Source organism: Mycobacteriales bacterium, from assembly GCA_030697205.1.
Lineage (GTDB): Bacteria > Actinomycetota > Actinomycetes > Mycobacteriales > SCTD01 > JAUYQP01.
On sequence record JAUYQP010000034.1, the window covers coordinates 1 to 56,453 of the forward strand.

The following is a 56,453-nucleotide window of genomic DNA, read 5'->3' on the forward strand; positions in this document are numbered from 1 at the left end:
CGGGGGACAGCCCGTCTGTCTCGGTGAGCAGCGCTGTGACTTGCTCGGGGGGGAGGGTGTCGTAGATCGCGACCGAGACGGCGAGGGCCGCGACGCGGGTCGCTTCGCGCAGGAGGCGTTCGGCGCGGCGTTCGCTGATGCGCAGGCAGAACGCGAGGGTGATGTCGGTGAAGGCCGCGGCGGGGCCGGAGGCGGCGTGCAGCTGCAGGGTGAGCTGGAGGAGCCGGGCGTGCTCGGCGGAGTTGGTCTGCGCCCACGCTTCGAGCTCGGCTTCCAGCGCCTCAGCCCGACCGGGGTCGGGGCAGCCCGGAGCCACCGGCGTGGTCGCTCCGGTGGCTGGCATCTGGTCCCTTTCCCGTCTGACGTCAGTAAAGCATAGGCAACCTGATGTTGCAAGCATCTGTGCAGATTGGTTCCCGCGGAGCTGGCGATGGACCCGACGAACCATCCCAGGCGGAGGTCAGCGGGCAGCCGTCATCGTCACCCGATTCGCGGCCCCGTGGGCCCACGAAGGGCGAGGATGTGGACAGCCGAAAGGCCTGTGGACGCAGTCCGGATCGCAGCCGCGCAGGAGGTCGCCGGGCGAGAGCTGCTAGCCGGAGGGCGTGGGCTCCGGGTACGGGGGCGACGAGGACGGCGGGGGTTGCGTGGGCACGATCGGCGGCCGGGTCGGCTCGCGCGTCGGCTCCTGCGTCGCAGGCGCCTGGGTCGGGGCCCGCGTGGTCGCGACGGCGGTCGGGCGCGGGGTGGCGGCCGGGACCCGGCTGCGTCGCGGCCGGGCGGTCGGCGAAACCACCGTGGTCGGCTCCTCGCCGCCACTGGCGGCAGCCGCCTTGGCGGCCTTGATCTCGCGCAGGATCTCGAAGGCCCGGGCGAAGATCCGGGCGGGCAGCGTCCCGCCGAACACCTGCTTCACGCCGTTGACGTTCAGCATGCCGCCGCAGGCAGCACCGACAGTCCGCGTCCTGCCGTCCTTGGACTCGCACTCCTTGTCCTCGAAGCCCATCCACACCGCCATGCAGAGGTTCTGCGGTGCCTTGGCGCAGCCGATGAACCACGCGTCCTTCGAGTCGTTGGTGGTGCCGGTCTTGCCGAAGACGGTGAAGTCCTGCGCGGCCGCCGGCGCCGTCCCGGCCGGTGTCGCCACCTTGCTCATCGCTTCGATGACCTGCGGCGCGACGTCGGGTCGGGAGAAGACCTGCTTGCCCTTGGCGATCGCCGTCAGGCCCGAGGCGTCGACCGGCGTCCCGCGGTCTGCGCCCTCGCCACCGACGCGGACCTCAGCGACGTAGCGCGGGGTGATCGCCTTCCCGCCGTTCATCAGCGTCGCGTAGGCGGTCGCCATCGACAGCGGCGAGGCGTTCGCGGTGGTGCCGAGGCCGAAGCTGTTCGGGCTGACGGAGAACGGGTCGTCGGTGCCGTCGCGGAAGGGCAGCGTCCGCACACCGGAAGCGAGCATGACGTCCTTGATGCGCTTGCGGCCGACGTCGATCGCCAGCGGGACGTAGACGGTGTTGACCGAACGCGCGAGGGCACCGGCGAGCGTCGTGGAGCGGCTCGGGCTGTCCTCGCCACCGGCGTTGCAGTAGTCGTAGAAGCCGTCGTCCTCGCTGCGGTCGCGGATCCGGTCGCAGCCGGGGGCGAAGACGCGGGTGCCCAGCGTGCGGCCCTTCTCGAGCGCGACCCCGAGCGTGAACGGCTTGATGGTCGATCCCACGGAGCGGTAGCCGCTGGTGGCGAGGTTCAGGCCGTCCCGGGTGTAGCCCACCGAGGCCTTGCGGACCACCTTGCCGTCCTTCTGCCGCTCCGGCACCCGGCGCAGCGTGGTCATGGCCTTCACGTCACCGTTGCGGATGTCGACCGCCACCACCGCGGCCTGCGGGTCGTCGGGGTCGGGCAGCACCTCGCGGGCGGCTCGCGTCACCGCGGCCTGCAGGTCGTTGTCGAGCGTCGTCTTCACGCGGAGGCCGCCGCGGAAGAGCAGGCTGTCCTCCTCCTCCGCGGTGTCGAACTCGCCCCGCAGCTTGGCCTTCACGAGGTCGGTGAACTCCGGCGCCGTCGACGGCGGCTCGGGCGGCGACTCCTGGAGCGGGATCACCGCCCCGACCCTGCGCTTGGCCTCGCTCGCCTCGGCGGTGGAGATGTAGCCGTTGGTGACCATCCGGTTGAGGACGTAGGTCTGGCGCACCCGTGCGGTGGTGAAGTCGCGGACCGGGTTCCACGCGCTCGGCGCCGGTGCGATCCCGGCCAGCATCGTCGCCCGGGCGACGGCAAGGACGGGCTCGCGCTTGCCGGTCTTCTCGTTGAGGTCGAGGTCCTTCACCGGCACACCGAAGTAGTACTTCGCAGCCGCCTGCACGCCGTACGTGCTGTTGCCGAGGTAGAGGACGTTGAGGTAGTCGGTGAGGATCTCCTCCTTCTCCTTGCGCTGCTCGAGCCGCACCGCGAGCGCGGCCTCGCGCATCTTGCGCAGGAGGTTCTTGTCGTCGCCGACGTAGACGTTCTTCACGTACTGCTGAGTCAGCGTCGAGCCGCCCTGCCGGCGGCCGCCGGTCAGGTCGCGGTAGGCCGCGCGGACCGTCGCGAGCGGGTCGACCCCCTTGTGCTCGAGGAACCGCTCGTCCTCGGCGCTGATGATGGCCTGGACCATCTGCTTGGGGATGTCCGCGGCCGGGACGATCTCGCGCTGCTGCTGCGGCCGCAGCGTCGCGAGCTGGGTGCCGTCCGCGGCGCTGAGCAGCGCGTTCTTGGGCGGAGGGGGTACGGCGAAGTCGATCGGTGCGGCGAGCAGCCCGCCGACGAAGGTCCCCGACCCGACCAGCAGCGCGAGGACGAGGACGAGGAAGGCGCGGCCGATCCGCCGCGACCGGCGACGCCGGCGCGCCGCACGCGAGGGACGCCGCGCAGGGGTGCGGGCGGAGCCGGGCGCCGTCATGAGGTGGAATGTACGTCGCTGCCGCTGTGCGCGGGCGGTCAGGAACGGGGGGACGCTGTGATCCGGGTGCTCGTGGTCGACGACACCCCGCACGTGCGTGAGCTCGTCGCGGACATGCTGGGCCTCGACGGCTTCGACGTCGTCGGCCGCGCCGCCGACGGTCAGGAGGCGGTCGTCCTGGCCCGCACTACCGACCCCCACGTCATCGTCATGGACCTCCACATGCCGGTCATGGACGGCCTCGAGGCCACCCGCCGGATCCGCGCGGAGCGCCCCGGGCAGCAGGTCGTCGTCTACACCGCCTACCTCGACGCCGAGGTGGAGCGGGCCGCAGCCGCGGCCGGCGTCGCCCTGTGCCTCGGCAAGGTCGACGGGCTCCCCCGCCTCGAGGCGGAGCTGTCCCGGCTCACCCTCGCCCTCACCCGCGAACCGTGAGCGGGCGTCAAGCACGCCCCGAGGTCTGCCGAAACCGGGATGAGGACCGCACGCGCCTCTACGATGGAGCGGTCCCCCGTCTGCCTGGAGCTCCCATGCCCGTGCTCGCGCGCGCTGCCACCGGGCTCCCGCGCGCCCACGCACCGGTCGTCCGCCCGCACCCGGCCCGCCCGTGAGGGACACCGCCACCGACCTGTCGCTGCTGCGGGCCGCGCTGCGTGACGCCCGCCGCGAGGACGCCCAGCGCACCGCCCGGGCCGTCCTCGTCGCCGGGCCCGGCCCGCACCGCGGCCACGTGCGCTTCTCCGTCGTGAGCACCAGCCGGGTCGCGGCCGCAGGCGTCGGTGTCTCCGGGACGCTCGTCCCGGGGCCCAGCGCGTCCACGGAGACCGCCGCCCCCGACCTCGGCACCGAGCCGCTGGCCGCCCCCGAGGGCGACACCGCGGTCGCGATCGCGCTCGTCCAACGCGCGCAGGCGGGTGACGCGGAGGCCTTCGGCGAGCTCTACGACCGCTACGTCGACCTCGTCTACCGCTACGTCTACTACCGGGTGTCGTCCGCGCAGCTCGCCGAGGACCTCACCTCGGAGACCTTCCTGCGCGCGCTGCGCCGGATCTCGTCGTTCACCTGGCAGGGCCGCGACGTCGGCGCGTGGTTCGTGACCATCGCCCGCAACCTCATCGCCGACCACTACAAGAGCGGTCGCTACCGCCTCGAGCTCACCACCGACGACGTGTCGGAGTCCGGCGCCGCGCTCGTGACCGAGGGCCCCGAAATGGCCGTGCTCGAGGCCATGCAGAACAAGGTCCTGCTCGAGGCCGTCAAGCAGCTCGGCCCGGAGCAGCAGGAGTGCATCGTGCTGCGCTTCCTGCAGGGCCTGTCGGTCGCCGAGACCGCGCAGGCGATGGGCAAGAACGAGGGCGCGATCAAGGCGCTGCAGTACCGCGCGATCCGCACCCTCGGCCGACTGCTCCCCGAGGGGGTCGAGCTGTGATCACGACCGCGCTCCTGACCACGGACCACGCCACCTTGGGCGAGAGCATGGTCACAACGGGTCATTTCCCGGGATGGCCCGTCACCTTCTCGCCGTCACCTTCGTTGCAGTCCGTGACAGCCCCTGCGGCTCGTCCTGCGCGTGCAACGACGCACGCTCAGCACCCGCACGCCCAGCACTCGGGAAGGGAGCGCCGGCCATGAACCCGTTCGGCACCCGCGCCCGGGCCGACGAGCTGGCGGCGCTCCTCGACGGCGCCGTCGTCCCGCTCGCCCCTGGTTCCTACGACTACCCCGCGGCGCCCGCGCTCGCGCTGGTCAGCCGGCTGCGCTCCGTCGGCACCGCGCTGTCGGAGGAGACGGCCCCCCGGCCGGAGTTCCGCACCGCGCTGCGGACCCGCCTGCTCGCCGTGGCCGCCGTGCAGGGCATCGGCGTGCCGGTCGCCGAGGTCCCCGGTGTCTCGGCTGCGTCGTCTGCGCCGAGGGCCGTGACCTGGGCGGTCGCCAAGCGCGGCCAGCGCGGTCTCGGCGTCGCCGCCGGCGCGATGGCCTCGGTCGTCGCGGTCACCGGTGTCGCCGTCGCGAGCCAGCGCTCGCTGCCCGGCGACACCTTCTACGGCACGAAGAAGGCCACCGAGGCCCTGCAGCTGAGCTTCGCCGACGGCGACGTCGAGAAGGGCACCCAGCACCTCGAGTTCGCCGAGACCCGGCTGCGCGAGGTCCGCGCGCTCGCGCTCGGCCGCGAGGAGCTCAACGCGAGCGGCCCCTTCGCCCCGGTCTCCGACGAGCAGTCGCTCATCGCCCTCGGCGGCTCGGTGACCGAGCGGGTCCGCACCGCCCTGTCCGACATGGACGCGCAGACCCGCGACGGCCAGGCCCTGCTCGAGAGCGCCTTCCGCGACAGCGGCGAGGTCGAGCCGCTGCGCGTGATCGTCACCTTCGCGCGCCGCCAGGCGCAGTCGATCGAGCGGGTGCTGCCGTCGCTGCCCGCCGACGCCCGCCCCCGCGCGCAGGAGTCGCTCTCGCTCGTCACGACCGTCGCCCAGCAGACCGAGCTCGCGATCCAGCTCGGCACCTGCGGCGACCAGTGCGACCCGCAGGGCGCCGGCCCGGCGCTGCCCACCGCGTCGCCCGAGCCCGCGCCCGGATCGACGGCGACGCCCGGACCGCAGGTCGTGCCGACGCAGGAGCCCGACTGCGAGTGCGCCGCGCCGCAGCCCGAGCCCGCCCCCACACCGACCGCCGAGCCGGCGACCGAGCCGACCCCGACCACTGAGCCCTCGCCGCAGCCGACTCCCACGCAGGAACCGACGCAGGAGCCCTCCCCGCAGCCCAGCTCGGTGCTCCCGACGGAGATCGTCATCCCCTCCGGGCTCCCGCTGCCCAGCGGTCTCCCGACCTCGATCCCGCTGCCGCCCGTCGTGCTCCCCACCGAGCTGCCGCCGACCCTCCCGCTGCAGGCCCCGCAGCCGTAGTCCCAGCGCGGGCAGAGTCCCGGCGCTGACCCTCCGGTCGTCACGGAGCGTGACGGCCGGGAGTCGCCCGCCCGCGGCCGCGCCGCCGGCTCCGGAGTACCCCTGGGGGTCAGGCTCACAGGTGCGCGTCGCGTCCGGTTTCGTCTCCCGTGTTCCCGGGGTCCGGAAAAAAGTTCCCGTGAGGCCCGTCACCAACCGTCACCGGCCTCGTTACCTGGATCAGAGCGCGTCGTGGTGGTCGGAAAAGCCCTGGTAGGTCCACACTTCAGGGGATTCGTCCAGCCGCCGATACAGGGACGACAGCGCACCACTCCGAAGGGTCAGGGAACATGGCAGTCAAGGGAATCGTGCGGCTCACCGCACTCGCGGTTGCGACGGGCACGCTCGTCGCCACCGGCGCGGGCACGGCCTCCGCCGCGACCGCCATCGACACGTCCAAGATCGTCGCCGCCGGTGACGGCGCGGCCATCAAGATCACGCTCAACCTGCCGGCCGCTCTCGCCGGCGCGCTGGGCACCTCCACCATCGAGCAGACGATCTCGATGACCGACGGTCAGGTCTCCACCGTCCTCACCCCGCTCGCCGAGACCACGGCGATCCTGGGCAAGGGCAACGTGCCGGTGCTCTCCGATCTGCTCGCGAAGGCCACCAAGGCCTCGCTGACCGGCAAGACCGAGGACTCGCAGCCCGGCCTGGTCAACATCGACCAGCTCGGCATCAAGCTCAAGCTCCTCCCGCTGACCTCCAAGGTCGCGCAGCCCTCCCTCGACGGTGTACTGAGCGCCTCCGCCTCCGGTGTCGCGCAGCTGCGCATCGGCGCCCTCGGCGCCGCCAACCTCGAGAGCGTCACCGCTCCCGTCCAGGGCGTGCTCGACACGGCCCTCGGCACCGTCGACACCGTCGCCGGCACCGCGACGGGCACCGTCGGCTCCGCGCTGACTGGTGCGCTCGACCAGCTCGACGCTGCCACCGACAACGCCGCCTCGCCGCTGTCCGCCCCGGCGGCCGCCGCTGTCGAGACCGTCACCGCGACCCTCGAGAACACCCTCGACGGCCTCCTCGACACCCTCGGCTCGCTCGACGCCGCGACCGACCTGGTCTCGATGGACACGATCATCAGCGACCAGCTCATCACCCGCAAGGGCGACGTCGTGACCTCGACGGTCGAGAACACCGTCAAGAACCTCAACGTCCTCAACGGCCTGGTCTCGGTCGAGGCCATCACCTCCAAGGCGACCGCCGCCGCCGGTGGCAAGCCGGGCACCGCCTCGGCCGATACCGTCACGCCGGTCCTCAAGGTCTCCGTCGCCAACGGCGCCCTCACCGCGCTGCTCGACGAGAACGGCCTCAACCTCGGTGGCACCGTCGGCTCCGCCCTCCCTGCCGAGCTGACCGGCACGGTCAACGACGCGCTCGACACCGTCAGCGGCCTGCTCAACGAGCTCGCCGGCGTCGACGTCGTCATCGGCAAGGGCACCACGACGGTCTCCCCCGACGGCACCGCTGCCGCCGCGTCCGTCGCCGCCACCACGCTGATCGTCAACCCGCCCGTCCTCGCGGCGCTGCTCCCGGCCGGCAAGAAGTTCCTGACGGTCGACCTGGTCCGCGCCAACGCCTCAGCCGGCACCGTGCTCGTCGCCGCGCCGACCACCCCGGTCACCACGGTCACCACGGTCTCCACCCCCGTGAACACCCCGGTGAGCCTGCCCCGCACGGGTGGTGAGCTCGGCCTCGCCGCCGCGGCCACCGTCCTCATGGGTGTCGCGCTCGTCGCCCGCCGCCGTCGCTCGGTCTTCGTCGGCTAGTCACACCTCCGCACCACAGCACAGCGCCCCCGGTCCTCGGACCGGGGGCGCTGCGCTGTGAGGGCCTCCCCTAGGGTGGCTCCCGAGCCCACCCGCCCCGCCCGAGAGGCTGCCCACCGTGCCCCTGCGCCGACGCCCGCCTGCCGATGACGGCGTCGCCGCGGTCCTCGCCGGGGCCGCCTCGGCCGCCGTCGCCGAGGTGGAGTCCTCGCTCGAGGTCGTGGCCGACCCGACGGCCGCGGCGTTCTTCGACGTCGACAACACGATGATCCGCGGCGCCTCGATCTACTTCTTCGGCAAGGGCATGGCCGGGCGCGGCCTCATCACGACCTCCGACCTGCTGCGCTTCGGGTGGGAGCAGGCCAAGTTCCGCGTCCGCGGCAAGGAGGACCTCGCCGCGGTCGCGGAGGCGCGCGACAAGGCGCTCGGGCTGGTCGCCGGCAAGTCGGTCACGGAGATCGTCGCCTACGGCGAGGAGATCTACGACGAGCTGATGGAGCGCCGCATCTGGTCGGGGACGCGCGCCCTCGCCCAGCAGCACCTCGACGCCGGCCAGCGGGTCTGGCTCGTCACCGCGACACCCGTGGAGCTGGCCCGCATCATCGCCAAGCGCCTGGGCCTCACCGGGGCCCTGGGGACCGTCTCGGAGGTCCAGGACGGCCTCTACACCGGCCGCCTGGTGGGCGAGCCGCTGCACGGGCCGGCCAAGGCGGAGGCGGTGCGCGCGCTCGCCGAGCGCGAGGGCCTCGACCTGTCACGGTGCACGGCGTACTCCGACTCCTCCAACGACGTGCCGATGCTCTCGCTGGTCGGTCATGCGGTCGCGGTCAACCCCGATACCGCGCTGCGCGAGCAGGCGCGGGCCCGAGGCTGGGTCATCAAGGACTTCCGCACGGGCCGCAAGGCCGCCAAGGTCGGCGTGCCCGCTGCGGCCGGTGCCGGGGCCCTCGCCGGCGGGGTCGTCGCCGGGCTGGCGCTGCGCCGGCGCCACGCGGGCCACGGCCACGGGGCGCGGGTGGCGCAGGCCGCGAAGGCCGCGATGGGTGCGGCGCGCCGTTAGAAGAAGACCGAGCGGCGCTGCATGAGCAGCGTGTAGAGCGTCGACTGGATGGTCTCGCGGACCTGGTCGGTGAGGTTGAAGACCAGCATCGGGTCGTCGGCGGCGGTCGCGCCGCCGAGGTGGGCGGTCTCGATCGGCTCGCCGAACTCGATGATCCACTTCGACGGCAGGGGTACGACGCCCAGCGGGCCGAGCAGGGGGAAGGTCGGCGTGATCGGGAAGTAGGGCAGGCCGAGCAGGCGGGCCAGCACCTTCGCGTTGGCGAGCATCGGGTAGATCTCCTCCGCGCCGACGATCGAGCACGGGATGATCGGCACGCCGGTGCGCAGGGCGGCGGAGACGAAGCCGCCGCGACCGAAGCGCTGCAGCTTGTAGCGCTCGCTGAAGGGCTTGCCCACGCCCTTGAAGCCCTCCGGCCACACCCCGACGAGCTCGCCGCCCGACAGCAGCCGCTCGGCGTCGGCGTTGCACGCCAGCGTGTTGCCGGACTTGCGCGCGATCGGGGCGAGGCCCGGGACCTGGAAGACGAGGTCGGCCGCGAGCATCCGCAGGTTGCGGTGGGCCGGGTGGTGGTCGAGCAGCGCGAGCGCCGTCATGAGGCTGTCCATCGCGACGGTGCCCGAGTGGTTGGCCACGACCAGCGCGCCACCGGTGTCGGGGACGTTGTCGAGGCCGCGGGTCTCGACCCGGAACCACTTGTCGTAGAGCGGGCGCAGCGGCGGCAGCAGGACGTGCTCGGTGAGGTCGGGGTCGAAGCCGAAGTCGTCGACGGGGTAGTCGCCGGTGATGCGGCGGCGCAGGAACGCGAGGCCGCCCGCGAGCTTGCGCTCCCAGGACGGGGAGTCGGCCGCGGGCACGTCGGTCGGCGAGTCCCCTGCACGCGCGCCTGCCAGGTCGGCGGCCAGGTCGTCGGCGAGGCTGGACGCGCGGGTGCGGGACGCCAGCGGGATGACGTTGCCCCCGTCGGCCTGGCGGCGGGTCACCTCAGGCACCGACGGTCTCCTTGCTGCCACCTGCGCGGCTCGCGCCGCGGTGGACGAGGTCGAGGAGGCGCTCCTCGACGTAGCCCGCGGTCTCGGGGCGCAGCAGCCGGCCGGCCGCGCGCGTCTCGACGTAGTCGTCGAAGGCGTCGATCGTGCGACGCGGCGCCCACCCGAGCTCGGCGGTCAGCCGGCTGACGTCGGCGACGCGGCCGTGCTCGAGGTAGCGCATCTGCTCGGGGCTGAAGTCGACGAGGCCGGCCCGGCGGAAGGTCTGCGCGACCACCGACACCAGCGGAGACGGGACCGGCAGCGACGGCCGGCCGGTGCGGCGGATCGCCTGCGACAGCAGGAGGACGCCGGGGCCGCCGACGTTGAAGATGCCGCGGTGGTCCTCGAGCGTCATCCGGCGCAGGACCTCGATGCCGTCGTCCTCGTGGCACAGCTGGATGCGCGGGTCGAAGCCGAGCACGGTCGGGACGACCGGCAGCGCGAAGTAGCGGGTGAGCGGGGTGTCGATCGCCGGCCCGATGAAGTTGGTGAAGCGCAGCAGCGACAGCGCGACGTCGGGGCGGCGGCGACCGAAGCCGCGGACGTAGCCCTCGACCTCGACGGCGTCCTTGGCGTAGCCGGCCTTGGGCAGCGCCCGCGGCTCGACGTCCTCGGTGAACAGCGCCGGGTCGCGCGGCGAGGAGCCGTAGATGGCGGTGGTCGACTTCACGACGAGCTTGCGGACTGACGGCGCCTTCTGGCACGCGGCCAGCAGCTGCATCGTCCCGATGACGTTGATCTCCTTCATCGCCGTGCGGCCGCCGGCTCCGAGCGGCGTGGCGATGACGTTCATGTGGACGACCGTGTCGACCTGGCCCTGCGCGATGACCTTCGCGATGAGCGGGTTGCGGATGTCGGCGCGGACGAACTCGGTGCGGCCGAGCGCCGCGGTCGCCTCGGGGCGCGGCGCGACGGTGTCCACGCCGATGACCCGCTCGATGGAGGGGTCGGCGGCGAGCGTGCCGGCCAGCCGGGCCCCCAGGTAGCGGCTGACGCCGGTCACGAGGACCACGCGCGGACCGTCCATGAGCCACCTCCTGACTGGAGGTGCCGAGCCTAGTGCGCCGTTCGGCCCAGCGGGACGTGAGCCCGGGCACACCGAGGACCGGCCCCGCGGACGGGACCGGTCAGGCGGTGCGGCGCGCTACTTCTTGTTGCGACGCTGGACGCGGGTCTTCTTCAGCAGCTTGCGGTGCTTCTTCTTGGCCATCCGCTTGCGGCGCTTCTTGATGACGGAACCCACGTCGGAACCTTGCCTGTCTTCTGGTCGGTCGGGAAGTCGGTGCGAAGGACCCAGCCTAGCGGCTGGTGGAGCCTGCCTGGACGGGTGCGTCAGCCTGCTTCGGTGAACGCGCCCTGCAGGTAGTCGTGCACGGCCCGCTCGGGGACCCGGAAGGAGCGGCCCACGCGCACGGCGGACAGCTCGCCCGCGTGCACCAGCCGGTAGACGGTCATCTTGGACACGCGCATCACGGCGGCCACCTCGGCCACGGTGAGGAAGCGCACCTCGCTCAGGTTGCTCACGCCGTTGGGACTGCTCACGGGACACCGCTCTCGGCACGCGTCGCGGCCGCCGGCTTCCCCACCGGCTGCTTCCGACACGCACGTGCCTCCCGAGACTATCGGGACTGGTGTGGTATCGCCTAGTCCGCCGTTCGGCCCAGCGCCGGCCCCACCCGCCGGTCAGGACAGGACGTGCTCCCACAGGGGGCGGTAGAGCCGCGGGGCGACGTTGTCGTCGAGCGGCACGGTGACCAGCGGCAGCCCCTCGGCCTCGCCGACGAACAGCGCCGGGTCGTTGCAGTCGGCCAGGGCGAGCGTCTCGATCCCCTGACTGGCCGCCGCGCCTGCCCACCCGTGGTCGGCGACCACGAGGTCGGGTACGACGGACAGGCCCGCGAGCACCGCCTCCATCGGCTCGGGCGCGTGGGTGTGGAGCAGCTCCCCGCCGCTGGCGAGCACCTGCACGCCGTGCAGGGACCGGACGTGGCGCTGCCGGCCGCGGGCCCACGCGCTGGGCTCCGGCCAGGGCCACCGCCACTCGAGGTGCGGGTCGAGGACCTCGCACCCGGCCGCGGCGAGGTGGACCGCGACGGCGAGGTGCAGGCTGAGCACCCCGGTCGGGTGGCCCGTGGCGACGAGCACCCGCTCGCGGCGGGCGGCCGCGAGGCGCAACCGGTCGCGCCAGCGGTCGAGCGCCGCGAGGGTGAGGTCGGGGTCGATCGTGTCGGGCCCCTCGACGTGGTCGCGGTCGGCCCTGATGCCGACCCGCTCGACCATCACGTCGACGACCTCGTCGGTGCTCCAGCGGCGCGACAGCCGCACACCGAAGCCGTAGCCGTCACGGCCCTCGGCGAGCCGGGCGGCGTTGCGCAGGTTGTCCTCGCGGCTGGTCGCGACCTCGCCGGCGATCCGGTGCCTGACGAGATGATCACGCAGGTCGCGGTCGGGCAGGCTCACCCGATCCCCATCGCCGGGAAGGCGTGGCGGACCGTCTCGCGGATCGCGCGGTCCACCGCGCTGTCGCCGTCGGACCACACCGGCCAGCTCACGTCGCGACCGTCGGTGAGGCTGGTCGGGGCGAGCTCACCGCCGCGGGTCTGCGCCAGGTCGCGCCAGTCGAGCGGTGTGGCCCCGTCGACCGGCGCACCGGTGACCTCGGCGAGCAGGTGGGTCCAGGCGCGCGGGACGACCTGCACCGGCTCGTAGCCGCCACCGCCGAGCGCTACCCACCGCCCGCCGCACAGCTCGTGGGCCAGGCGGTGCAGCGCGCCGTAGGCGGCCCGCTGCCCGTCGACCGACATCTCGAGGTGCGCGAGCGGGTCGAGCGAGTGGGTGTCGCAGCCGTGCTGGGTCACGAGCACCTGCGGGTCGAAGGCGCGCAGGACCGGCGGGACGACGGCGCTGAAGGCCGACAGCCAGCCCGGGTCGTCGGTGCCGGCGGGCAGCGCGACGTTGACGTTGGACCCCACGGCCGCCGGCCCGCCGACCTGGTCGGCCCAGCCGCTGCCGGGGAACAGCGTCCGGCCGCTCTCGTGCAGCGACACAGTGAGGACGCGCGGGTCGTCGTAGAAGGCCGCCTCGACGCCGTCGCCGTGGTGCACGTCGACGTCGACGTAGGCCACCCGCTGGGCGCCCGCCGACAGCAGCCAGGCGATCGCGACGGCGGGGTCGTCGTAGACGCAGAAGCCGCTGGCCCGGTCGCGCATCGCGTGGTGCAGGCCGCCGGAGATGTTGACCGCGTGCTGGTGGGTGCCCTCCCAGACCGCGCGGGCCGCGTCGACCGTCGCGCCGGTGACGAGCGCGGCGGCCTCGTGCATCCGGGCGAAGACGGGGTTGTCGCCGGTGCCGAGGCCGTAGCGCGCCGACAGCCGCCCCATGATGTCGTCGGGCGCCCGCTTGACGGCTCCGACGTACGCCTTGTCGTGGACCAGCTCGAGCAGCTCGTCGCTCGCGGAGCGCGGCGCACGGACCTCGACGCCCGGGCGGCCGAGGACGCCGAGCTGGCGGGACAGCGCCATCGTGAGCTCGAGGCGGAGCGGCCGGAGCGGGTGCGTCGGGCCGAAGTCGTAGTCGCCGAAGACGTCGTCCCAGACGACCAGCGTCGAGGTGCTCACTCTGACCTCAAGGCGTCCACGGGGTCGAGCCTTCCCGCTCGGCGGGCCGGCACAACCCCGAAGACGACGCCGACCACCGCGGAGACCCCGAAGGCGAGCAGCGGTGACCACCAGGAGATGACCGCGGGCAGCTGGTCGATGACCGCCGACAGGCCGAGCGCCGCGGAGATCCCGAGGGCGATGCCGGTGAGACCGCCGACCGTGGTGAGCACAACCGCCTCGACGAGGAACTGCAGGGTGATGTCGCGCTGGCGGGCCCCGACGGCCTTGCGCAGGCCGATCTCGCGGGTCCGCTCGCGCACGCTCACCAGCATGATGTTGCTGACGCCGACGCCTCCCACCAGCAGGCTGATCGCGGCGATGGCGGCGAGCACCGTCGTGAGCAGCCCGAGGATGCGGCCGACCGCGCCGAGCACCTGGTCCTGGGTGACCGCGCTGAACTCCTCGTCGGGGTAGCGCTGCTCCAGCACCGCGAGCGCGGTCGCGCGGGTCTGCTCGATCGTCGCGGCCGACGGGGCCTTGAGCGCGAGGGCGTCGACGCGGGTGTCGTCGAAGAGCCGCTGGGCCGCGGTCACCGGCACGTGCACCTCGTTGTCGCGGTCGGCGCCGAGGCTCGACCCGACCTCGGCGAAGACGCCGACGACGCGGAAGCGCACCCCGCCGATGGCGATCTGGCGGCCCAGCGGGTCGGCGCCCTGGAAGAGCCCCGCCGCCAGCGTCGACCCGAGCACCGCCACCCGCCGGCGGGTGTCGAGGTCGGACTGCCGCAGGTAGGTCCCGCGCGCCATCGGCCGCACGAACACCCGCGGCACCGCGGGGTTGGTGCCGTTGACGGTCGCGAAGACCTCGCGCCCGGCGTAGCGCACGGTCTCGCCGCTCGACAGGCTGGTCGCGACCTGCCCCGGCTGGCCGATCGCCCGCCCCACCCGGTCGGCGTCGGCCAGCTGCAGCCGGCTCTTGGTCGGTGCGCTGCCGAGCTCGAGCTTGCCCGGCACGATGATGATGAGGTTGCTGCCGAGGCCCTCGACCTGCCGCTCGACCTCCTGCTTCGCGCCGGTGCCGATCGCCACGAGGACGACGACGGCGGCGACACCGATGACGACGCCGAGCACGGTGAGCAGGCTGCGCAGCCGGTTGGCCCGCAGCGCCGTCAGCGCGACCCGCCACGCCTCCGCGCCGCTCACTGGACGTCCCGGTCGTGTCTCGGGCCGGGGTGGTCGTCAGAGCGACCCGGATCGACCGGGACACCCGACGGGAGTACGCCGGGGGCCGGCAGCGAGGGGCCGTCCTCGAGCAGACCGTCACGGACCCGGACGACCCGGTCGGCGCGGGCGGCCACGTCCGCGTCGTGGGTGACGAGCACCAGGGCGAGGCCGCGGTCGCGGTGCAACCCCTCGAGCAGCTCCATCACGGCCGTGCCGGTGCGGCTGTCGAGGTTGCCGGTCGGCTCGTCGGCGAGCAGCACCGACGGCTCCCCGACCAGTGCCCGCGCGACGGCGACCCGCTGCTGCTCGCCGCCGGACAGCTGGCTCGGCGTGTGGTCCAGGCGGTGGGCCATGCCGACTGCCTCGAGCGCCTCGGCGGCGCGGGCCCGGCGGTCGGCGCGCTTGAGGCCGCGGTAGACGAGCGGCATCGCGACGTTGTCGACCGCGGAGGTGCGGGCCAGCAGCTGGAACGCCTGGAACACGAAGCCCACGGTCTGCCCGCGCACTGCGGCGAGCTCGTCCTCGGTGAGCGTCGAGACGTCACGCCCGCCGACCCGCATCGTGCCGGTGGTCGGCCGGTCGAGACCGCCGAGGAGGTGCATCAGCGTCGACTTCCCGGAGCCCGACGGGCCGATGACCGCGGCGTAGTCGCCCGGCTCGATCGCGAGCGTGACGCCCCGCAGCGCCTCGACGGTGACGCCGTCGAGGGAGTAGGAGCGGGTGACGTCGACCGCCTCCAGGGCAGCCGTCACGTGTCGACCCGCTGGCCGTCGCGCAGGCCGTCGGCGTCACGGACCACGACGACGTCGCCCTCCGCCAGGCCCGACGTCACCTCGACCCGGTCGACGCCCTGGGCGCCGACCGCGACGACCCGGCGGCGCACGACCCCGTCGACGACGGCGTAGACCACGTCGTCGGCCCCGTCGCGGACCACTGCGGCCGAGGGCACCGACAGCGCAGAGCTCGCCTCGCGGACCTTCAACCGCACGACGGCCGACATGCCCGGTCGGGGGGCGGGCGTGCCGGTCAGCGCCAGCCGCACGCGGTACCCGACGCCACCACCCGCCGACGACAGCGGTGCGAGGTCGACGCCGGTGACGGTCGCGGTGTAGTCGGCGGTCGGCACCGCATCGAGCTGCACCTGTGCGGTCGTGCCGGCCTTGACGAGCAGCACGTCGGTCTCGTCGACCTCCGCAGCGAGCCCGAGCGCGGACACGTCGGTGACGGTGAGCAGCCCGGCTCCGGCACCGACGGGCGCGCCGACCGACAGCTCGTTCGTCGTCACGTCGGACCCGGACGACGCGCCACCGAGCAGCGACCCGGCCAGTCCCTGCAGCGCCCCGGGCAGGGCGTCCAGCGTCGGCGAGTCCGAGGCCACCGAGCCCCCGAACGTCACGACACCGTCGATCGGGGCGCGCACCGTCAGCGCGTCGACGGTCGCCCGCGCGCTCTGCAGGGTCGAGGCCGCGAGCGCCCGCGACACGGCGTCACCGCCGACGGCCTGCGCGGCGAGGGCGGTGCGCAGCGCGCCGGTCGCCGACTCCGAGGTGAGCCGCAGCAGGACAGCGCCTCGGCGTACGTCTGCTCCGTCCTCCACGAGGACCTGGGCGACGACCGCGTCGGCGGGCGAGGTCACGGACGCGACCGCCCGCGCCGTGACGGTCGCGGGGGCCTCGACGACCTCAGTGATCGTCTCGCGCGTCACCGCGCCGGTCGTGACCGCGCGGTCGTCGGAGGTGCAGCCGGCCAGGGGGACCAGCAGCAGGGCGGCCAGGGTCAGGGGTCTGATCACTCCCCCACCCTAGGAGCCGGGTCAGCCCCCCGCGAGCTCGCGGGAGCGGTCGCGCGCGGCCTCGATGGCGGCGAGCATCGCGGCCCGCACGCCGTGGTCCTCCATGGTGCGGATCGCAGCAATGGTGGTGCCGCCCGGCGACGTCACGGCCTCGCGCAGCAGCACCGGGTGCTCGCCGGACTCGCGCAGCATCTTGGCGCTGCCGACGGCGGTCTGCACGATGAGCTCGGCCGCGACGGCGCGCGGCAGGCCGAGCAAAATGCCGGCGTCGATCATCGCCTCGACGAGGAAGAAGAAGTACGCCGGACCGCTGCCCGACAGCGCCGTCACGGCGTCCATCTGCGCCTCGGGGACGCGGACGACCTTGCCGAGGTGCGACAGCAGGTCCTCGACGAGCTGCACCTGCGCCGGGGTCGCGTGGGCGCCACCGGACAGTGCCGACATGGCCTCGTCGACGAAGACCGGCGTGTTGGTCATGACGCGCACGACCGCCGTCCCCGAAGGCAGCGCGCCCTCGAGCAGGCCCATCGTGATGCCGGCGGCCATCGAGACGACCAGCGTCTCGGGGCGCACGACCGGGGCGATGTCGACGAGCAGCGCCTTCATGTCCTGCGGCTTCACGGCGAGCAGCAGCACGTCGGCCGCGGCCGCGGCGTCGACCGGGTCTGCGGTCGCAACGCCGTAGCGGGCAGCGATCTCCACGGCCCGCTCGGGGTGCTTCTCCGCGGCGATGAGGTCGCCCGGTGCCTGACCGGAGCGGATCAGCCCGGACAGCAGCGCCTCGCCGAGCTTGCCCACCCCGAGGATCGCGATGCTCATCGGGTGCCCGCCAGGGCGCGCAGGAAGAAGGCGACGTTGGCCGGGCGCTCGGCGAGCCGTCGCATGAAGTAGCCGTACCACTCGTCGCCGTAGGGCACGTAGACCCGCATCGTCTCCCCCTGCGCCGCCAACCGCTGCTGCTCCTGCGGGCGGATCCCGTAGAGCATCTGGTACTCGTAGGTCCCCTGCGCGCGACCCTCTGCGAGCGAGCCAGCGATGGCGATGAGCCGCGGGTCGTGCGACGCCACCATCGGGTAGCCGTCACCGGCCATCAGCACCTTCAGGCACCGGACGTAGCTCTTGTCGACGTCGGCCTTGTCCTGCCACGCCACCGACTCGGGCTCCTTGTAGGCGCCCTTGCACAGCCGCACCCGCGAGCCCGCGTGGGCGAGGTCGCGGCAGTCCGCCTCGGTGCGGTGCAGGTAGGACTGCAGCACCGCGCCCGTCGACGGGAAGTCGCGGCGCAGCTCGCGCAGCACCCCGAGCGTCGAGTCGGTCGTCGTGTGGTCCTCCATGTCGAGGGTCACCGTCGTGCCCGCGGCCTTCGCGGCCTCGCAGATCGCCTGCGCGTTGGCCAGGGCCAGCGGCTCGTCGAGCGCCTGCCCCACGGCCGACAGCTTGACGCTGACCTCGGCCCGGCCGCCCTCGGTGAGCCCCGACTCCTTGAGCTGGCCGAGGAGGACGAGGTACGCCGACACCGTCGCGGCGGCCTGCTCCTTGTCGAGGGTGTCCTCGCCGAGGAAGTCGAGGGTGACGGTGCGGCCGTCGCCGAGCAGGTCGCGGGTCGCGGCGACGGCCTCGTCGACCGAGGCGCCCGGGACGAAGCGGTGCACCACATCGCGGGAGAGCGGCGCGCGCTCGACGACGCGGCGCAGACCGGCGCTGCGGGAGGCGGCGAGGATGACCTGACGGAGCATGTCCGGAAGGCTAGTGCGCGTGCCCCTTCCTGACCTGACCTGCGACGTGGTCGTCGTCGGCTTCGGGCCGGTCGGGGCGGCGCTCGCGCTGCGGTGCGCGCAGCTCGGCCTCACGGTCACCGTCGTCGAGCGGGTGCCCGAGGTCTACTCCCTCCCCCGCGCCGTCGCCGCCGACGGTGAGGTCTTCACCCTGCTGCAACGGCTCGACCCGTCACTGGTGGCCGGCTTCGTCTCGGACCGGACGGTGCGGTTCGCCACCGCCGACGGGGGCGTGATCGGGGAGGTGCAGTTCCCGTCGTACGACGGAGCTCCTGGTTTGTCGTTCCTGTCGCAGCCGGCACTCGAGACCCGGCTGCGGGCACTGTGCGCGGCGGCCGGCGTGACCGTGCGCCACGGGACGGTCGTCGCGCTGCAGGGCGCGACCGCGGTGCTGGCCGACCGGACGGCGGTGCGCGGGCGGTGGCTCGTCGGGTGCGACGGGGCGTCGTCGACGGTGCGGTCGCTGCTGGGCGTGGCGTGGCGGGGGCGCGACCTGCCCGGTGAGTGGTTGGTGGCGGACGTGGCGTGGCGGGGGCGGGATCTGTTCACCTACACCTGCGACCCGCTGCTGCCACAGGTGGACATGCCCACCCCCGAGGGACACCGGTGGGAGTGGCTCGGCGCGTCGGTGGACGAGCTGCCGGGGCTGCTGGCCCGCGACGGGGCCGCCGGTGCGCAGGTGCTGCGGGCGGTGGGTTACCGGTTCTCGGCACGGCGGGCGGCGGCCTGGCAGGTCGGGCCAGTGCTGCTCGCGGGCGACGCGGCCCACACGATGCCGCCCTTCGCGGGGCAGGGGCTCGGGGCGGGGCTGCGCGACGCGTGGGCGCTCGCGGGGCTGCTCGCGGGCGGGGACGTGTCGGGCTACCAGGCGTTGCGCGAGCCGCACGTGCGCGAGATGACGCGGCTGTCCCTGCTGCTCGGGGGGTTGCTGTCGGCCCGGCGGGGGGCGACCGTGCGCGACCGGGTCCTGGCGGGGGCGTTCGCGGCACCGGTGCTCGGCCCGTGGCTCGCCCGCGGCGGCCCGCGCCCTACCGACAGCGGCGTCCTCGACCTGTGACCGCCTGCCCGGCCCTGGACCCCCTCCCCCCTTCACCCCCGCTTGTACGCGGGTGTCGGCGCTACCGGGGCCTCGTAGCGCCGACAGCGGCGTACAAGCGGGGGGTTGGAGGGGGTTGGAGGGGGGTCCGCGGGGGCGGGCGGGGGCGGGCGGGTCAGCGGGGGGCGAGGGCGACGCGGGCGACGACGGCGGCGAGCTCGGCGGGGCGGTCCTCCTGCAGGAAGTGCCCGCCGCCGGTGATGACGACGTGCTCCTGACCGGCCGTCCCGGCGATCCGCCCGATCAGCCCCTTCTCGGCACCGGCGGTGATGGGATCGCGATCGGAGAAGGCGCACACGAAGGGCTTGTCGAACGCCGCGAGCCCCTCCCACGAGGCCTGGTTCGCCGGCGTCGCCGGGTCCTCGAGGGTCTGCGGGATGAGGCCGGGGAAGGCCCGCGCCCCGGCCTTGGACTCCGGCGTCGGGAACGGCGCCTCGTAGGCCGCCTGGTCCTCAGGCGACAGCCCGTCCGCGCAGCCCGACGCGACCAGGAAGCCGATCGGCAGGTCGGGGGTGCGGACCACGAAGTCGTGGAACTGCCACCACGCGTCCGGCAGCCGCCGCGTCCCGTCGGGCAGCCCGGTGTTGGCGGCGACGACGGCCGCGAAGCGGGCCGGGTGCTCGCCGACGAGCCGCAGCCCGATCAGGCCGCCCCAGTCCTGGCAGACGAGCGTGACGTCACGCAGGTCGAGCGCGTCGAAGAGCACCGAGCGGGTCCACTCGACGTGGCGGGCGTAGGTGTAGTCCTCCATCGACGTCGGCTTGTCGGAGCGACCGAAGCCGATCAGGTCCGGGATGACGACGCGGCAGCCGGCGTCGAGCAGCGGCTGCACCATCCCGCGGTAGAGGTAGCCCCACGACGGCTCGCCGTGCAGCATCAGCACGACGGGACCGTCCCCCTCGTCGACGTAGCCCATCGTCAGCCCGTCGGAGGTCTGCGCGAAGCGAGCCTCCCAGGGGTACGACGAAAACGGCCCGAGGGCGGGGGTGCTGACGACGTCCATGCGCGGAACCTAGCTGCGGGCTGCGACCCAGAGCGTGAGGTCGAACGGCTCGGTGACGACACCGTCGGGGAACTGCTCGACCAGCACGGCCTCGACAGCCGCGACCAGCGCCTCGGTGTCCCGAGCCTCCTGGACGTAGGACTTCGAGCGCAGCCACCGCAGGTAGAGCGGCACGTCGAGCTGCCGCTCCCACGACGTCGCCCATCGCGTCACGGGACCCGGCCAGCCGGCGGCCACCAGCTCGGCGCCGCGGTCGCGCACCCGGTAGCCGCGGCGGTAGGCCGGGTTGGCCGCCTCGATCAGCGCCTCCTGCGCGTCGAACCACGCCTGCCCGGTCGCGGCCGCTTCGTTCCACCAGACCGCGAGGTGACCGCCGGGCCGCAGGACCCGCAGCACCTCGGGGACGGCTGTGTCGAGGGAGACCCAGTGCCACATCTGCGCGCCGGTGACGACGTCGAAGGACGCGTCGGCGAAGGACAGCGCCTCGGCGCGGGCGACCACCGCGGGGATCCCCAGCTTCGTGACCGCGCGGCCCAGCATCCGCGGACCAAGGTCGGACCCGACCACCGACGCGGCCCGCGACAGCAGCCCCGGGGTGGCGAGCCCCGTCCCCGTCCCGAGCTCCAGCACGTCACCGCCGGCGAGGCCAAGGATCTCGTCGTACACCTTGTCGGGGTAGGTCGGTCGGGCTGCGTCGTAGTCGTCGACGACCGCCTCGAAGGCGGTCGGCGAGCCCGGCTGGGTCATCGCTTCCAGGCGACCGCGTCCCCGGCGTCGACGGCCGGCGCGGAGAGGTTGAGGCGGGTGAAGGCCAGCGCCTCGGCGAGGTCGGCCTCGCGCTCGGCGCGGTCCTCGCAGCGGCGGGTGTTGATCTCGACGACCACGAGGCCGTCGAAGTCGCGCTCCGCAAGCCCCTCCAGCAGCTGCGCGCAGGGCTGGGTGCCGCGGCCCGGGACGAGGTGCTCGTCGCGCGCGGAGCCGTTGCCGTCAGCGATGTGGACGTGCTGCAGCCGGTCGCCCATGAGGTCGGCCATCGCCAGCGCGTCGGACTGCGAGACCGAGGTGTGGGACAGGTCGAGGGTGAAGTGCGGGAAGTCCTCGGTGGTCGGGTCCCAGTCGGGGGCGTACGGCGTGACCTCCCGACCGCGGGCACGCAGCGGGAACATGTTCTCCACCGCGAAGTGCACGTCGGTCTCGTTGCGCATCTCCTGGATGCCGCCGACGAACTGCCGGGCGTACTCCCGCTGCCAGCGGAACGGCGGGTGGACCACGACGGTCTCCGCACCGAGCTCCTCGGCGACGTCCTTGGCCTTGACGAGCTTGGCCCACGGGTCGGTCCCCCAGACCCGCTGGGTGATGACGAGGCAGGGCGCGTGCAGGGCCAGGATCTTCACGCCGTGGTAGTCCGACAGCCGCCTGAGCGCGGTCGGGTCCTGGCTGACGGGGTCGGTCCAGACCATGACCTCGACGCCGTCGTAGCCCAGGTGCGCGGCCATCTCGAAGGCGGCCGCGGTGGACTCGGGGTAGACGCTCGCCGTCGCCAGCGCGACGCGTGCCGGAGGCACGGTCGGTAGCGGCGCGTCGGGGCGGGTCATCGTGGTGACGACCCTAGGCGCCCGGGCCCGGTCGCGCGCGGGCCGCACGGTTCACCCGTCGGCCACGAGAGGCTCACCCGCCGGCCAGCCAGTCCAGGCGGCGCAGGATGACGCCCTCGCGCAGCGCCCACGGGCACACCTCGACCACCGCGAGGTCCAGCGCGACGAGCGCCTCGTGGGCGACGAGCGCGCCGGCCAGCAGCTGGTGGGCCCGGCCCGCGGACACCCCCGGCAGCAGGACACGGTCCCCCGCGGGCGTGACCGACAGCCGGTCCACGATGCCGGAGAGGCCGTCGCGGGAGAGCCTCCGGCGTACGCGTGGCCCGTGGGCGCTCGGGGCCGCGCCGTCGAGGCGCGCGAGCGAGCGGAAGGTCTTGGAGGTGACGACGCCGCGGTCGGGCGGGCCGGCGGCGAGCAGCCGGGGGGCTTGTGCGCGCAGCGACTCCCGGACGTGGTCGCGGGCGGCGGCGAGGTCCTTGCGGGTCGGCGGGTCACCGGGCAGCAGGTCGCGGGTGAGCCGCCCCGCGCCGAGCGGCAGCGAGACCGCGACGTCGGGCTCCTCGTCGATGCCGCCGGCGAGCTCGAGCGACCCGCCGCCGATGTCGAGGCAGAGCAGCCGGCCCGCCGACCAGCCGAACCACCGGCGCACCGCGAGGAAGGTCAGCCGCGCCTCGTCCTCGCCGGGCAGCACCAGCAGGTCGACACCGGTCTCGGCGCGCACGGTCGCGAGGACCTCGGCGCTGTCGGTCGCGTCGCGCACCGCAGAGGTCGCAAAGGCGACCAGGTCCTCGACGCCCTCCGCCTCGGCCTCGGTGCGGGCCAGGTCGACCGCGTCGACGAGCACCTCGGTGCCGTGGTCGCCGAGGCTGCCGTCGGGTCGCAGCAGCTCGGCCAGCCGCAGCTCGGACTTGTGGCTGCGGACCGGGTCGGGATGACCGCCCTGGTGCGCGTCGACGACGAGCAGGTGGACGGTGTTCGACCCGACGTCGAGCACCCCGAGCCTCATACGAGCGCAGGCTAGCCTCGCGGACGTGCCGACCGAGCTGGGGATGCCCACGACCCGCGAAGTGACGCTCGACTTCCCCCGCTCGTGGGTCGAGTTCGTCGACCCGGCCGACCCCGAGCACTGGGTCCGCGCCGACCTCACCTGGCTGCTGTCGTCGTGGACCTGCGTCTACGGCACGTCGTGCCAGGGCGTCGAGGAGGGGCGCGCCTCCGACGGCTGCTGCAGCCACGGCGCCTTCTACTCCGACACCGAGGACGAGGAGCGGGTCGAGGGCTTCGCAGCTCGGCTGAAGAAGAAGCACTGGCAGTACGCCGACGTCGGCCGGGCCCAGGGCATCTCCCAGGTCGACGAGCTCGACGGGGAGCCGGCCCGCAAGACCCGCCGCGTCGACGGGGCGTGCGTCTTCCTCAACCGTCCCGGGTTCGCCGGCGGCGAGGGCTGCGCCCTGCACGGGCTCGCGGTCCGCGAGGGCCTGCACCCGCTCGAGACCAAGCCCGACGTCTGCTGGCAGCTGCCGGTGCGGCGCTCCCAGGACTGGGTCGACCGGCCAGACGAGACCCGGGTCCTGGTGTCGACGATCGGCGAGTTCGACCGGCGCGGGTGGGGACCGGGCGGGCACGACCTGCACTGGTGGTGCACCGGCTCGCCCGCGGCCCACGTCGGCGCGGACGCGCTCTACCTCACCTACGGCCCGGAGCTGGTCGCCCTGCTGGGGCAGCCCGCGTACGACGAGCTCGCGCGGCTGTGCGCCTCGGCCTCGGCGGGGGTGGCCGTCCACCCCGCGACGCTGGCTGCGGAGTCGGCGCTGTAGCGCGCTACGCCTCGAACTTGTAGCCGAGGCCCCTCACGGTGACGAGGTGGCGGGGCGTGCCCGGGTCGGCCTCGACCTTGGCGCGCAGGCGCTTGACGTGGACGTCGAGGGTCTTGGTGTCACCGACGTAGTCGGCGCCCCAGACCCGGTCGATCAGCGTGCCGCGGGTGAGGACGCGGCCGGCGTTGCGCAGCAGCAGCTCGAGCAGCTCGAACTCCTTCAGCGGCATCGCGACCTCCGACCCGCGGACCGTGACGACGTGGCGGTCGACGTCCATCCGGACCGGACCGGCCTCGAGGGCGGTCGAGGCGTCGGCGGTGTCGGTGCCGGCACCGCGCCGGCGCAGGACCGCGCGGACCCGGGCGACGAGCTCTCGGGAGGAGAAGGGCTTCGTGACGTAGTCGTCGGCGCCGAGCTCGAGCCCGACCACCTTGTCGACCTCGGAGTCGCGCGCGGTCAGCATGATGACCGGCACCGACGAGACCGCCCGCAGCTGGCGGCAGACCTCGGTGCCGGACAGCCCGGGCAGCATGAGGTCGAGCAGCACGATGTCGGCGCCGCCGCGGTCGAACTCCGCGAGCGCCTCCGGTCCGGTCGGGGCGACGACGACCTCGAAGCCCTCCTGCTTGAGCAGGTAGGACAGCGGGTCGCTGATCGACTCCTCGTCCTCGACGACCAGGACGCGCGTCATCGGGCGCGACCGGACGACGGCCGACGGGACAGTGCGGTCATGCGAGAGCCTCCTTGGTGGCCGCGGCAGGCAGCCGCAGCGTGAACGTGGACCCGGAGCCCTCGACGCTCCAGACGCTGACCTCGCCACCGTGGTTGGTGGCGACGTGCTTGACGATGGCGAGCCCGAGCCCGGTGCCGCCGGTGGCCCGGGAGCGGGCCGGGTCTGCGCGGTAGAACCGCTCGAAGACCCGCTCGAGGTCCTTCTCCGCGATCCCGATGCCCTGGTCGGTCACCGACACCTCAACCTCGCCGGCCCGGCCGCGCACGCCGACGGCGACGCGGGTGCGCTCCGGGGAGTAGGCAACGGCGTTGTCGATAAGGTTGCCGACGGCGGTGACGAGCTGCGACTCCGACCCGAGGACCGCGAGGCCCGGGTCGCCGCCGCGCACGACCTCGATGCCCTTGGCGGACGCGGCGGTGCGGCAGCGGTCGACGGCCTCGGCGACGACGAGGTCGACCGACACCGAGGTCGCCTCGGGCAGCGGGTCGGCGCCCTGCAGCCGCGACAGGTCGATGAGCTCCTGCACCAGCCGGCCCAGCCGCCCGGCCTCGACGGTCACGCGTCCGGCGAAGCGGCGTACGGCCTCCGGGTCGCCGGAGGCGTCCGACAGCGCCTCGGCGAGCAGCGACATCGCGCCGACGGGGGTCTTCAGCTCGTGGCTGACGTTGGCGACGAAGTCGCGCCTGACGGCCTCGACGCGGCGGGCCTCGGTGACGTCCTCGACGAGCAGCGCGACGTGGCCGTCGGCGCCGACGGGGGCGAGCCGCACCCGCACGGCCTCGGGGACGCGGCCGAGGCGGTGCGCCGCGAGCTCCACCACGGCCTCGCGGGCGACGCCGTCGGCACGCGTCTCACGGACCATCCGGCGCAGCTCGGCGACGGGGATCCGGCTGTCGCGCACGACCCCGAGCTCGATGGCGGTGGGGTTCGCGACGACCACCTCGTCGGCGCTGTCGAGCACCGCGACCGCGACCGGCAGCGCATCGATGACCTCGCTGGACGACGGCCCGGACGGGACCGGTGGGGCGGGCACGGCCGGCAGCGCCGCGCGGGACCGGGCCCGGGCGAGCGCCAGCCCGAGGACGACTCCGAGCAGCACGCCCAGCACGATCCCCGTGATCAGCACACGGGCGATGCTAGGTGCGTCGTACACCCTCGAGGTGAACGACGAGCGTGCGCCCGACCCGATGTTCACCTGCCGGACGCCGAGGCTTCACGTCCTGCGCGGAGGGATGCTCCCGTCGGGGATAGCCTCATCCCATGCGCGACGCCTACCACGACGAGCTCGATGCCATCTCCGCCTCACTGGTGGAGATGGCCCGGATGGCCGGGTCGGCCATGAGCAAGGCGACGACCGCCCTGCTCGACGCCGACCTGCAGCTGGCGGAGATGGTCATCACCGCCGACGAGCAGATCGACGAGCTCTACCGCGCGACCGAGGAGCGGGCCTTCGACGTCATGGCCCGCCAGCAGCCGGTCGCGTCCGACCTGCGGATGCTGGTGACCAGCCTGCGGATGGTCGCCGACCTCGAGCGGATGGGCGACCTCGCGCTGCACGTCGCGAAGATCGCGCGCCGCCGCTACCCCGCGAGCGCGGTGCCGCCGGAGCTGCGCGAGACCGTCCTGCGGATGGGCCACGCCGCCGAGGAGATCGTCGCGAAGGCCGGCACCGTCATCGCCCGCCGCGACGTGGACATGGCGGCCGAGCTCGAGGCCGACGACGACGTCATGGACTCGCTGCACCGCAAGCTGTTCGAGACGATCCTGCACGACGACTGGCCCGGTGGCATCGAGGCCGCGATCGACATCACCCTCGCGGGTCGCTACTACGAGCGCTTCGCCGACCACGCCGTCTCGGTTGCCCGCCGCGTCGTCTACCTCGTGACGGGCGAGCGCGTCACGTCCTGAGCTCAGCCGCGGTCGACCTTCTCGGGGCCCTTCCCGACGAAGCGCTCCACGAAGGCCTCCAGCGCGTCGGGCTCGAGACCGGGGCACAGCAGCCGCTGCTCCCAGGCGGTCGCGGCGAACCGCACCGGCAGCGACGGCCGCTCGACGAGCAGGACGTCCTCGGGGTTGTCGCGCTGGATCGCCAGCAGGGCGTCGACGTCGGACGCGGTCGCCCCGGGCCCGTACCAGAGCACGACGTAGCCGTGCTCGAGCGAGTGCACGAGCAGTCCGTCGACCGGCGCGCGCGCAGCCGTGAAAGCACCGGCGCGGGCGGCGTCGGCGAGGTGGTCGCCGCCTGCCGGGGGGTTGACGGCGTACGACGGGGAGGCCACGTGCCCGGAGCCCTTCGTCCGGTCGGCCTGCTGGTCCCGCACGCAGGACCCGGCGACGAGGCGCGCATCCAGGGCGTCGGCGCGCCGCTCGGTGACGACGAGGTAGGCCGCACCGGCGGCGAGCACGACGACCAGCAGCCCGATGGTGAGCGCGGCGACCTTGCGGCGCTGGGCCCGCTCGGCCTGCTCCGCCGCGGTCCGCGCAGCCTCGCGGGCCGCCGCCTCCTCACGGCGGCGGGCGTTCTTGCCGGCCACTAGCGGCCCTGGTTCTTCACGGCCTCCGCCGCAGCCGCGGCCGCCTCCGGGTCGAGGTACGTGCCGCCCTTGACCAGGGGCTTGAGGTCGTCGTCGTCGAGGTCGTAGCGCAGCGGCTGACCGGTCGGGATGTTGAGGTCGACGACCTCGGCCTCGGACAGGCCGTCGAGGTGCTTCACCAGCGCCCGCAGGCTGTTGCCATGGGCGGCCACGAGCACCGTCTCGCGGGCTCGCAGGTCGGGCACGATCGCGTCGTACCAGTAGGGCAGCAGCCGGTCGACGACGTCGGCGAGGCACTCGGTGCGGGGCACGAGGTCGCGGGCCAGCAGGGCGTAGCGCTCGTCGGTGGAGTTGTCCCACTCCGACCCGGTCTCGATGGGCGGCGGCGGCACGTCGTAGGACCTGCGCCACTGCATGAAGCGCTCGTTGCCGTACTCCTCGAGCGTGGCCTTCTTGTCCTTGCCCTGCAGCGCGCCGTAGTGGCGCTCGTTGAGCCGCCAGTGCCGCTTCACCGGGATCCAGGAGCGCTCGCAGGCCTCGAGCGCGAGGTTGCTGGTGCGGATCGCGCGAGCCAGCAGGCTCGTGTGCAGGACGGTCGGGAGCAGCCCCGACTCCTTGAGCTGCAGGCCACCGAGGCGGGCCTGCTCGACACCGAGCTCGGTGAGGTCGACGTCGACCCAGCCGGTGAAGAGGTTGAGCTTGTTCCACTCGCTCTCGCCGTGGCGGAGCAGCACGAGGGTTGCCATGCCCACGATCCTGTCAGGCGCGGTGTCGCGACCTGCAGGACACCTTCCCGTCGGCGCGCGTGGCTACGGTGCCCGGGCTCGCCCCCCCGCGGATTGGGTGGCTTTCGTCGGCGCGTCCCCACCCGCCACGCCGAGGAAAGCCACCCAATCCCCCTTGAGAGGGGGTCGGCGGGTCGGTCAGCGGCGGGGGTCGCGGCGGGGGGACCAATCGGGGGTGCCGGCGGGGCGGCGGCCGGCGCCGTCCGCGAGCACCTTGGCCCGCAGCGCCTCGTCAGCGGGATCGCCACCAGGGCCGGCGGCGGTGAGCCTGGTCCCGTAGGCCAGCCGCAGCAGGGCCTCCTGCTCGTCCTCGAGCACCTGCAGCACCTCGCCGAGCACCCGGTCGACGGACTCGACCGTCACCGCGGCGAGCGACCCGGTGAGGAAGACGTCGCCGACGTCGTCGAGGGCGAAGTGCACGTCGCGCATCCGCAGCGACCGGCCCAGCAGGTGGCGGTGCAGCGCAGCCAGGTCGGGGCAGCCGGCGGGCACGACGTGCATGACGAAGGCCTCGACCGCGACGGCCTGCTCGCCGGCGATGAGCCAGACCAGCGTGCGCGCCCGCCGGCGACCGTGCAGGGTCACGAGGTAGGCGCCGGCTTCGACGCGCTCGAGCTCGCAGCCGAGGGCGTGCAGGACGTCGAGCAGCTCGCCGTCCGCGCGCCAGACGGGCTCGGGGACGCTCACGGACGGTCGGGGTCGGCGAAGCGGGCGAAGGCGGCCAGGTTGGCCGTGGACTCGCCGCGCTTCTGCCGCCACTCCCACTCGCGACGGATCGACGAGGCGAAGCCGATCTCGAGCAGCGGGTCGAAGGCCTCGTCGGCGTAGGTGAGGACCGACCCGAGCAGCCGGTCGACCTCCTCCGGCGACACCGACGCGAGCGGCAGCCGACCGACGAGGTAGACGTCACCGGCCTTGTCCAGCGCAAAGGCCACGGCGTACATGCGTGCGTTGCGGCGCAGCAGGAACCGCTGGAACTCCTCGTGGTTCTCGTCGGGCTTGCGGCAGACGAAGGCCTCGACGAGCAGCGAGTGCTGGCCGACGACGAGCCAGGCGTTGGTGGCGAGCTTGTGGGTGCCGGGCAGCTTGACGAAGAACTGGCCGGGCGCGGGCGCGTGCCAGTCGAGCTCGGAGTCGGCGAGGGCCTTCTCGATGACGGCGGCGGCGTCGGCCTCGGGGCTCATGGCGCCATCCTGTCAGCGCGAGACGGCGAGCCGCACCTCATGGAGGTCGACCGCGGCGTCGACGTAGGTCTGCAGCAGCCCGTCGGCGGTGGCGTCCCAGGAGAACCGCGAGGCGTGGGCGCGGGCACCGAGCGACAGCGCGGGCCGGCGGTGCAGGGCCGACAGCAGCGCGTCGGACCAGTCGTCGGTGCCGTGCCCGGGCACGAGCAGGCCGGAGACCCCGTGGCGGACGGTGGTGCGCAGTCCGCCGACGTCGGTCGCGACGACCGGTGTCCCGCAGGCCTGCGCCTCCAGGGCCACGAGCCCGAACGACTCGTTGTGGGAGGGGACCGCGACGAGGTCGGCGGCGACGTACCAGTCCCGGAGGCGCTCGGGGGTCGACGGCTGCTCGAACCGGACCGGCAGGCCGAGCTCGGCGGCGAGGTGCTGCAGGGCGAGGGGCTCGGCGAGCCCGCTGCCGCTGGGGCCCCCGACGACCGCCACCTGGACGGGGAGGTCGGGGCACTGCTCGCGCAGCCGCGCCGCGGCCCGGAGCAGCACGTCGGGCGCCTTCAGCGGCTGGATGCGCCCGACGAACAGCAGCAGGACAGCATCAGGGGGTACGCCGAGAGAGGCCCGCGACAGGGTCGCCTCGCCGGGACGGAAGTGCTCGAGGTCGACACCGGGCGCGACGGTGACGACGCGGTCGACCTCGGCGTCGTAGAGCTCGACGAGGTCACGGGCCTCGTCGGCGGTGTTGGCGATGAGCCGGTCCGCGGCGGCGACGACCTGCTGCTCGCCGACGACGCGGCGCAGCGGCTCCGGGGTGTCGCCGTCGGCGAGCATCCGGTTCTTCACCTTGGCCAGCGTGTGGGCGGTGTGGACGAGCGGGGTGCCCCACCGCTCGGCGGCGAGCCAGCCGACCTGGCCGGACAGCCAGTAGTGGGAGTGGACGACGTCGTACCAGCCGGGCTCGTGCTGGGCCTCGGCCCGCAGCACGCCCGAGGTCAGCGCGCACAGCTGCGCGGGCAGGTCGTCCTTGGACAGGCCCTCGAACGGCCCCGCAGTGAGGTGGCGGACCGTGACGCCGGGGGCCAGCTCGACCACGGGCGGCAGGTCGCTGGAGGTGGCGCGGGTGAAGATCTCGACCTCGACGCCGCGGGCCGCGAGCCGCTTGGAGGTCTCGACGACGTAGACGTTGAGCCCGCCCGCGTCGCCGGTGCCGGGCTGCTCGAGCGGGGAGGTGTGGACCGACAGCACCGCGGCGCGGCGCGGCGGGTCGGTGCGCAGAACGGGCGGGGTCATGCGCCGGTCCACCTCACTGGTCAGGGTGCTGTCAGGGCACATCCTGCCCCAGGACGCTCAACGTCCGCCTCCCGTGCAGACTTCCCGCATGCGCACCGCACTTGTGACAGGGGCCTCCAGCGGCATCGGGGAGGCCACCGCCCGCCGGCTGGCCGCCGACGGGTGGCAGGTCGTCGCGGCCGCGCGGCGGCTCGACCGGCTGGGCCAGCTCGCGGCCTCCTGCTCCGGCGTACGCCCTGTGGCTCTCGACGTCACCGACCCCGCCTCGGTCGAGGCCCTCGTCGACGCGGTGCCGTCGCTGGACCTGCTGGTGGCCAACGCGGGCGGGGCCTTCGGGCACGGGTCGATCGCGACGGTGGACGTGGAGCGCTGGGCGAGGACGTACGACGTGAACGTGCTCGGGACGGTCCGGACCGTCCAGGCGGTGCTGCCGCAGCTGACGGCGTCGCGGGGGCAGGTCGTGCTGACGGGGTCGACGGCGGGGCGGTGGGTCTACGAAGACGGGGCGTCCTACGTCGCGGCCAAGCACGCGCTCGCGGCGGTGCGCGACACGCTGCGACTCGAGCTCGTCGAGGCCGGGATCCGGGTGTCGGAGGTCGCGCCGGGGATGGTGGCGACCGAGGAGTTCTCGCTCGTGCGCTTCGACGGCGACGCCGCGCGGGCGGCCGCGGTCTACGCCGGGGTGGAGGCGCTGACCGCCGAGGACGTCGCTGACTGCATCGCGTGGGTGGCGTCTCGGCCGGCGCACGTCAACGTGGACCTGCTGACCGTGACGCCGCAGCAGCAGGCGGGGGTGGGGAAGGTGGTGCGGAGATGATCATTATCTCGCTCCCCGGACAACTCGGTGCAACTCGGGCTACACCCGGGGCCTCCTCGTGCCGATCATGGTCGCGGGAAGGGGTGTGGCGTGGATCACTCAGATCGACTTGCAGGATGGGCGGCAGGTGCCGCCGCGGCGCTCTCGCTGCTCGCGTTCGGCGCAGCCGCGGTCATGCAGCAGCAGGACGCCGTCGACTACCGGCTGTCGATGGACATGCTGGCGTTCTACACCGGTGAGGGCGTCGTCGCGGCGCTGGGCCTGCTGAGCATCCCGACGCTGCGCGCGCGGGTCGCCTTCGTGGCGAAGCACTCGACCGCGATCACCTTCTGGATGCTGGTGCTCAACTTGTCGTGCGCGAGCGGCTTCGTCAGTTACGGCGGGGGCGTGAGCGGCCCGTTCTGGGTCCTGCTCGTGCCGATCATGGTCTTCGCCGGCGTCACCCTGCCCCGCGTGCTCGGCGGCCTGATCGGCGGCGCCGCCATCGCCGGCATCGTGCTCGGCGACTGGCAGGCCACCCGCTTCGGCAGCACCGACACGCTGCCCCAGCTCGTGCTGGTCGGTCTCGTGCTGGCCGTGCTGCCGCTGTTCGTCGGGGAGGTCACGGCGATGCTGGCCCGCGTCAGCGCGGCCGCGAAGACCGACCGCGACGCGCTGCAGGCCCGCGTGCAGGAGCTGTCCACCGCGCTGGAGGCGACCGCGCGGGGCGACCTCACCCAGGACCCGGGCCGCCACGTCGTCATCGACGCGACCGCCTCCTACGCCGAGCCGCTCCAGCTGCTCACCGCCTCCCTCGGCTCCACGGTCGGCAACCTGCGCGGCCTCGTCGACGCGGTCCGCGGCGGTGGCGAGTCGCTCGCGACCAGTGCCGCCGAGCTGCTCGCGACCGCCGAGGAGACCGCCGCCGGCGCCACCCAGCAGTCGTCAGCGGTGAGCGAGACGTCCACGACCATCGCCGAGCTGGCCGCCACCGCGGCCTCCATCGCCGACACCGCCGGGGCCGTCGCGGCGGCCGCCGAGCGGACCCTCCAGCTCGTCCAAGAGGGCTCGCAAGCCGTCGAGCAGTCGGTCGCCTCGATGGACCGCATCGCCGGCCGTGTCGAGGACATCGCCACCCGCTCGGTCGAGCTCGGCGAGCAGTCGCAGGAGATCGGCCGCATCCTCGGCGTCATCGACGACCTGTCCGACCAGACCAACCTGCTCGCCCTCAACGCCGCGATCGAGGCGGCCCGTGCCGGCGAGCACGGCCGCGGCTTCGCCGTCGTCGCCGCCGAGGTCCGCAAGCTCGCCGAGCGCGCGCAGGAGTCGACCGGCCAGATCCAGCAGATCGTCGACCGCATCCAGGCCGGCACGTCGGCGGCGATCAGCGCCTCGGCGGAGGGCGCGGCCGAGGCCCGCACCGGCGTCGAGCTCGCCCGCGGCGCGGTCGCCTCCCTCAGCCGGATCACCGGCATCGTCGACGAGACGACCACCGCCGCGAAGGAGATCTCCATCGCGACCCAGCAGCAGCGCAGCGCCTCCGAGCAGGTCGTCGCCGCGATGAACCAGGTCAGCGACGTCTCCCGCCAGTACGCCGTCGGCTCCAAGCAGGCCGCCGCCGCCGCCGCGCAGCTGTCGAGCCTGGCCAACGAGCTGCGCGGCGCCATCGCGCAGTTCCGCACCACCTGACCCCCCGCAACGTCAGACCAGCTCAGGAGCTGCCCACGCTCACGGGCTATGACGCAAGGATGGGGGGGTGGAGGGACAGGCCAAGCCCAAGAGGTACGCCGCGGGCCGTGCGCGGGCGCTCGGCCTCGCGACCCGCGGCACCACCCACCCCAACCGACTGCGCCGCGTCGACCGCTGGCTGGTCACCGTCCACCGGGCCCGCCTCGACGGCGCCCACCTGGTCGACCTCGGCTACGGCGCGACCCCCGTCACCACCGTCGAGCTCTTCGACCGGGTCCGCCGCGCCGCCCCCACGGCCACGGTCACCGGCATCGAGATCGACCGCGAGCGGGTCGCCGCCGCCCAGCCCGCCGCCCGTGACGGCCTCGCCTTCGTGCACGGCGGCTTCGAGCTCGCGGGCACCCGCCCGGACGTCGTGCGCGCCCTCAACGTCCTCAGGCAGTACGACGAGGACGTCGCCGCCGAGGCCTGGCAGACCGTGCTGGCGTCGATGGCACCGGGCGGGCTGCTCGTCGAGGGCACCTGTGACGAGCTGGGCCGCCGGGCCGCGTGGGTGACCCTGCACGACGGCGCCCCGCAGACCCTCACCCTCGCCGCACACCTGCCGACGCTCGAGCAGCCGTCCGACCTCGCCGAGCGGCTCCCCAAGGCGCTCATCCACCACAACGTCGCCGGGCGACCGGTGCACCAGCTGCTCGCGGACCTCGACGCGCAGTGGGCCCGCGCCGCGTCGTACGCGCCCTTCGGTCCCCGGGCGCGCTGGGTCGAGGCTGTCACCGCCCTCGACCACCCGCAGCTGACGCCGGAGCGTGCCCGCTTCGGCGAGCTCACCGTCCCCTGGGAGACTGTCGCGCCATGAGCAGTCACCACACTCACGTCGTCAACAACGGCAAGCGCGACCTCACGATCGACGAGCTCGCCCGCCAGCAGCCGGGCATGGACCGGCTGATGGCCGAGGTCGGCCCGCGGGTCCACCGGACCTACTACGCGGCGCTCGCCGGCAACTGGCCGCTCGCCGCCTACTACTGGAAGAGCGCGGTCAAGCAGCTGGCGCTGTGCGTCGACTCGCGGCCCAAGTACGACCCGGAGATGACGGCCTACCTCGCCGACGACTGCCGGCCGGTCACCGACGCGATCAAGGCGGCCGACCTGGCAGCGTTCGAGCCGGCCTACGCGCACATGGTCGACCGCGCCAACGTCCTGCACGGCGTGTTCGGCAAGCCCTACATCGGCTGGCGGACCCCCGACTCCCCGCCCGACGATCTCGACCTGCGCGCGGGGATGTAGCGCACCGGCCTGCGCACGCACCGACCTGGGAACACACGACGGCCCCCTCCCGGATCGGGAGGGGGCCGTCGTCGTCGCTGCGGGTGGTGCGACCCGTGCTTACTCCGAGAGCAGGAGGGCGAGCTCGGCGTCGAGGTCGACGACCTCCTCCTCGGAGCCCGTGGGGACCGCGAGGTAGGTCTGCTGGAGGAACTCGACGAGGGAGTCGCGGTCGATCTCGAACAGCGCCGAGCCCGACGGGGAGGCCATCGCGAGGTTGACGACGCGCTCGGAGCCGTGCACGGACGGCCAGACGCGGACGTCGCCCTCGCCGACCGTCGTCGCGACGCCGTCGGTGAGCAGCTGGCGGGCGAACATCCACTCGACGATGCCGTCGCCCTCTCCACCGGTGTGGAAGGCGACGCGGACGGCCCACGGGTCGTTCGCGTCGTAGCGCAGACCGGCGAGCACGGGCAGCGACGGGCCACCGGGGACGACGAGGCGGAGCTCGAGCTCGGTCTGGACGCTGGCGATGTTGCTCATCGGGGTTCTCCTCGGTCTGGGTGGTGCGGCGACACCCTGAGCAACGAGGGCCCGCAGGCCCAGTGACGGGCGCGAGGCCCATTCACCCGGACGTGTGAGCCCCGAACCGGGACAGGTCGTCCCTAACAGGGTCGTCTTCCTGGGGTCCGGTGTCGTGACCCGATCGGACCAGTGCCGGACACGCCCGGTTGGTCCCCGCGCGCGGTTCCGGTTGGTCCGGCCGCTGACGGGGAAGTCCACTCGCATGAGCGACGAGGTGGTGGTCCTGCGCGGCGGGAGCCGGGACGGCGAGTCGACGACGGTCCAGGGCGGCGTACGACGGCTGCTGGCCGCGAGCGCCGCGCCCGGCCTGCTCGACGTCTACGAAGCAGACGGCACGACCGAGCACCTGGCCAGCAACGACGTCGACGCGCTGGTCTTCGTGCTCGTCGGGCAGGAGACGTCGGAGGGCATCGCGCCCGAGGCGCTGCACCTCCCCTCCGCCCGCGACTGACCCTGCGGGTCCGGTCGACCGAGGCGCCGGGCGTGCGCGAGGATGGCGCCATGGGCATCGAGAGCGGCGTCTTCCTGCTGGTGAGCATCGCGACCACCGTCGCCGGGATCTGGGGCCTCGTCGACGCCCTGATCCGGCCGGCCGCAGCGTTCCAGGCGGCCGGCAAGCTCGAGCGGCGCTGGTGGGCGCTGATCTGCCTCGGTGCCGTGCTGATCGGACCGTTCTTCCCGATCATCGGGCTGGGCTTCGTGGTGGCGCTGGTCGTCTACTTCGTCGACGTGCGGCCCGCGGTGCGCGAGGTGCAGTCCGGCGGTCGCTGGAACTAGCACCCGGACAGCCGACGACCCCCGGCGCACGGCACCGGGGGTCGTCGAACGAGGTCTGACTAGCCGATCTTGTCGGCAGCGTCCTCGACGGCCTGCTCGCCGGCCTTGACGGCCTTCTTGGCGGCGGTCGCGGCGGCACCGGCCTTCTTCACGGCCTCCTTGCCCTCGGTGAGGGCGGCCTCAGTGGCCGGCTGGCGGCGGATCGAGGTGACGAGGCGCTCGCCGCGGACGGCCAGCTGGGCGTAGACGGCGGTGGCCTTCTCGGTGGCGGTGGAGACGCGGCCCTCGAGCTCGGTGCGCAGCGTCTTGGCCTGGGCCGGGACGGTCGCGGGGAGGGTCTTGACGAGCTCGGTAGCGGTCGCGAAGCGGGCCAGGGCGTCGGCCTGCGCCTTGTCCTGGACCTTCTTGGCGTCGGCGGGGACGTCCTTGACCTGCTCGATGACGAGGTCGAGGACACCGACCGCGGCGAAGCCGGGCTTGCGGACGTCGGTGAGGTCGATCGTCGGCAGGGCCGGGAGGGTCGGGAGGGTCGGGAGGTTCTTGACGGTGAGCTTGCCGACGAGGGTGGAGCCGGTCTTCTTGACGCCGGCGTCAACGGTCGGGGTGGTGGTGGCGGACATGCGGGCCTCCTGGGGCGGGTGCTGTCGGGCGCCGAGGTGACGCCCGAGGGGTGCTGGTGGGGGTGGATCAGGGAGCGGGCTCGACCGGCTGCTGGGCGGCCCGGCTCGCGGTGTTCTCCTTGCGGAAGGACTCGTGGATCTCGAGCAGCACCTGCTTCTGCCGCTCGGTGAGCCCCTCGTCGGCGAGGACGGCGTCGGCGACGGCGCTTCCCTCGCGCTGCTCGAGGATGCCGGCCTGGACGTACATCGCCTCGGCCGAGATCCGCAAGCCCTTCGCGATCTGCTGGAGGATCTCCGCGCTCGGCTTGCGCAGGCCCCGCTCGATCTGGCTGAGGTAGGGGTTGCTGACGCCCGCGAGCGCGGCGAGCTGCCGCAGCGAGATCTGCGAGCTCCGACGCTGCTCCCGGATGTACTCCCCGAGCTGGCGCACTGCCACCACGGGGGCTGGTCCGGTCTTGTCGTCGTTGCTCATCACCGAAGACGCTAACCGAGGGTGCTAGCAGTTGCAAGCAGTCTTGCTAGCAGATCCGGTGACCCTGACCACACCCCCCGGCAGGGAGTGGCTAGCGGCCGCGTCAGCCCCTCCCGTCAGCCCGAACGTGAGGCGACACGTCAGACGGCCGGCGTCGCAACCCGGGCGCGCTTACGGCGGTACATCGCCTGGTCCGCGGCCTCGAGCAGCTCCCCCGGTGGGCTGTCGTGGTCGGCGACGGCGACGCCGACGCTCCCGGCGACGTGCAGGAGCAGGCCGCGATGCCTGATGGGCGGGAGGAGCGCGTCCTCGAGCCGGCGCGCGAGCAGGTCGAGGTCGGCGACCCCGTGGCGCTCGTCGGGCAGCGGGCAGAGCACCACGAACTCGTCACCCCCGAGGCGAGCCACCACGTCTCGGGGTCGCACCGACGCGAGCAGCCGTTGCGCCACTTCCTGCAGCACGGCGTCGCCGGCGTCATGACCGTGCGCGTCGTTGACGACCTTGAAGCCGTCGAGGTCGAGGAAGAGCACCCCCACCGGGCCGCGCGAGGGAGCGCGCAGCGCCTCGTCGAGCGCGGCGAGCAGGTGGTTGCGGTTGCTCAGCCCGGTGAGCCCGTCCATCTGGGCGGCGCGCTCGAGCACGTGCTCCTGGGCCTTGCGGCTGTCGACGTCGAGCAGCTGCGCGATCACGATGGGCTGCCCGTCGGCGCCGGCCGTGCGCGACACCGCGACCTCGCACCAGACCGCGCTGCCCCCGGCGCCCACGAAGCGGATCTCGGCCGGCTCGGTCCCTGTCCCCGGGCCGAGCAGGGCCGCGAGGAGGGCCGGCCGGTCATCAGGGTGGGCGTGGCGCGCGAGGTCCCTCCCGACCAGCTCGGAGCTGCGGACCGACAGGAAGCGGCGCAGCGCGGCGTTGACCTCCTGCACCGACCCGGTGGCGTCGAGTCGGGCAGTGGGGGTCGGGCCGTCACGGAAGGCGGCCCGGAAGCGCTGCTCGGAGGCGCGCAGCTCGGTGATGTCGTAGCCGGTCGCGAGCGCGCCGCGCACCCGCCCGTCGGCGTCGTGGAAGGCGCTGGCCTCCATCAGCAGCGTCCGGGTCGGCTCGCCCACCGGGCTCACGCGGACCTCGACGTCGCCGACGTCGCCCTCGGTGAGCGCACGGACCACGGGGTGCTCCGCTGCGGGCATGTCCCGACCGTCGGGGTAGAAGGTGCGCAGGCTGGCGGACAGCCGATCGAGCTCTCCGCTGGCAGCGAGCTCCGCGACGGGGGTGCCCAACGGCCAGCCGAGCAGGCGACGACCCGTGGCGTTGACGTAGGTCGGCGTACCCGTGGTGTCGCAGGCCCACATGACGGCATGGCTGCCCTCGAGCAGGACGGCGGTGAACTCGGCCTGCTCGGCGAGCGCCCGCGCATCGGCCCGGGAGGCGGTGACGTCGGCCATGGCCACGACCGCCCCGCGCACGGTCCCGTCGGCGTCGCGCAGCACCCGGCCGGAGCAGCGCACCAGTCGCGCGGGCAGCCCGGGGGGAGCGATGACGAGGTCGACGTCATGCACGGCGCCCTCGCGCAGGGCGCGGGAGAGCGGGACCTGGTCCGCCGCCAGCGGGGTGGTGCCGTCCTCCTCGAACAGCGCGTAGCGGTCCGCAAAGTCGGCGGGGTCCATCACGCTGTCGGCGTCGAGGCCGTGGAACTCGCGGGTGGCCCGGTTGAACAGCGTGAGCCGGCCCTGCGCGTCGCAGGCCACGATGCCTACATCCACGGTGTCGAGCACGGTGGTGAGGAGCGCGGTGCGCTCGACCGCCTCGTCATGGGCCCGCTCGAGATCGGCGGAGAGCTCACCCAGGCGACGGGCTGCGACGTTGCGCTCCGTCACGTCGAACGCCGTGCCGATGAGCATTGCCACCGCGCCGTCGGCCCCAGCGACAGCGGTCAGCGTGCCCTCGATCTCGACGACAGCGCCGTCGGGGCGCTGCACCCGCCGCTCGGTGCGCAGGACGGTGCCGGGCTGCTGGAGGGCCGTCTCGAGCGCGAGGCGCTGGGCCTCGCGGTCCTCGGGCACCGTCGCCGAGGCCGGCTGACGACCCAGCAGGTCGGCGGGCGACTCGACGCCGACCAGCGCGGCGAAGGCGGCGTTGGCCCCCACCAGCGTCCCGTCCGGGCTCATCTCCACCTGGCCGATCGAGTTGGACTCGAACAGCGCCTGGTAGCGCTGGCGGGAGGCGTTTAGCGCCTGGACGGCCTCGTCACGGGTCGCGAGCGCTCGGCGCAGCTCGAGCAGGGTCATGACCTGGTCGGCAAGGGTCGTCATCAGCGAGACCTGGTCCTCGTCGAGGCCCTCGGGGCGCGGCACGTAGTCCAGGACGCACAGGCTGCCGAGGACCGCGCCCGTCGGGGTACGCAACGGGAAGCCGGCGTAGAAGCGCAGCCCCAGCTCTCCGGTGACCAGCTCGTTGGTCGCGAAGCGCGGGTCCTTGGTGGCGTCGGGGACGACCAGGGGGGCGTCGGCGCGCAGGACGTAGTCGCAGAAGGCGAGGTCCCGCGAGGTCTCGGTCACGTCGAGACCGCACCGGGACTTGAACCACTGCCGCTGGTCGTCGAGCAGGCTGACCAGCGCGGTGGGGCAGCCTGTGACCGTCGAGGCCGCGCGGGTCAGGGCGTCGAAGCTCGGCTCCGGCGGTGTGTCGAGCACGGCGTAGCCGGTCAGCTCGAGCAGGCGACGCGCCTCGGTCGTGTCCATCCCCTCATCATCGGCGTGCCGCAGCCGCACTGCAGCCCCACGACAACCTCACTGGCATCAGTAGCGGGAGCAGCACGGGCGATTCCGGGACAGACCCGCTCCTACCCTCCTGCGCACGGCGTGTCCGGCTCTGCACCCGCTCGTGCGGATCCGCTCGGGACCATGGCGGCAGCGTCACCCGACCGTGGCGGTCCCGCAACCGCAGTCGCAGGGTAGGACGGTCCAGTGACCACCCGGCGCCTCGACGCGAGCACCAGCGCTCCGTCGCAGGCGCGGGCGTTCGTCGCCGAGGAGCTGCAGGCCGAGCTGGGCGCCCTCTACGAGCAGTCGCTGTGCGACGACGCGCTGCTGCTCACGAGCGAGCTGGTCACCAACGCGGTGCTGCACGCCCGCACCGGCGTCGAGCTCTCGGTCGTCACGGGCCGGCACGGCATCCACGTCGAGGTCGCCGACGACGACCCCGGGGTGCCGCGCCAGCGCACCGCCGACCTCGACGACCTCGGCGGCCGCGGGCTCGCGCTCGTCGCGGCGCTCGCGGGCGACTGGGGGGTGCGCCTCGCCCCGCCGGGCAAGGTCGTGTGGTTCGACCTGCCGGTCCCCCCGGGCGGGCGAGCCCTACCAGGCTGACCCGGAGCAGTACGCCGCTCGCGCGTCAGCCGGCGAGCGCGGCCGAGAGGCGGGCCTCGCCGACCGGTCGGCCACCACCGAGGACGGGCGAGCTCGCCCAGCGGTCGAGATCGGTGACGCCGAGCGCCCGCAGGCCCGCGACGAGCACCGGCGTCCGGCCGCGACCACCGCCGTCGGCGATCTTCACCGCGACGGCGGAGCCGTCGGGCAGGCCCGCGGCGAAGACCGCCTCGGCGCCGTCCTTCGCGACCAGACCGGGCACGTGCTCCATGAGCTGCGTGACGTCGCGGTCCGTGCCGCCGACGAGCCCCGGGTGGGCCCTCATCGCCGCGGCCGTGCGGGCCTGCGCGTCCCCGTCGCCGGACGCGAGCCGGCCGAACGCGCGCGCCAGCCCGGTGAGCGTCAGCGCGTGCTGCGGCGCACCGCACCCGTCGACCGCGACGTGCTCCACCCGCTCTCCGGCCTGCCGCTCGACGGCGGCGACGAGCGCGGCCTGCAGCGGGTGGTCCGGCGCGAGGTAGCCGTCGGTCGGCCAGCCGTGCAGGGCGCAGGTGGCGAGCATCGCGGCGTGCTTGCCGGAGCAGTTCATGGTGAGGGGCGTGGCGTGCTCGCCACGGGCCAGCAGCGCGTGGGCGCTCGGCTCGTGCAGCGGCAGCGAGGGCGGGCAGGCCAGCGCCGACTCGGGCAGGCCGGCGGACGCGAGCGTGCGGCGTACGACCTCGAGGTGCTGCTCCTCCCCGCTGTGGCTCGCGGTGGCCAGCGCCAGCTCGTCGTCGGCCGGGTCCCAGCCGAGCACGAGCATCCCGACGGCCTGCAGCGGCTTGTTGGACGAGCGCGGGAAGACCGGTGTCGTGACGTCGCCGAGGGCCAGCGCGACGGTGCCGTCGGCGCGCACGGCCAGCACGGAGCCGGTGTGGGTCGACTCGACCCAGCCGGAGCGGACGACCTCGACCAGGACGGGCAAGGGTGCGGGGGCCGTCACTTCTGCGGTGCGGTGCCCTGCTCGCCGAGGATGGTCGCCACGTCGGCCTCGCCGTCGCGGTAGCGGCGGGTGATCTCGGTGGTGCAAGCGTCCATGACGTCCTGCACGGCGCGGCGCTTGGTCGACACGACCTGCTCCTCCTCCGACAGGGTCCGCATGGCGTGGGCCAGCTCGTCGGAGGTGCGCGCGGACACGTCGGACAGGTCGACGTCGGCGACGAGCGACTCGACGTAGCGCCGGTGGGAGTCGACCCGGCCGGGCTCCACCGTGACGTGGCGGCCGAGGCCGCGGGCGCTCGCGCGCGGCTCGTCGGCCAGGATCGACGCGAGGTTGTCGACCAGCGAGCCGGTGGTCGCGCCGTCGCGGCGGTTGAGCTCGGCACGGACGATGTCGATGCGGCCCTGGATCATGCGACGGATGTAGGAGAGGTCCGCCTCCTCCTGCTCCGCCTCCTGCTTGAGCGAACGCACCTCCGAGAGGTCCGCCGCGCCCAGCCCGGTGAGGAAGTCCTCGGCGAGGACGCGGTCGATCCGGCGGGTGCCCGTGGGGGTGTCCGAGCCCTCGACAGCAGTGCCCTCGGCGCCCACGACCGCTCCTCTCCGTGGCCGCGCGGGAGCGCGCGACCCCCTCATCGTGTCAGATCGCTGCACCGGGTGGTGGCAACCGCCCGCGTTCCACCGAACGGCTCAACGTCAGGCCCCTCCCTGCCGAGGACAACAGAGCGGACCGACGGAGGTCCGCACGGGGCCGCACGGTGAGGAGGTCGACGCTTGTCCAAGAGCGTGCTCAAGGGCGACCTCGCCACCACCCCGCTGCCGCAGGTCCTCACCGACCTCGCCGCCGGCGTCGCGAGCGGCTGCCTGCACGTCGACGACGGTGTCGAGGAGTCGAAGGTCTTCCTGCGCGGCGGACGGGTGTACGCCGTCAGCGTCCCCGGCCGACGCCCCCAGCTCGGCGCGCGCCTCGTCTCGTCCGGAGCGCTCGGACCGGAGGCGCTCGCGGAGGCGCTGGAGGCCCAGCGCACGGAGCTGCAGGGCTGGCGTCTCGGCGAGCTGCTCGTGCACCTCGGCTACGTCGACCAGCCCGTCGTCGAGGACTTCGTCAACGAGCAACTCCGGGAGTCCCTGTCGGACCTGCTGCGCTGGGGGTCGGCTTCCTGGCGCTTCCGGGTCAACGAGCGCACCCGCGAGGACGTCGCCCCTCCCGTCGAGGTCGCCGACCTGCTCGCCGAGGTCGACCGCCGGCGCACCGCCTGGCAGTCGATCCAGGAGGTCGTCCACGGGCCGACCGCCATCCCGCTGCTCGCCGCGTCGTCCTCCACCTCCTCCGAGATGGACATCGACGCCGACGCCTGGGCGCTGCTGTGCAAGGTCGACGGCGCGCGCTCCCTCGAGGAGCTCGCCCGCGACTGCGGCTTCACGCTGTTCGAGGCCGGCCAGGTCGTCTACTCCCTCGTGCAGTCCGGGCTCGTCGAGGTCGAGGAGGTCCTCGGGCCGGAGTCCGCCTCCGCCCCCGAGCCGATCGTCGACACCGTCCCCGCCGAGGTCGAGCCCGCGGCGTCGCGGATGGCTGCCGCCTTCACCGAGCAGGCCGCCCACGCCGAAGCGGCTGAGGTCACCGCCGCTGAGGTCACCGCCGCGGTCCCCTCCCAGGCAGCCTCCCCCTCGCACGAGACCACGCCCGCATCGGTGGCTGCGCTCATCACGTCCGCGCTCGCCGCGGCGCCGCGCACCACGACCGCCCGCACCCTCGACAACGCACCGCACTCGGTCGAGGAGGTCGCCGGCTCGATCTCGCGCGTCTCCGAGGCGCTGTCGGCGCTGCTCGGCCCTGGTGCGACCGGCGACGACATGTTCGCCTCGCCTCCCAAGCGCGCACCCCAGCCGCCCACCAAGGTCGACCCCGAGGCAGAGCGCAAGGCCGCGGAGAAGACCGCCCGCGACGCCAAGCGCCGCGAGCGCGACGCGGCCGAGCTCGCCGCCGCCCAGGCCGAGCTCGAGATGTCGAGGATGGCCGAGGACGCCCGCGTCGCCGACCTCGAGGCCACCGGCAACGAGGCCGTGGTGGTGGACCTCTCGGAGGTACGCCGCGAGCAGGCCGAGGCCGAGCGCCTCGCCGCAGAAGCCGCCGCGGCTGAGGCCGAGCGCGCTTCCGCGGAAGCGGCCGCCGAAGCCGAGCGCCTCGCCGCCGAGCAGGCTGCTCAGGCAGCGGAGGTCGCTGCGCAGCTGCGCGAGGAGCAGGCAGCGGCCGAGGCTGCCGACATGGCGGCCCGCGAGGCAGCCAAGGAAGCCGAGAAGGACGCCCGAGCCGAGGCCCAGCGCCTGGCCGCCGAGGCACGGGAGGCGGAGCAGGCAGCCGCCCCCGCCGTCGACCCGTCGGCGCAGGCTGCGGCGTTCGCGGAGCTGTCCAGCGCGGCCGACAGCTTCACCCAACCCGAGCCGGAGGTGGCTGCCGCGCCCGCGGCGGATGCCGAGTGGGACGACGACCCGATGCCGTCGTACGCCCCTCGAGACACCGACACGGCGGCGCTGCTGCGCGAGCTCTCGTCGCTGGGCTTCGACGACGAGCCTCCGCCGGTCGCGGCGCCGAGCCGGCCCGCGCCGAGCCCCGCTCGGCCGGCTGCGGCTGCGGCTGCGACGAAGAAGCGCAAGGGGCTGTTCGGCAGGTAGGCGCACCGATCGCCCGCCTTGCTGCACTGCACGCGGGGGGCGTGCACTGTGCACGCTCCGACGGGACGGGGCTCGCGTGTGAGCCAGCGCCGCGGCAGGGGTGTGTGGACCGGGCAACCGGGACCAGCCAGACCGGGGCGGTACGGCAGAGTGACGGGCCGGCAGGGCTCGCGTGTGGTGACATGGCCGGTGTGTCCCGGTCCCGCGTCGCGCTGCTGCTCGCGGCAGGGGCGGTCGCGTCGGGGCTGACGGGGGCGGCGCCGGCCGAGGCGGCCAGCTTCCGCTACGTCGTGACGCTCGCGGGAGCGCGCGCGGCGACCGAGGCGACCCGGCCGCCCGCCACGCCGCAGGAGCGGTGGGACCGGGCCGCGACGCGACGGCCGACCGCGACCGCGCGGGGCAAGGCGCGCGACTGGCTCGTCGCCCGCGGCCACCGGGTCGAGCGCAGCACCGACTGGACCCTCGTCGTCACGGGACCGCGGCTGACCGCCCGCCCGCCTGGGGCCGCGAGTGTCACGCTCGACACGCGCGCCGGGCTGCGGCCACGGGTGATCCCGCGCGGCTACGGCCCGACGGAGGTCCGCAGCGCCTACGACGCGGTCGGAGACGGCGTCGGCACGACGGTCGCGACGGTGCAGTTCAGCGGGTGGCGGCAGGCCGATGCCGGCGTCTACGCCGACGCGGCGGGGATCGCGCTCGAGCCCGGCCAGCTCGCCACGGTCGGGGTCGGCGGTGCGCGCGGCGACGTGCCGGACGGGATGGGCGGCGACCAGGAGGTCGCGCTCGACGTCGAGGCGGTGCTGGCGACCGCCCCGCGGGCGCGCCAGCGGGTCTACGTCGCGCCCAACACCACCGTCGGCGTCGTCACGGTCTGGGACTCCCTGGCGACCTACGCCGAGCAGACCGGACTCGTGGCGGTCTCGACCAGCTGGGGTGCCTGCGAGGAGCAGCTCGGAGCCGACCTGCGGACCGCGGTCGAGAGCAGCCTGCAGCGTCTGGTCGCGGCGGGCACGACGGTGCTCGCGGCGAGCGGGGACAGCGGCGCGTTCGACTGCGGCTACCCCGGCGCACCCGACACCCGGCTCGCCGTGGACCACCCGGCCGCGAGCCCGCTCGTGCTCGCGGTCGGCGGTACGACGCTGCAGCCGACCAGTGAGGGCGGCTGGACCGAGACGGCCTGGTCGGACCGCTCCGAGGCGGAGGCCGGCTTCCCCGGCGTCGGCAGCGGCGGGGGCCTGTCGACGACGCACCGCCGGCCCGCGTGGCAGCAGGGTCTCGTCGCCGAGGACCGCCGCGGCGTACCCGATCTTGCTGCTGTCGCCGATCCGCGCACCGGCCTCGGTGTCTACGGACCGATCGGCAGCCGGCGCGGCTGGAGCGTCGTCGGGGGCACCAGCGCCGCGGCACCGCTGACGGCCGGGCTGCTCGCCTCGGCGGTGTCGGCGAGCGGGCGCACGCTCGGGCTCGGGCCGGTCCACACCGCGTTCTACGCGGCGGCCCGCGACACCCCCGGGGCGTTCCGAGACGTGACGAGCGGTGACAACCTGCGCTTCCGGGCGGGTCCGGGCTACGACCTCGCGACCGGGCTCGGGACCCCGCAGTGGTCGCTGCTCGGACCGCGGCTGCTGCGGCCGGCGCTCACGGCCGCACCCGCGACGGCGAGCCGGAGCATCACGGTGTCGGCGTACGCCCCCTCCTCGCGCACCGCGCGCTACGCCGTCGGTGAGCAGGTGGGCTGCGACGACGCGACGGCGACCTTCCTGCCCTCGGCGACGACCCTGCCCGACGGCCCGGACCGTGTCGTCGACCTCGTCCTCGCGGTCCGCGACGGCGCGGACTGCCAGCTGGCCGCGACGCCGGTGCTGGTCGACACCACCGCCCCGACCGCGCGTGCGTCGCTGGCAGCGACCAGCCGGCCGCGGGTGCTCGCGATCGGCTGGGGCGGCAGCGACCCGCTGCCGGCGAGCGGGGTCGCGCGGATCAGCTGGCGGCTGCTGCGCAGCGACGGGCGGGTCCTCGCGAGCGGTCTCACGACCCAGCCGGGGTCGGTGCTGCGGACGGTCGAGCCGGGCAGCTACGTCGTGCAGGCGTTCGCGCGTGACCGCGTCGGCACGCTGTCGGTGGCCGCGACGAGCGCGACCGTCACGGTCTCCTGAGCCGGGTCAGGAACGCGGCACGAAGACCGTCAGCTCCGCGAGCACGAGGCCTACGGCAGTAACGATTCTCCCGGGCGACCGGGAGATCACTGCGCACGTCGTCGGGGTGCACGGCGCCCTCGGCTGCTGCGTCGTCGCTGCCCCCTCGTTGACGACGCAGGCGGCGGTAGCGACGCAGGACAGCACCCAAGGGCGGCACCAGGTGCGCCTCCGCAGCCTGGATGACCGCCTCGTGCCCGCCTATGCGGGTCGGGCGCGGCCCCTGCTGGCGCAGCAGCGCCGTGAGCGCCTTGCGAGCCGCTGCGTACAGCGCGTCATAGGCGATGTCGGGATCGTCCTCTGCCTCGCGCGCTGCCGTGGCGAGATGCCGGTGAGCGCGATCCATCAGGTAGACCGCGTCGGCAGGGTCGGCAGGCACCCGTTCGAGATGCCCGAGCGCCAGGAGTCGCTCTACGTCGTCGCGGCCCTTCTCCCAGCTCAGGGCGCAGCCCGCTCGGGTACGACGACGACGTGCGGCCGTCGTCGTACCTCGATGAGGAAGGGCTCGGTGGCTGCCTGCCAGCGCTGCGGGCTGACGATCGTGGTGCCGACCCGTCGATGCACGCGCCCTTCGACGCGCTCGGCCGCGTCGAAGACGTCGTCACGGTCCGGGTCGCCGACGACGAGCACGTCGATGTCGCCGGGAGGCGGTCCCTCCTCACCGGCGTGGCGGGCAGCCCAGGACCCGAACACGATCACCTGCTGTGCCCCCTCCGATGCCGAGAACTCCTCGCCCACACCTGCGGCGGGCAGAACGCCATCTCCACCAGCTGCCGCAGCGGAGCAACCGCGGGGTTGCCCTCCCGCACGCTGACGAGGCGGGTGCGGCCGACCCGCTGTGACACGAGGAGCCCGGCGGCCTCCAGGCGCACGACCTCGCGGTGGACGGTCGACACCGGAGCACCGAGCGCCTGCGCAAGGTCCGAGACCGTGACTGGGACGTCCCTCAGTAGTACCTGGGCGAGCAGGTCACCCTGGAGACGACTGCGGAAGATCGGCAGCAGGGGCGGCGACGACGTTCTCATGTCCTGCACAGTGTCTCTCGTCTCACGAGAACGTCACGTCCTGCGCAGCAACCCCGCGCGGGCGACCGCGGCGGCGCGGGCCGGGCTCTCGGGGACGGTGTCGTCGGCCGGGGCCGGGTCGATGCGGGCCGGGACCTCTCCGGCGAGCAGGGCCGCGTCGTCGGGGACCTGCCGCTTGACCAGCGCGAGCGCCAGCGGGCCGAGCTCGTGGTGGCGGACCGCGGTGCCGACCCGGCCGACCTCGCGCCCGTCCAGCGTCACCGGCTCGCCCGGGACCGGCAGCGTGGAGTCGCTGCCGTCGAGGTGCAGCAGCGCGAGGGTCCGCGGCGGCCGGCCGAGGTTGTAGACCCGCGCGACGGTCTCCTGCCCGCGGTAGCAGCCCTTGTCGAGGTGGACCGCGCGGCCGAGCCAGCCGACCTCGTGCGGGATCGTCCGGTGGTCGGTGTCGAGCCCGAGCCGCGGGCGCCGGGCCGCCACCCGCAGCGCCTCGTAGGCATCCAGGCCCGCGGCCTCTCCGTCGTACGCCTGGAGGTCGTCAGAAGTGACGAAGCGGTCGCCGGCGGCGTCGGACAGCACCGCGAGGTCGGTCAGCTCCAGCTCGACGCGCAGCATGAAGCGCATCGAGGCCAGGAACGCGAGCAGCGCCTCAGAGGTGCCGGGCTCGACGTGGGCGAGGGCCGCCGAGCCGTCGTCGACGAGCGTCAGGTGGTGCTCGACGTGACCTTGCGGGCTGAGCACCAGCGCCTGCGTCCACACGTCCGGCTGCAGGTGCTCGACGTGCTGGCTGGTGAGGGAGTGCAGCCAGGTGAGCCGGTCCGGTCCGGAGATGCGTACGACGGGGCGGTGGCTGCGGTCCACTACCGCGACCCCGGCCGCCAGCTGGCGCTGTTCGCGGTAGGGGTCGCCGTAGTGCGCCGCGACGCCGGCGTCCACGCCCTCGGCCGGGACGGCCCCTGGGCGCTGCAGCAGCGGACTGGTCACGTCCGGTGCAAGCCAGGACCGCGTGTCCGGATTCCCGAGAACAGTGCGGAGCGTGAGCGCGGCCGGCGTTACCCGACCGCCGGCTTGCGAGGGTGCGGGTGCTCGCGTAGCCGCTTGTCCTTGGTCACGAGCGACCAGCCCTGCTCGACGGCCGTCGAGTAGATGAGGCGGTCAGCCGGGTCGGCCGGGAACGACGCTGGCAGGGCCACCGCGCTGGCCGCGATCGCCGGCGTGATCCCGATCGTGCCTACCTGTCCAGCCAGCTGCTCGAGCCAGGAGCCGACCGGCAGCGCCAAGGCGATCCGCCCATGGGTGGCGAGCCAGGCCAGCTCGTTCCACGTGATGGCGGCCACTGCGAGCTGGTCGGCCTCGGCCACCGCCTAGGTGGCCCGCTTGCTCAACCGGTCGGGCTCTGCCGACCACCACTGCAGCACGTGGGTGTCCAGCAGCACCGTGGTCACGAGGCGTGCCAGGGCTACCCGTCGACAGCAGGTCGTCATCGGGATCCACGGTCTGCGCCTGCCCGGCCAACCGACCGCGCAGACCCTGGGGCCCGGTGGCAGGCACCAGCCGGGCCATCACCCGTCCGCGCTTGGTGATCTCCAGCTCCTCGCCGGTGGCAACGCGGTCGAGAACCGCGAGCAGAGTGGCCTTGATCGCCGTAGCGGTCATGCTCGTGGTCATGGGATCGTCTTGCCGGTCATATACACCTTCAGCAACTGCGTGTGGGGGGCGACGCGGCGGCCTACGACGCAGTACGGCCCCTCACCGGTGTGTCCAGGAGGGGCCGCACTGCGTCGCTGGTGGTGCTACGGGGTCCGGGTCGCCGTGGCGGTAGCCGTAGCCGTAGCGCTCGCCGTAGCGCTCGCCGTAGCGCTCGCCGACGAGCTCGACGAGCTGGTGGCAGACGAGGTGGCGGCTGCGCCGGTGGCGCCCACGTAGCCGACCAGGTCGACGACGAGGTGCGTGCCGGTCCCTTCCTTGGCGCCGTCGACCTCGAGCGTGACCTGCCTGTTCGAGCCGATGCCGACGATGACCTCGTTGGCCTGGGTCATCCCTGCGCGCCAGTTGACGTTGGAGGTCGGCGGCTGCGACTGGCCGGTGGGGTAGGCGACGATGAACCCCGAGTTGCCGGCTTCGGCGTCGACCGCCGTGACGTTGAGGACGACGCCGACGGCGTTCGCCGGGACCGAGGACGGCAGGGTGATCACGGTCGCGCCGTTCTTGCGCCCCGCCGGGGTGCCCTCGTTGCCCGACCCTGATCGGCTGTCGACGAACCGGTCCGGCGTCAGGCCGGTGTAGACGGCCCCGTTGTCGGTCACCAGGCCGCCGACCACGTCGACGATGATGCGTGCGGTCCCCCGGCTGATCTTGAGGTTGATCTTGCCTGCGTTGGCACCGGTGCCCATCCGGACCACGGCCTCGTTCGCCTGGACGCCGCCCTTCACGAAGTTCACGTTGGAGGTGGCGGGCTGGTCCGTGCCCCCGGGGTAGGCAACCACGAAGCCGCTGGCCGCGTTGGTGCGGGCGATCGTGATGTTGAGGATCGCCGAGGTGGAATTCGCCGGGACGTCGTTGGTGCCGAGCGTCACGGTGAGCACCCCGCCGTCGGCCACGTTGACCTCGTCCTTGCTGCCCGCGATCCGCTTGGGTGTCTGCACGACCGTGCGGGTGGCGCCGGCGATGTTGGCGTTGGTGAAGTAGCCGACCATGTCGACGATCACGTGGACGGCGCTGCCGCGGACGGTGACGGCAGCCTGCTTGTTGGACTGGTTGATCTTGGTGATGACCTCGTTGGCCTGGATCTGGCCCTTGATGAAGTTGATGTTGCTGGTGCCCGGGACGGCCTCGTTCTGGGCGTGGACGACGGCGTTGCCGCTCGCGTCGGAGCCGAGGACCGTCAGGTTGAGCACCGCCGACTGGGCGCTGTTGCCCCCGATGACGCCGGACAGGTCGACAGGAACCGTGCCGAGCTTCTTGCCCACCGAGGTGCCCTTGTTGTCGGGCGCCGGGCGGCTGTCGAGGACGCGGGTCGGGGTGTCGAGCGCGACGTAGCGGCCGTTGGTGTCAGTCCCGCCGGTCGGAGAAGCGCTCGGCGAACCAGAGGTGCTCGGCGACGGCGACGCCGACGAGCCGGTCTGGATGACGAGGCAGCCGGTGCACGCGGCGCCGGTGACGGCGTCGGTCGTGGTCGCGGTGACATCCTTCGCACCGGTTGCCGCAGTGCCGGTGGCGGCCAGCGTGGCCTTCACCTGCGTCGCGCTCACGAGCTCGACGGCGGTGTTGGTGACGCCAGCACCACCGTTGATGACGACGCCCCGGCTGAAGTTGGTGCCGGTCACCGTGAAGGTCTTGGTCTCGCCCTGCTTGAGGGTGTTCTGGTTCCCCGCGGTGTCAGGGTCGCTGTCGAGAGAGGTGACGGTGGCAGCGGAGGGCTGGGTGATGTCGAAGCGGCAGTCGCAGGCGTTGACGCTCCCGTCCGGGTTGGTGACGACCGGCTGGTAGGCGTTGTTGCCCGGGGCTGCGAGCCGCAGGTCGTAGTCCGCCGAGACGGAGGTGTTGCCGCTGCGCGTGACGTTGGAGCCGGCTATCGCGAGGGCGGACTTGGTGGAGCTGCCAGCTGTCCCGGTGCCGTTGTGGCCGACGAACTGCAGACTCGGCGTGCCGTTGGCGTTCAGACCGGCACCAGTGAACGTGATGCTGGTCAGGGCAGGCGACTGGTCGCTGTTGTTGGTGCCGCCGAGCGGGTTCACGCTCTGCAGCGGGGCACCGTTGACGGTGAAGCACGCGCTGCAGCTCGACGTGCTTCCGTCGAGGTTGGTGACCCGGATGCCGCGCGGACCGGTCGGCGCGCTGTTGGTGATGGTCCAGCGCCGGTCGAGCTTGGTGCGGGTGGTGATGCCGTCGGTCACGTCGGCGCTGTTGGCGGCGTTGCGGGGCGCCGCGTTCTCGGTGATCGCCGGGTCCACGCTGCCGTCTGCGAGCAGGACCTCGATCTGGGTGCCCCGCTCGTAGTTGTTGCCACCCAGCGAGACGTTGGCGGAGCCGCCCGCGGCGATCGACGACGGCGTGGGGCTGCCGATCGTGATCGGGCCCGGTCGCAGGACGGTGAAGCAGGCGTTGCAGGTGTCGGTCCGTTCGAGAGTGTCGGTGTAGCTCGCGCCGTAGCTGCCGGCGTTCGCGGGACCGTCGGTGCCCACCCCGGTGCCCCCGTCGGAGAAGACCATGGTCGGGCTGCTGCTGATCACTGGGTCGTTGGACCCCTCCACGGTGCCTGTCCCCCCCGGCACGCGGGTGAGGGTGAGGGTGCCACCGACGATCTCGGCGGCCTCCGCGCCGTTGACCGCGACGTCGACCGTGGCGGTCGTGAGGGCGGTGTTGGGCTCCAGCACCAGCGAACCGGCGGCGACCGGGTTGGCGATGAGCACACCGCCGATCAGCGCACTCGCAGAGACGAGCACGCCGGCGGCGAAGCGACGACGGTGAGCGATCTTCATGGGACTCCTCATGACTGCGGTGTGGTGCCTGTACTCCGCCTCCACCCTAGGCCGAGGGCCGCGCGTGTGGGTCGCAGCCATAGCCATGCTTCGCCACCACGCTGCCCGTTCCTGCCGCGAATGGGACGAATCGTGCGCTCTTTACCGAAATGTCGCCTGAGGGACTGTCGGGCGTGTCGCGCCCGCCTCGGTGGTCCGGCCACGAAGTGAGGTGTGCGGCGTACGACGAAAGGCCGACGCCGGGCCCGGCTACCTGAGGCGGCCGGACCCGGCGTACGGGCTGGCGTGCCTACCGGAGGTAGCCGACGACGTCCGCGATGAGGTGACTGGCCGGGCTGCCGGTGCCGCCACCGACGGCCAGCACGACCTTGCGGTCGGTGCCGATCCCGACGACGACCTCGTTGGCCTGGTTGACGCCCTTGCGGAAGTTGACGTTGGACGTGCCCGGCTGCGCGGTCCCGAACGGGTAGGCGACGACGAAGCCGCTGTCGATCTGGTCGGTCGAGGTGACGTTGAGGATCACGCCCTTGGCGTCGGCGGGCACCGACGACGGCAGCGTCACCGTGACGGGAGAGCTCGACGTACGCCGCGAGGTGCTCGTGGTGCCCTTGCCGGTGCGGGTGTCGAGCACCCGGTCGGGCGAGGCGAGCGGGGTGAACCGCGTCGACCCGGACACCGCCGAGGGCACGATCGCCCCGACGACGTCGACGATGAGGCGGGCCTGGCCGCTCGAGAGCGTCAGGCGGACCTTGCCGTCGGCGGAGACCCGCGTGATGACCTCGTTGGCCTGCACCTGGTTGGCCGCGAAGTTGACGTTGGACGTCGGGGGCTGGGTCGTGCCGGTCGGGTAGGCGACGACGAAGCCGGGCTGGCTGGGCGAGGCGATCGTCACGTTGAGGATCGCCCCGGTCGCGCCGGCGGGCAGCGACGACGACAGGTCGACGTCGACCGACGACGAGCCCGACGAGCTGCCGATGTTGCGGGCCAGGGCGGCGCCGAGGACGCGCTTGGGGGCGAGCGTCGTGAGGTAACCGGTCGTGCCCGCCTCCGGCGTGAAGTAGCCAACCAGGTCGACGACGACGTGCGCGCGGCCGGTGCCGTTGACGAAGACCGTCGCCTTGCGCCCGGCCAGCGCCGTGACGACCTCGTTGGCCTGGGTCTGGCCCTTCGCGAAGTTGACGTTGGACGTCGGCGGCTGCGTGGCTCCGAACGGGTAGACGACGACGAAGCCGCCGGTCTCCGGCTGGGTGACCGTCACGTTGAGCACCGCACCGGTGGCCGAGGCCGGGATGCGGCTGGTGAGGTCGAGGGTGACCGCGCCCTTCTTCAGGCCCGCGCTGGTGCCGGTGCCGTTGCGGCTGTCGATGACGCGCACCGGGCTGGTGAGCGCCACGAAGCGGTCCTGCTCGGCGGTGACCGCGGAGGTCGCCGTGCCGGTGCCGGCCGCGCCGATGCCGCGCAGGTTGGTCGCGACGACGGAGATCGTGTACTGCGTGCCGGCAGTCAGCCCGGTCACGGTGGCGCCCGTGGTGCTGCGGTCGGTCGGGTAGGTGATCGTCCCCGCCGACGGGCTGAGCGTCACGGTGTAGGAGGTCACCGGGCGGCCGCCGTTGCCCGCCGGGGCGGTCCAGGTCAGCGCCAGGGTGCCGCCGCTGCCGGAGCCGGCCACCGAGGTCGGGGCGCCGGGCACGGTGTAGGGCGTCGCGGTGACCGGGTCGCTCGCCGGGCCCTCGACGTCGTTGCCGGTGGCGAGGACGGTGAAGGTGTACTGCGTCCCGTCGGTCAGCCCGGTGACGACCGCGGTGGTCGCGGTGCGGTCGGTCGGGTAGGTGACGGTGCCGGCGGCCGGGGCCACCACCACGCGGTACGACGAGACCGTCCCCGCCGGTGCGGTCCAGGACAGGTCGGCCGTCCCGGCGGCGCGCGTCACGCTCGCGGTGACCGCGGTCGGCTTGGCCGGCGCGGCCGGCGGGGTCTTCGCCAGCGTCGTGCTCGCCGTCGGGCCGTTGTTGCCGAGGCCGTCGGTCGCGACCGCGGTCACGGCGATGTCGGCCTTGTCGGCCAGCGTCGAGATGTCGAGCGTGGTGCTCAGCGACGTGCTGGTGAGGTCGGTGAGGGTCTTGGTCACCGTGGTCGTGCCGTCCGTCGCGCGGATCACCACGTCGGCGCCGGTCTCGGACAGCGTGCCCGTGACCGTCGTGGTCGTGGCCGGGCGCTGCACGTCGGTCGCGGCGAGGCCGGTGATGCTCGGGCCGGTCGCGTCGACGGTGAAGGTCTTGCTGTCGCTGCCGGTGTTGCCACGGTCGTCGACCGTGGCGACGGCGACGGTGTGGGCGCCGTCGGTCAGCGGGTCGGTCGGGGTGAAGGTCGCTGTGATCCGATCCGCGCTGAAGGTCGTCGAGCCCGGGACGGCGGTGCCCCCGCGGGTGACCGTGACGGTCGTCGCGGACGTGACCGGCTCGGTGAAGGTCACCGTGATCGTCGCCGGTCGGGCCACCGTGGAGCCGTCGGCCGGGGTCGTCGAGGCGATGGTCGCGTCGACGGTGTCCTTCACGAAGGTGGTGGTGGTCTGCATGCCGCCGTTGCTCGCGTTGCCGACCGCGTCGGTGGCGAGCGCCCGCGCGGTGAGCTGGCCGTCGGCGAAGCTGCTGACGTCGACGGTCGCCGAGAAGGTGCCGGTGGAGGCGTCGGCCGTGACGGTCGGGCCGGCGACGGTGGTGGAGCCATTGGTCACCGAGGTGGCGACCGACGCACCGGGCTCCGTCGTACCCGTGATGGTGGTCGTCGACGGGGCGGCGTTGCCGTTGGCGCTGCTGGCCGCGAGCGGGTCGACGACGGGCGCGACAGTGTCCTTCGCGACGGTGACGACCGAGGGGTCGCCGCTGTTGGCCTTGCTGTCCTTGGCGACCGCGCTGACGGTCAGCGGGCCGTCGGCGAGCAGCGAGACGTCGATCTGGGCGGTGAAGGCCCCCGGGGAGGTCGCGGCCGGGGTCGGCGAGGCCGAGGTGGTCTTGCCGTCCTTGTCCGTGACGGTGATGACGACCGTGGTCGAGGCCTCGTTGGTCTGGCCGGTGACCGTGGTCTTGCCAGCGGAGGCGCCGCTGACCGGGGTGCCGGCGAGCATCGTGATGCCCGGGCCGGTCGCGTCCTTGGAGAAGGTCGCGCCGCGGGTCGCGCTGGTGTTGCCCGCCGCGTCGGTCGCGGTGATCGTCGCGTTGATGACGCCGTCGGCGAAGGCCGCCGCGTCGACCATCACGGAGTAGCTGCCGTCGCTCGCGGCCGTGACCGTCTGGGTCGCCGTGGTGCTGGAGCCAGCCTGCGACAGCACGACGCGCACGAGGCTGGCCGTTTCGGCGGTGCCGGCGACGGTGGTCTTCGGCGCGGCCTGGGTGGTGTCGCTGGCGGTCGCCGCACCGGGCTGGGCCGGGGCGACGGTGTCCTTGACTGCGTCGAGGGTGTTGCTCACCGGGCCGGGGCCGTTGCCCTGGGAGTCGGTGGCGACCGCGGTCGCGTGGACCGGGCCGTCCTCGAGCGTCGTGACGTCGATGTTGCCCGTGGTGAAGGTGCCGTCCGCGGCGATGACCACCGGGGTGCTCGAGACCGTGGTGGGGTCGGGCATGCCGAGCACGTCCGTCGCCTCGTCAGCGATCGTGACGACGACCGTGCCGCCCGCCTCGCTGATCGGCATGGTGCCGCTGACGCGGACGGACGTCTTGCCGGCGTTGCCGATCGGGCTGGGGACGATCGTCGTCAGGGTCGGAGCGACGGGGACCGTGCCGTCGACGATGAAGGGGATGGTGCCGGTGACATCGGGGTCAGCCGCACCGCCGGTGCCGCTGAACGGCGCTGCCTCGCGGCCGGTGTAGGAGGCGACGTAGCTGCCGTCGGCGAGGTCGGCCGTGGGGTCGAAGACGATCGTCCGGCCGCCGTCGGCGTAGGAGGTGTTGCCGGCGACGAGGATGTTGCCCGGCGAGGTCCGCAGCTCGATCGGCGACACGACGGACTCGTCGACTGGCTCGTTGAAGGTGACCCGGACGTTGGACGACGACGCCGCCTTGCTCCCACTCATGGGGCTGGTGCCGACGAGGGCGATAGCGACGGTGTCCTTGGTGGCGGTGCGCGCCGCCGACACGGCGCTGGTGTTGCCGGCCGCGTCGGTCGCAACGGCGGTCGCGTTGAAGACGCCCTGGGCGAGGCCGGTCGCGTCGAAGGTGCCGTTGTAGCTGCTCGAGGCCGCGGGGATCTCGGTCAGCACGGTCTTGACGCCGGCCGAGTCGGTGATGGTGACGACGACGCTGCTGCCCGCCTCGCGGGTGCCGCTGAAGGTGACCGCGGTGAGGTTGCCGGGGATCGCGTCGGCGAGCTGGCCCACGACCGGCGCGGCCGGGACGAGGGTGTCCTTGGTCTGGGTGGCGCTGGCCGAGGTGGTCGAGTTGCCGGCCGGGTCGGTCGGGTCGGCGGTCGCGGTGAGGGTGCCGTCGTCGAACGACGAGACGTCGAAGGTCGCGGTGAAGCGACCGTCCGCGGCGATCGGCACGGTGTCCGTCAGCGTCGTCGGGGTCGGCGGCAGGCCCGCGTCGGGACCGCAGCAGATCGTCACGACGACGGTCGTGCCCGCCTCGGCGGGAGTCGTGCTGCCGTCCTTCTGCGCGATGCCGGTGACGACGACCGCGTTGTCGGTCGCCGCGTTGATCGCCTTGCCGTCGTTGACGGTCAGGCCGCCGACGGTCGGGACCGTGACGTCCTTCTGCAGGGTGCCGGTGCCCGTCGGGGAGACGTTGCCCTCGGCGTCGGTCGCGACGACGGAGAACGTCAGCGTCCCGTCCGCGAACTGGTAGGGGTCGATGTCGAAGCTGTAGGTCGAGCCGAGCGCCGAGGTGCGGGTGATCGTCGTGTTGGCCACGTCGGTCACGGTGAGCACGAAGACGGCCGGATCCGCGGCTGCGACGCCACCCGACACCGTCACCGGGTTGCCCGTGCCGGGGTTGCCGCTGTTGACGACCGTGATGGGGTCGCCACCTGCCGTGAAGGTCGGCGTCGGCGCGACTGGTGCGACGACGTCCTTGGTGACCGTCGTCGTGCTGGCCGTGCGGTTCTGCGCGGCGTCGATGGCGGTCGCGGTCACCGTCAGGGTGCCGTCGGTGAGGGAGGTGACGTCGAAGGTCTCCTCCCACGTGTTGCCGTTGCGCACGGGGGAGCGCACCAGGTCCTCGGTGCCGGTGTTGGTGTCGGCGATCCGCAGCTCGACGCTCGCCTCGGGGGACGTGGCGGTGACCCGCACCATCGTGCGCTGCGCGTTGTTGACCGTCGGCGTCGGGACGACCACGAGCGTCGGCGCCGCCGGCGGGGTCGCGTCCTTCACCGTCGTGCAGGAGGCGTC

53 protein-coding genes and 1 pseudogene (1 of these 54 running past the window's edge) are annotated in these 56,453 nt (G+C 73.6%); 17 read left to right on the plus strand and 37 right to left on the minus strand.

Annotated features, from left to right (window positions below; all coding sequences use genetic code 11):
- Both Q8R60_10680 and Q8R60_10685 read right to left on the minus strand, forming a co-directional pair.
- Positions 1 to 343 (minus strand): hypothetical protein (locus Q8R60_10680; GenBank protein ID MDP3712931.1); only part of this gene is annotated, 343 nt, incomplete at its 3' end.
- A 249-nt stretch (positions 344 to 592) separates the two neighbouring features.
- Positions 593 to 2,935 (minus strand): transglycosylase domain-containing protein, encoded by a 2,343-nt coding sequence (locus Q8R60_10685; protein ID MDP3712932.1) that lies wholly within the window; start codon positions 2,933 to 2,935, stop codon positions 593 to 595.
- A gap of 57 nt (positions 2,936 to 2,992) precedes the next feature.
- Here Q8R60_10685 and Q8R60_10690 point away from each other — a divergent pair, with 57 nt between their 5' ends.
- The 5 genes from Q8R60_10690 (at position 2,993) to Q8R60_10710 (ending at position 8,703) form a co-directional block, all read left to right on the plus strand.
- On the plus strand, positions 2,993 to 3,370 hold the full coding sequence (locus Q8R60_10690; protein ID MDP3712933.1) for a response regulator: 378 nt from the start codon (positions 2,993 to 2,995) through the stop codon (positions 3,368 to 3,370).
- Positions 3,371 to 3,542: 172 nt separating this feature from the next.
- On the plus strand, positions 3,543 to 4,364 hold the full coding sequence (locus Q8R60_10695; GenBank protein MDP3712934.1) for a sigma-70 family RNA polymerase sigma factor: 822 nt from the start codon (positions 3,543 to 3,545) through the stop codon (positions 4,362 to 4,364).
- 199 nt (positions 4,365 to 4,563) lie between these two features.
- Positions 4,564 to 5,838 (plus strand): DUF5667 domain-containing protein, encoded by a 1,275-nt coding sequence (locus Q8R60_10700; protein ID MDP3712935.1) that lies wholly within the window; start codon positions 4,564 to 4,566, stop codon positions 5,836 to 5,838.
- A 329-nt stretch (positions 5,839 to 6,167) separates the two neighbouring features.
- A complete protein-coding gene (locus Q8R60_10705) occupies positions 6,168 to 7,643 on the plus strand; it encodes a hypothetical protein (GenBank protein MDP3712936.1) in 1,476 nt (491 codons plus the stop codon).
- Positions 7,644 to 7,761: 118 nt separating this feature from the next.
- Positions 7,762 to 8,703 carry an HAD-IB family hydrolase gene (locus Q8R60_10710; GenBank protein ID MDP3712937.1) on the plus strand — a complete coding sequence of 314 codons (942 nt, stop codon included), beginning with the start codon at positions 7,762 to 7,764 and terminating at the stop codon, positions 8,701 to 8,703.
- Here the strand turns inward: Q8R60_10710 and Q8R60_10715 are convergent.
- The 11 genes from Q8R60_10715 to Q8R60_10765 all read right to left on the minus strand — a co-directional run bounded on the left by Q8R60_10715 (position 8,700) and on the right by Q8R60_10765 (position 18,084).
- Positions 8,700 to 9,695 (minus strand): lysophospholipid acyltransferase family protein, encoded by a 996-nt coding sequence (locus Q8R60_10715; protein MDP3712938.1) that lies wholly within the window; start codon positions 9,693 to 9,695, stop codon positions 8,700 to 8,702. The genes Q8R60_10710 and Q8R60_10715 overlap by 4 nt on opposite strands.
- Positions 9,688 to 10,761, minus strand: coding sequence for an NAD-dependent epimerase/dehydratase family protein (locus Q8R60_10720; protein MDP3712939.1), 1,074 nt, complete (start codon positions 10,759 to 10,761; stop codon positions 9,688 to 9,690). Before Q8R60_10720 ends, Q8R60_10715 begins: the two co-directional genes overlap by 8 nt.
- A 117-nt stretch (positions 10,762 to 10,878) precedes the next feature.
- Positions 10,879 to 10,977 carry an AURKAIP1/COX24 domain-containing protein gene (locus tag Q8R60_10725; protein MDP3712940.1) on the minus strand — a complete coding sequence of 33 codons (99 nt, stop codon included), beginning with the start codon at positions 10,975 to 10,977 and terminating at the stop codon, positions 10,879 to 10,881.
- An 89-nt stretch (positions 10,978 to 11,066) separates the two neighbouring features.
- On the minus strand, positions 11,067 to 11,276 hold the full coding sequence (locus Q8R60_10730) for a helix-turn-helix domain-containing protein (protein ID MDP3712941.1): 210 nt from the start codon (positions 11,274 to 11,276) through the stop codon (positions 11,067 to 11,069).
- Between the two features lie 141 nt (positions 11,277 to 11,417).
- Positions 11,418 to 12,194 (minus strand): phosphatase, encoded by a 777-nt coding sequence (locus Q8R60_10735; protein ID MDP3712942.1) that lies wholly within the window; start codon positions 12,192 to 12,194, stop codon positions 11,418 to 11,420.
- Positions 12,191 to 13,351 carry an acetoin utilization protein AcuC gene (locus tag Q8R60_10740; GenBank protein ID MDP3712943.1) on the minus strand — a complete coding sequence of 387 codons (1,161 nt, stop codon included), beginning with the start codon at positions 13,349 to 13,351 and terminating at the stop codon, positions 12,191 to 12,193. Before Q8R60_10740 ends, Q8R60_10735 begins: the two co-directional genes overlap by 4 nt.
- Positions 13,348 to 14,535 (minus strand): ABC transporter permease, encoded by a 1,188-nt coding sequence (locus Q8R60_10745; protein MDP3712944.1) that lies wholly within the window; start codon positions 14,533 to 14,535, stop codon positions 13,348 to 13,350. Before Q8R60_10745 ends, Q8R60_10740 begins: the two co-directional genes overlap by 4 nt.
- Complete coding sequence (locus tag Q8R60_10750; GenBank protein MDP3712945.1) at positions 14,532 to 15,308, minus strand: ABC transporter ATP-binding protein; 777 nt, start codon at positions 15,306 to 15,308, stop codon at positions 14,532 to 14,534. Before Q8R60_10750 ends, Q8R60_10745 begins: the two co-directional genes overlap by 4 nt.
- A complete protein-coding gene (locus Q8R60_10755; GenBank protein ID MDP3712946.1) occupies positions 15,305 to 16,348 on the minus strand; it encodes an HlyD family efflux transporter periplasmic adaptor subunit in 1,044 nt (347 codons plus the stop codon). The genes Q8R60_10750 and Q8R60_10755 overlap by 4 nt, the downstream gene beginning before the upstream one ends.
- A gap of 21 nt (positions 16,349 to 16,369) precedes the next feature.
- A complete protein-coding gene (proC, locus tag Q8R60_10760) occupies positions 16,370 to 17,167 on the minus strand; it encodes a pyrroline-5-carboxylate reductase (protein ID MDP3712947.1) in 798 nt (265 codons plus the stop codon).
- On the minus strand, positions 17,164 to 18,084 hold the full coding sequence (locus Q8R60_10765) for a proline dehydrogenase family protein (GenBank protein MDP3712948.1): 921 nt from the start codon (positions 18,082 to 18,084) through the stop codon (positions 17,164 to 17,166). The genes proC and Q8R60_10765 overlap by 4 nt, the downstream gene beginning before the upstream one ends.
- A 19-nt stretch (positions 18,085 to 18,103) precedes the next feature.
- Between Q8R60_10765 and Q8R60_10770 the strand changes: the two genes are divergently transcribed.
- On the plus strand, positions 18,104 to 19,180 hold the full coding sequence (locus Q8R60_10770; GenBank protein ID MDP3712949.1) for an FAD-dependent monooxygenase: 1,077 nt from the start codon (positions 18,104 to 18,106) through the stop codon (positions 19,178 to 19,180).
- A 154-nt stretch (positions 19,181 to 19,334) separates the two neighbouring features.
- Here the strand turns inward: Q8R60_10770 and Q8R60_10775 are convergent, their stop codons facing one another.
- The 4 genes from Q8R60_10775 to Q8R60_10790 all read right to left on the minus strand — a co-directional run bounded on the left by Q8R60_10775 (position 19,335) and on the right by Q8R60_10790 (position 22,823).
- Entirely contained in the window at positions 19,335 to 20,222 is an 888-nt protein-coding gene (locus Q8R60_10775; GenBank protein MDP3712950.1) for a haloalkane dehalogenase, read from the minus strand.
- Positions 20,223 to 20,231: 9 nt separating this feature from the next.
- Positions 20,232 to 20,969, minus strand: a complete 738-nt coding sequence (locus tag Q8R60_10780) for a class I SAM-dependent methyltransferase (protein MDP3712951.1) — start codon at positions 20,967 to 20,969, stop codon at positions 20,232 to 20,234.
- Positions 20,966 to 21,817, minus strand: coding sequence for a sugar phosphate isomerase/epimerase (locus Q8R60_10785; protein ID MDP3712952.1), 852 nt, complete (start codon positions 21,815 to 21,817; stop codon positions 20,966 to 20,968). The genes Q8R60_10780 and Q8R60_10785 overlap by 4 nt, the downstream gene beginning before the upstream one ends.
- 73 nt (positions 21,818 to 21,890) lie before the next feature.
- Positions 21,891 to 22,823, minus strand: a complete 933-nt coding sequence (locus Q8R60_10790; GenBank protein ID MDP3712953.1) for a Ppx/GppA phosphatase family protein — start codon at positions 22,821 to 22,823, stop codon at positions 21,891 to 21,893.
- Between the two features lie 43 nt (positions 22,824 to 22,866).
- On the opposite strand from Q8R60_10790, the gene Q8R60_10795 reads away from it, so the two are divergent.
- Positions 22,867 to 23,634 (plus strand): hypothetical protein, encoded by a 768-nt coding sequence (locus Q8R60_10795; GenBank protein MDP3712954.1) that lies wholly within the window; start codon positions 22,867 to 22,869, stop codon positions 23,632 to 23,634.
- Between the two features lie 4 nt (positions 23,635 to 23,638).
- On the opposite strand, the gene Q8R60_10800 is transcribed toward Q8R60_10795, so the two are convergent.
- Both Q8R60_10800 and Q8R60_10805 read right to left on the minus strand, forming a co-directional pair.
- Complete coding sequence (locus tag Q8R60_10800; GenBank protein MDP3712955.1) at positions 23,639 to 24,325, minus strand: response regulator transcription factor; 687 nt, start codon at positions 24,323 to 24,325, stop codon at positions 23,639 to 23,641.
- Positions 24,326 to 24,362: 37 nt separating this feature from the next.
- Positions 24,363 to 25,493 carry an ATP-binding protein gene (locus Q8R60_10805; GenBank protein MDP3712956.1) on the minus strand — a complete coding sequence of 377 codons (1,131 nt, stop codon included), beginning with the start codon at positions 25,491 to 25,493 and terminating at the stop codon, positions 24,363 to 24,365.
- A 134-nt stretch (positions 25,494 to 25,627) separates the two neighbouring features.
- Here Q8R60_10805 and phoU point away from each other — a divergent pair, with 134 nt between their 5' ends.
- Positions 25,628 to 26,275, plus strand: a complete 648-nt coding sequence (phoU, locus tag Q8R60_10810; protein MDP3712957.1) for a phosphate signaling complex protein PhoU — start codon at positions 25,628 to 25,630, stop codon at positions 26,273 to 26,275.
- A gap of 2 nt (positions 26,276 to 26,277) precedes the next feature.
- Here the strand turns inward: phoU and Q8R60_10815 are convergent, their stop codons facing one another.
- The 5 genes from Q8R60_10815 to mshA all read right to left on the minus strand — a co-directional run bounded on the left by Q8R60_10815 (position 26,278) and on the right by mshA (position 30,154).
- Positions 26,278 to 26,901: a DUF3105 domain-containing protein gene (locus Q8R60_10815; protein ID MDP3712958.1), complete on the minus strand. Its 624-nt coding sequence runs from the start codon at positions 26,899 to 26,901 to the stop codon at positions 26,278 to 26,280.
- On the minus strand, positions 26,901 to 27,647 hold the full coding sequence (locus Q8R60_10820; GenBank protein ID MDP3712959.1) for a phosphoglyceromutase: 747 nt from the start codon (positions 27,645 to 27,647) through the stop codon (positions 26,901 to 26,903). The genes Q8R60_10815 and Q8R60_10820 overlap by 1 nt, the downstream gene beginning before the upstream one ends.
- Positions 27,648 to 27,824: 177 nt before the next feature.
- Positions 27,825 to 28,373 (minus strand): YbjN domain-containing protein, encoded by a 549-nt coding sequence (locus tag Q8R60_10825; protein ID MDP3712960.1) that lies wholly within the window; start codon positions 28,371 to 28,373, stop codon positions 27,825 to 27,827.
- Positions 28,370 to 28,870 (minus strand): YbjN domain-containing protein, encoded by a 501-nt coding sequence (locus Q8R60_10830; GenBank protein MDP3712961.1) that lies wholly within the window; start codon positions 28,868 to 28,870, stop codon positions 28,370 to 28,372. Before Q8R60_10830 ends, Q8R60_10825 begins: the two co-directional genes overlap by 4 nt.
- 12 nt (positions 28,871 to 28,882) lie before the next feature.
- Positions 28,883 to 30,154: a D-inositol-3-phosphate glycosyltransferase gene (gene mshA / locus Q8R60_10835; protein ID MDP3712962.1), complete on the minus strand. Its 1,272-nt coding sequence runs from the start codon at positions 30,152 to 30,154 to the stop codon at positions 28,883 to 28,885.
- An 88-nt stretch (positions 30,155 to 30,242) separates the two neighbouring features.
- Here mshA and Q8R60_10840 point away from each other — a divergent pair, with 88 nt between their 5' ends.
- The 4 genes from Q8R60_10840 (at position 30,243) to Q8R60_10855 (ending at position 33,926) form a co-directional block, all read left to right on the plus strand.
- Positions 30,243 to 30,971, plus strand: a complete 729-nt coding sequence (locus Q8R60_10840) for an SDR family oxidoreductase (GenBank protein MDP3712963.1) — start codon at positions 30,243 to 30,245, stop codon at positions 30,969 to 30,971.
- A gap of 90 nt (positions 30,972 to 31,061) precedes the next feature.
- On the plus strand, positions 31,062 to 32,639 hold the full coding sequence (locus Q8R60_10845; protein ID MDP3712964.1) for a methyl-accepting chemotaxis protein: 1,578 nt from the start codon (positions 31,062 to 31,064) through the stop codon (positions 32,637 to 32,639).
- Between the two features lie 67 nt (positions 32,640 to 32,706).
- A complete protein-coding gene (locus Q8R60_10850; GenBank protein MDP3712965.1) occupies positions 32,707 to 33,498 on the plus strand; it encodes a class I SAM-dependent methyltransferase in 792 nt (263 codons plus the stop codon).
- Positions 33,495 to 33,926 carry a hypothetical protein gene (locus Q8R60_10855; protein MDP3712966.1) on the plus strand — a complete coding sequence of 144 codons (432 nt, stop codon included), beginning with the start codon at positions 33,495 to 33,497 and terminating at the stop codon, positions 33,924 to 33,926. The genes Q8R60_10850 and Q8R60_10855 overlap by 4 nt, the downstream gene beginning before the upstream one ends.
- 99 nt (positions 33,927 to 34,025) lie before the next feature.
- Here Q8R60_10855 and Q8R60_10860 read toward each other — a convergent pair whose 3' ends face one another.
- Positions 34,026 to 34,448, minus strand: a complete 423-nt coding sequence (locus Q8R60_10860; protein ID MDP3712967.1) for an SsgA family sporulation/cell division regulator — start codon at positions 34,446 to 34,448, stop codon at positions 34,026 to 34,028.
- Positions 34,449 to 34,692: 244 nt separating this feature from the next.
- Here Q8R60_10860 and Q8R60_10865 point away from each other — a divergent pair, with 244 nt between their 5' ends.
- Entirely contained in the window at positions 34,693 to 34,941 is a 249-nt protein-coding gene (locus Q8R60_10865) for a hypothetical protein (GenBank protein MDP3712968.1), read from the plus strand.
- Between the two features lie 50 nt (positions 34,942 to 34,991).
- Positions 34,992 to 35,267 (plus strand): DUF2516 family protein, encoded by a 276-nt coding sequence (locus tag Q8R60_10870; GenBank protein MDP3712969.1) that lies wholly within the window; start codon positions 34,992 to 34,994, stop codon positions 35,265 to 35,267.
- A gap of 59 nt (positions 35,268 to 35,326) precedes the next feature.
- Here the strand turns inward: Q8R60_10870 and Q8R60_10875 are convergent, their stop codons facing one another.
- The 3 genes from Q8R60_10875 to Q8R60_10885 all read right to left on the minus strand — a co-directional run bounded on the left by Q8R60_10875 (position 35,327) and on the right by Q8R60_10885 (position 39,097).
- Positions 35,327 to 35,887, minus strand: a complete 561-nt coding sequence (locus tag Q8R60_10875; protein ID MDP3712970.1) for a hypothetical protein — start codon at positions 35,885 to 35,887, stop codon at positions 35,327 to 35,329.
- A 67-nt stretch (positions 35,888 to 35,954) separates the two neighbouring features.
- Positions 35,955 to 36,359 carry a helix-turn-helix transcriptional regulator gene (locus tag Q8R60_10880; GenBank protein ID MDP3712971.1) on the minus strand — a complete coding sequence of 135 codons (405 nt, stop codon included), beginning with the start codon at positions 36,357 to 36,359 and terminating at the stop codon, positions 35,955 to 35,957.
- A gap of 140 nt (positions 36,360 to 36,499) precedes the next feature.
- A complete protein-coding gene (locus tag Q8R60_10885) occupies positions 36,500 to 39,097 on the minus strand; it encodes a PAS domain S-box protein (protein MDP3712972.1) in 2,598 nt (865 codons plus the stop codon).
- Positions 39,098 to 39,322: 225 nt separating this feature from the next.
- Between Q8R60_10885 and Q8R60_10890 the strand changes: the two genes are divergently transcribed.
- Positions 39,323 to 39,724, plus strand: a complete 402-nt coding sequence (locus Q8R60_10890; protein MDP3712973.1) for an ATP-binding protein — start codon at positions 39,323 to 39,325, stop codon at positions 39,722 to 39,724.
- A gap of 25 nt (positions 39,725 to 39,749) precedes the next feature.
- Here Q8R60_10890 and Q8R60_10895 read toward each other — a convergent pair whose 3' ends face one another.
- Both Q8R60_10895 and Q8R60_10900 read right to left on the minus strand, forming a co-directional pair.
- Positions 39,750 to 40,688, minus strand: a complete 939-nt coding sequence (locus Q8R60_10895; protein ID MDP3712974.1) for an asparaginase — start codon at positions 40,686 to 40,688, stop codon at positions 39,750 to 39,752.
- 14 nt (positions 40,689 to 40,702) lie between these two features.
- Complete coding sequence (locus Q8R60_10900; protein MDP3712975.1) at positions 40,703 to 41,293, minus strand: aerial mycelium formation protein; 591 nt, start codon at positions 41,291 to 41,293, stop codon at positions 40,703 to 40,705.
- A gap of 183 nt (positions 41,294 to 41,476) precedes the next feature.
- On the opposite strand from Q8R60_10900, the gene Q8R60_10905 reads away from it, so the two are divergent.
- Both Q8R60_10905 and Q8R60_10910 read left to right on the plus strand, forming a co-directional pair.
- Positions 41,477 to 43,375 carry a DUF4388 domain-containing protein gene (locus Q8R60_10905; GenBank protein ID MDP3712976.1) on the plus strand — a complete coding sequence of 633 codons (1,899 nt, stop codon included), beginning with the start codon at positions 41,477 to 41,479 and terminating at the stop codon, positions 43,373 to 43,375.
- A 191-nt stretch (positions 43,376 to 43,566) separates the two neighbouring features.
- Positions 43,567 to 45,531, plus strand: a complete 1,965-nt coding sequence (locus tag Q8R60_10910; GenBank protein MDP3712977.1) for a S53 family peptidase — start codon at positions 43,567 to 43,569, stop codon at positions 45,529 to 45,531.
- Here Q8R60_10910 and Q8R60_10915 read toward each other — a convergent pair.
- The 7 genes and pseudogenes from Q8R60_10915 to Q8R60_10945 all read right to left on the minus strand — a co-directional run.
- On the minus strand, positions 45,518 to 45,949 hold the full coding sequence (locus tag Q8R60_10915; protein ID MDP3712978.1) for a hypothetical protein: 432 nt from the start codon (positions 45,947 to 45,949) through the stop codon (positions 45,518 to 45,520). The two genes, Q8R60_10910 and Q8R60_10915, sit on opposite strands and share 14 nt — an antisense overlap.
- 59 nt (positions 45,950 to 46,008) lie before the next feature.
- Complete coding sequence (locus tag Q8R60_10920; protein ID MDP3712979.1) at positions 46,009 to 46,263, minus strand: hypothetical protein; 255 nt, start codon at positions 46,261 to 46,263, stop codon at positions 46,009 to 46,011.
- A 365-nt stretch (positions 46,264 to 46,628) separates the two neighbouring features.
- A complete protein-coding gene (locus Q8R60_10925; GenBank protein ID MDP3712980.1) occupies positions 46,629 to 47,576 on the minus strand; it encodes a folate-binding protein in 948 nt (315 codons plus the stop codon).
- 68 nt (positions 47,577 to 47,644) lie between these two features.
- Complete coding sequence (locus Q8R60_10930; GenBank protein ID MDP3712981.1) at positions 47,645 to 47,953, minus strand: PIN domain-containing protein; 309 nt, start codon at positions 47,951 to 47,953, stop codon at positions 47,645 to 47,647.
- Positions 47,954 to 48,146: 193 nt separating this feature from the next.
- A pseudogene (locus Q8R60_10935) lies at positions 48,147 to 48,248 on the minus strand (type II toxin-antitoxin system prevent-host-death family antitoxin).
- A gap of 137 nt (positions 48,249 to 48,385) precedes the next feature.
- Positions 48,386 to 51,073, minus strand: a complete 2,688-nt coding sequence (locus Q8R60_10940; GenBank protein MDP3712982.1) for a hypothetical protein — start codon at positions 51,071 to 51,073, stop codon at positions 48,386 to 48,388.
- Positions 51,074 to 51,362: 289 nt separating this feature from the next.
- Positions 51,363 to 56,453 carry the 3' portion of a fibronectin type III domain-containing protein gene (locus Q8R60_10945; protein ID MDP3712983.1) on the minus strand. 315 nt of this gene lie beyond the right edge of the window, so the window shows 5,091 of its 5,406 coding nt (coding positions 316–5,406); its start codon lies off the right edge, out of view; it ends in the stop codon at positions 51,363 to 51,365.

What these genes read in the sequence shown, in the direction of transcription:
- Q8R60_10830 (MDP3712961.1), bottom strand. Translation starts at nt 28,870, where the DNA reads ATGAGCCCCGAGGCCGACGCCGCCGCCGTCATCGAGAAGGCCCTCGCC.
- Q8R60_10795 (MDP3712954.1), top strand. Translation starts at nt 22,867, where the DNA reads ATGCCCACGACCCGCGAAGTGACGCTCGACTTCCCCCGCTCGTGGGTC.
- Q8R60_10685 (MDP3712932.1), bottom strand. Translation starts at nt 2,935, where the DNA reads ATGACGGCGCCCGGCTCCGCCCGCACCCCTGCGCGGCGTCCCTCGCGT.
- Q8R60_10790 (MDP3712953.1), bottom strand. Translation starts at nt 22,823, where the DNA reads ATGAGGCTCGGGGTGCTCGACGTCGGGTCGAACACCGTCCACCTGCTC.
- Q8R60_10800 (MDP3712955.1), bottom strand. Translation starts at nt 24,325, where the DNA reads ATGACGCGCGTCCTGGTCGTCGAGGACGAGGAGTCGATCAGCGACCCG.
- phoU (MDP3712957.1), top strand. Translation starts at nt 25,628, where the DNA reads ATGCGCGACGCCTACCACGACGAGCTCGATGCCATCTCCGCCTCACTG.
- Q8R60_10780 (MDP3712951.1), bottom strand. Translation starts at nt 20,969, where the DNA reads ATGACCCAGCCGGGCTCGCCGACCGCCTTCGAGGCGGTCGTCGACGAC.
- Q8R60_10865 (MDP3712968.1), top strand. Translation starts at nt 34,693, where the DNA reads ATGAGCGACGAGGTGGTGGTCCTGCGCGGCGGGAGCCGGGACGGCGAG.
- Q8R60_10855 (MDP3712966.1), top strand. Translation starts at nt 33,495, where the DNA reads ATGAGCAGTCACCACACTCACGTCGTCAACAACGGCAAGCGCGACCTC.
- Q8R60_10885 (MDP3712972.1), bottom strand. Translation starts at nt 39,097, where the DNA reads ATGGACACGACCGAGGCGCGTCGCCTGCTCGAGCTGACCGGCTACGCC.
- Q8R60_10700 (MDP3712935.1), top strand. Translation starts at nt 4,564, where the DNA reads ATGAACCCGTTCGGCACCCGCGCCCGGGCCGACGAGCTGGCGGCGCTC.
- Q8R60_10765 (MDP3712948.1), bottom strand. Translation starts at nt 18,084, where the DNA reads ATGCTCCGTCAGGTCATCCTCGCCGCCTCCCGCAGCGCCGGTCTGCGC.
- Q8R60_10705 (MDP3712936.1), top strand. Translation starts at nt 6,168, where the DNA reads ATGGCAGTCAAGGGAATCGTGCGGCTCACCGCACTCGCGGTTGCGACG.
- Q8R60_10720 (MDP3712939.1), bottom strand. Translation starts at nt 10,761, where the DNA reads ATGGACGGTCCGCGCGTGGTCCTCGTGACCGGCGTCAGCCGCTACCTG.
- mshA (MDP3712962.1), bottom strand. Translation starts at nt 30,154, where the DNA reads ATGACCCCGCCCGTTCTGCGCACCGACCCGCCGCGCCGCGCCGCGGTG.
- Q8R60_10880 (MDP3712971.1), bottom strand. Translation starts at nt 36,359, where the DNA reads ATGAGCAACGACGACAAGACCGGACCAGCCCCCGTGGTGGCAGTGCGC.
- Q8R60_10840 (MDP3712963.1), top strand. Translation starts at nt 30,243, where the DNA reads ATGCGCACCGCACTTGTGACAGGGGCCTCCAGCGGCATCGGGGAGGCC.
- proC (MDP3712947.1), bottom strand. Translation starts at nt 17,167, where the DNA reads ATGAGCATCGCGATCCTCGGGGTGGGCAAGCTCGGCGAGGCGCTGCTG.
- Q8R60_10860 (MDP3712967.1), bottom strand. Translation starts at nt 34,448, where the DNA reads ATGAGCAACATCGCCAGCGTCCAGACCGAGCTCGAGCTCCGCCTCGTC.
- Q8R60_10820 (MDP3712959.1), bottom strand. Translation starts at nt 27,647, where the DNA reads ATGGCAACCCTCGTGCTGCTCCGCCACGGCGAGAGCGAGTGGAACAAG.
- Q8R60_10785 (MDP3712952.1), bottom strand. Translation starts at nt 21,817, where the DNA reads ATGACCCGCCCCGACGCGCCGCTACCGACCGTGCCTCCGGCACGCGTC.
- Q8R60_10775 (MDP3712950.1), bottom strand. Translation starts at nt 20,222, where the DNA reads ATGGACGTCGTCAGCACCCCCGCCCTCGGGCCGTTTTCGTCGTACCCC.
- Q8R60_10875 (MDP3712970.1), bottom strand. Translation starts at nt 35,887, where the DNA reads ATGTCCGCCACCACCACCCCGACCGTTGACGCCGGCGTCAAGAAGACC.
- Q8R60_10870 (MDP3712969.1), top strand. Translation starts at nt 34,992, where the DNA reads ATGGGCATCGAGAGCGGCGTCTTCCTGCTGGTGAGCATCGCGACCACC.
- Q8R60_10940 (MDP3712982.1), bottom strand. Translation starts at nt 51,073, where the DNA reads ATGAAGATCGCTCACCGTCGTCGCTTCGCCGCCGGCGTGCTCGTCTCT.